Raw genomic sequence first — 55,918 nt, forward strand, 5'->3', positions numbered from 1 at the left:
CGAATACTGGCATATTTTAGTTCGTTCATGTTATTCCTCCTGCACGGATATTATACGCGCATCTTCCAAACCTGTCTATTTATAGGCAAGCTTAATCTTTAATTAGCAAGTATTAATACTTAAACATTTCGATTAATAGTCAAGTTTTACTTAAAAAAATTAAGTGTGTGAGTAAATAAACACAAAGACAAGAGTAATGTTGGAAAAATACTCAGCAAAACGGGTCGGTTTAGCGCATAAACGGCCTGGTTTATACAAAATTGGTTTTCATGAATATCACCCAGAAAATAGATGCGCGCAGGAGATATTCGATTAAAATATGATATTCCTACGATTGATTCGTTGATTGCAGCAACAGGTCTGGTTGAAAATATCAAGCATATTTTAACCCACCACACCCGACATTTTGAGGTCACCAAAAACCTGATTAAACCAGTGGATCTTAAGACGGTTTTAAAAATGGCTGAATGAAAAGTGCAAATACATTTTGATTATTCATGGGCTCCGAATTCCTATGTTTGGAGAAAGTTCTGGATTCTATCGACTTTCGAGAGCATGAGAGCGAGCGCATGGATGCAGTCACTATCCCCGAATGAATTCGGGAGCATCAGGTTGATGCTCGATGGATTTAATATTTACCAGCTTATCTGCCTTGTATTTTTAACTCAGGCGCAGAAATTGCTACTTAAAAATTATATTTAATGCTAAGTAACATTAATATAATTTTAATAGATGATTCAACCTTCAAGATTTCTTAATTCATCATGGGCACATACGTGAGGAGTATCGTAATAGGTTAAGCTTTTCTTATAACAAGCTATAGCATTAGCTTTATCGCCTCTGAATTGGTAAACTCGTCCTCTTGTATACCAAACATAATATTTTTTATTGTCAGGCAATTTATCAAACAATTTTCCATCTATTTGATCAAGAAGTTTAAGAATCTCATCACCTTTATTTATTGGAGAAAGTTGATCAGCTTTTGCTAAGATAATAACCGGATCAATAGACTGTTTTCCTTCCAATTTCTCTAAGACTTCGCCAACAGCACTTAATACATATGGAGTTGTATTATAATATAGGATCTTCTTTAAAGGTTCAATTGCACGAGCATCACCAAGATGACCAATGCCACGTACAGCACCTAAGCGAATTGTTTCATATTCCCAAATTCTTGTCTGAAAAGTAAGGAAATGAATTAAAATGTTGTAGGCCGAATCGCCCCCAATCCTTCCAATGGCTTCACAAAGCTTTTCAGCAGCAGAAAATGAAGTAGGTGATTGCCCTTTCATTATAATTGTCTCAATTCTAGTGTTAATAAATGGTATTGTTGTTACTCCTAAAGTGATGAGCTTATCTATTTTCTCATCTTGTATTCTTCCATCTTCATGAGTTGGAGGATAATAACGATCGATATCGTCAAGTATTTGTTGAATATTCCCCTTCGATACTTGACCAGATACAGCACCACTTGTACGACCAGTATCAGAAACCAGTTTCTCTTGTTTGATTGGGCTTTGCTTCTCTAACCTAATTGGTATGGAAACTTCTATAGAGTCTTTCTCCTTTTTAGAGAAAAGGTTTCGTAGGAATTTTATCATATGCCACTGTTATATTTATTTGATAGTAAATCTACAATTTTTATATAATCAGGATCTTGACCCAAAGATGTTGAAAAATACTGTACTTTCTTTAATGCGGTTTGTCTATTCATACATTCTGCATTTACATCAGCACCTTTAGATAAGAGAATTTGGACTATTTCAGGTAAAAGTCCAACAGCTGCAAACATCAAAGGTGTTATACCAGTGTCGTTCCTTACATTTATTTTAGCTCCTTGTTGAATAAGATATTTTGCTACTTCAACATTTGTTTTATATAAAGATAGCATTAATGGAGTTTGTTCATTTCTATCTCTTGCTTCAATATTTGCACCTTTTTCAATTAATTTCTGAACTTTATTTAGATTTCCACTTTGAGCTGCCTCTAAAAGTTCAGCATCTAATGATAAATTACTATTATTTTCATTTTTCGATTTATTATCAGTTTTTGATTTTTTCTTCCCAAATAAATCACTTAAGAAGCCCATATTACCACCTCTCACATTATGTTATCAGAATATTTCGGTATTACATTTTTTACTCGCATATTTAAGAGTTTCTAAATCTATTGAATGCTAGTTTTATTTTTTTTGGCTGTATTTTCTTGATGTGCGCCTATTTTTAGTGCCTAAAAAGGTTGTTTTGGATATTTATCGCCTTTGGGAGCATGATACCGAGCGCAGAGGAAAGTCACGGTATACCCCGTACGATGTACGAGGCCTGTATATAGCGTTTTTGGAATATACACGATTATTCCCTGTCATATTTCGTATGTATTATGAGCTGAAATATACTTCTCCACGATATCCAGCCGCTATCGCAGTGCGCCATTAGTCCACATACGTCATCACAAACTCGCAGCAGTCATCCCCTTTTGCAGCACATCTTACCTCTTCTGCGTCTATACCCTTACCTTTCAGCACCTCTACCAGACCTGCATTATAACCCCTTAAAAAATGACAGACTTCAACCTCTGAAATCCCATAACCTCTGGCAATAAACGAGTTCTCAACCTTTACCACAACCTCATTTTCGTTGCTTTCTTCGATATTGAACTTGCCCCACCCAAGCTCTGCATAGAAGTTCTGAACCGCTTCAATGAATTTTTTGTCCTCTAAACCCCATTCTTTACTGAAGCGGTTGATCCACCGCATACCGGATTTCTTACCTGCTTCATAAAAAAGCACGGCTGCACCGTCAATGCCCAGTATCTTTTCAGCATCCTTCTGCAAATTCACAAAGGTTTCAATGCTCACTATGACAGCAGGAACCTCAATAACTGAGAACTCGCCTTTGCTTCTTTTCCAGGAAGCAGTTTCTTTGACATCCTTTAGCATAAGCAATCAAATAATTGTCACATATATCATAAGTCTATCTATGGGCACTCTATCATTTAACTCCCTTATTAATGTTGAGTTGGCAAGATAGATCGGGTTGCAAAACCTTTTAATTTCCCGCTCCAATTAAAATTACGATGAGAAACGCTGAAGTGGCGCAGCTTCTATACAACATAAGCGAGCTTCTGGAAATAAAAGGGGAGATTACATTCAAGATAAGAGCGTATGCAAAAGCTGCCCGCGCCATTGAAGGTTTGACGGAAGACATAGAAAAAATAGCGCAAGAGAAGCGATTGAAAGAAATTCCGGGCGTGGGAGAATCCATTGCCGAAAAAATAGAGGAATATTTGTCCGCAGGAAAACTCGAATTCTATGAAGAGCTAAAAAAACAGGTACCAAAAGAGCTTCATGAGCTTCTAAAAATCCCTGGCATAGGTCCCAAGACATTGCAGTTCCTTCACAGGGAGCTTGGAATAAAAAGCGTGGAAGAACTTGAGAGAGCAGCAAGGGAGCACAGATTGAGGAGGCTTTCGCACTTCGGGGAAACAAAGGAAGAGAATATCATAAAAGCTATTGAAAGATACAGGCAGAGAAGCACGAGGATTCCTCTGGGCACTGCGCTTCCTCTGGTTAAGGAAATAGTAGAGACGCTTCGTAAATCCAAGTTTATAGAAAATATAGAGCCAGCGGGCAGCCTGCGCAGGAGAAAGGAGACCGTTGGCGATATTGACATTCTGGCAACTTCAAAGGATGCGGAGGCAGCCATTGAAGCATTTGTGGGGCTTCCGCATGTGAAAGATATACTTGGAAAAGGCTTGACAAAGGCTACCATTGTTACAAGGGATGCGATACAGGCAGATCTTAGAATCGTGGAGGCTAAATCCTTCGGTACGTCTTTGCAGTACTTCACGGGCTCCAAAGAACATAATATAAAGCTGCGGGATATGGCAAGGCAGAAGGGATTCAAGCTGTCAGAGTATGATCTTGAGGAGATTTCCACGGGCAGGAAGATATACTGCAAAAGCGATGATGAAGTCTATCTCAGGCTTGGGCTTGCGCCAATTCCCCCGGAAATAAGGGAAGATACAGGGGAGATAGAGGCTGCCCTTGAGGGAAGACTGCCCAGACTGGTGGAGCAGAAGGACATATTGGGAGATTTCCATGTGCACACAAACTGGAGCGAGGGGGCAAATACACTTGAGGAGATGGCAGAGGCTGCAAGAAAGCTGGGTTATGAGTATATTGCAGTGACAGACCACTCAAGGGCTGTAGGTCTCACGCGCGGCCTGGATGAGGAAAGGATGCTTGCCCAGATAGATGAAATCCGTAAACTGAACGATAAGCTTTCGGATTTCCATGTGTTCTCAGGTATCGAGGTCGATATAAAAGCCGACGCAAGCCTTGATTTACCGGACAGCGTACTGAAAAAGATCGATGTTGTGGTTGCCGCACTGCATACAGCACAGAGGCAGACAAGAAGGGAAATCACAGGAAGGCTGATAACAGCCATGGAAAACGGGAATGTGGATATAATCGCCCATCCCACAGGCAGGATAATCGGAGAGCGTGAGGCATACGATGTGGATATTGAAGCACTGCTGGATGCTGCAGCCGGTACCAATACGGCTCTTGAGATTAACGCCTACCCGAGCAGGCTGGATTTGAGCGATTCTAATGCAAGAAAGGCGAAAAATAAAGGAGTTATGTTAACGATCGGCACGGATGCCCACAACTCAGGGCATCTTGGATTGATGGAGTTCGGGGTGAATGTGGCAAGGCGCGGCTGGCTTGAGAAAGAGGATGTGATGAATACAAGGAGTGCGAAGGATGTGAGGTTTAAGGATTAACCAATACAAGAAGACAGGAAGGTAAGGGCGAATTTAAGATTAAGCAGAAAAGAAACGAGATTGGCGGACTTATGAACAGCAATCAATATGTATATATGTTTAAAGCGAATATGTATCTGGGGTTAAAACATGCCAAAGGATATGACTTTTGAACTTAACATGGAGGCAATGGGCAAAATGTCTCCCGATGAGATAAAGGCCAAGGTATCAGAACTGACTAAAATGTGTGTATGCGGGAAATGTCCAAGTTATAAGGGCACGGGAGAAACAAGATTATTGTTCTGTGCAACAGGGAAAAGTGCATTAATCCGAAAGGAGAAAGGCTGCATGTGCCCGGCCTGTCCGGTCACAGAGAAATTGGGTCTCAGATGGTTATACTATTGTATGAAGGGATCAGGCAAAGAGCAGGCTGGCCTGTAATTTTCTGTCTCTGATTTCATATGACAGCACATCCAAGCGGTAGAAAATTGGGGATCCATTTGATCCTGCCTCCTGATCCTAAGAAATGTGAGGGAATAAAAGTCCTGGGGATATCTGGTTCTTCCAGACAAAGAGCGGGGATAAGCAAATCAGAAAAAGTCTTATTAAAAGCACTCGATATTGCAAAAGGCTTTGGGGCAGTAACCAATTTCATCCGTTTGCAGGATCTGAAAATCTATTATTGCGAGGGCAATTATTCAACGAATCCTGGTTTTTGCACCTATCCATGCCAGAGTTCGATGAAATATGAAGATGATCAGATGCAAATAGTCTATGATGCCATTCTGGACACAGATGTAATGATCTTGGCTACCCCGATACGATGGAATAATCACTCTGCGCTCATGCAGACATTTATCGAGAGGATGAACTGTATCGAGAACTCGGATGTATGGTTCGGAAATCGATTGATCAATAAGAAAGTGGCCGGATTGGTAATAATCGGCCACGTGGATGGGGTACAGCATGTGGCAGGGAATCTCATGAATTTTCTCAACTGGCTGGGCTTCCATATGCCGCAGGATATGATCGCTTCATGGGTCGGCCCGAATGATGAGGATACAACCAAGGATTGGGAAGAGATCCAGACTAATCCATATACGCAGGAGGATCTTGTAAATATGGTCTATAGTGTTCTCAGGCTTGCGTATAACATAAAAGATAGCGACCAGGGAAATCCCTAAGAGGGTTTAGGGGAATTTTGTCCCAAAGCCCAACAGAACAAAGCGTTTATATATGAACAGGTTACAATTGATGTTCTGTCAGTTAGCTAATTAGTAACTTATAGATTCAGGAATTGACCATCTAATATTACTTTTTTAGGTAGATTGAATAAATTAAACAGAGGAAAAAATTTGTTAGAACAAGATAGAAATTCTCCTGTCTCAGCAGGCGCTGTCCACGATGTTACGATTGATGGCATTGCAAGGGAAGGAGATGGTATAGCACATATACAGGGTTTAGTGATTTTTGTGCCAGGCACGAAGGTCGGAGACCAGGTAACGATAAAGATTGAGCGGGTCATGCGAAAATTTGCAATTGCAGCACTTGCGCAAAAGAACTAGAAGAAATAATCAACGGAGAAATATACATGAATTACGAAAGAAAAGACAACTTCCGCAGTGGCGGCTTCAGACCAAGTGGTCCGAGAGATATGCACATGGGTCCAAGAGAGATGCACAAAGCAACTTGTGCTGACTGTAAACAGGAAACTGAAGTACCCTTCAAGCCATCAGGCGACAGACCTGTATACTGCAGGGAATGCTACCAGAACCATAGACCAAAGAGATATTAAATAACATAAAACGGGCGCTGATAGAACAATATCGCCGCCCACAATCTTTTTTTTATTATTTATCAGTTAGCCAGCGGCTTAAAGATCAAGGCTTTACTCTGGGAACTTATTTTCTCCAGATTCCAAATCTTCACATTTTCAAGATTGCTGCATTACGCTTCCCAACCTTATGTAATGCATATAGTCTATCCCCTGATAAACTCCTCAAGCTGCGCCCGCGCCTCACTGTCGCGCATCTGCTCCGGGGGATGCTTCATGAAATAAGCCGAAGCTGGCAATAGAGGTCCTCCGATTTTCCTATCAAGAGCTATCTTCGCCACGCGTATGGCATCCACCACCACGCCTGCGCTGTTGGGGCTATCCTCTACCGAGAGTTTCAAATCAATATATGCCGGGACATCGCCAAAAAGCCTGAAATCAATCTTGAGGTGGCATATCTTGTTGTCGTTCAGGCAGTCGATGCAGCCGTTGGGGCCTGCATAAACATATGCATCGTATGGTATCTGAGAAGCAATAGACTCTGTTTTTGAAATTTTTTTGGACTTCAGCCTTGACTGGTCGGTCATATTCCTGAAATCCGTATTGCCTCCGATGTTCAACTGGTATGTGCTGTCGATTTTCGCCCCCCTGTCCACAATCATCTGCGTCAGGGCGCGGTGCACAATCGTGGCGCCGACAAGGCTTTTTATATCGTCCCCGATTATAGGGAGTTTTGCTTTTTTGAATTTGTCAGCCCACTGCTTATCTGATGCAATAAATACTGGGATGCAGTTTATGAACGCGCATCCTGCTTCCAGAGCCTGCGAAGCATACCACTTAACCGCCTCATCAGAGCCGACTGGAAGATAATTTATCAGTATGTCGGCTTTTCGGCCCTTCAATACCGATGCCACATCCACAGGTTTCTGTTTTTCATCCACCCTGAAATAATCCTTCATGTGGGGCGCAACGCCATCAAGCACCCTGCCCTTCATCACCTCTACATCCATCTCGGATACGTCTTGGAACTTTTTGGTGCAGTTGGGCTCGGAAAAAATAGCCCTGGATAAATCCGTTCCCACCTTTCTCTTATCAACATCAAATGCAGCCACGGGCTTTATGTCCGGGATGAGATAACCGCCAAGAGAGTTGTGCATCAATCCTGGCACAAGATCATCGGAGTTTTTCACATTCTTATAGTATTCAAGCCCTTGAATCAACGATGAAGCACAATTACCTATACCTGCGATTGCGATGCGAATGTTAGCCATCAGATTTCCTCTTATACCCGCTAAATGATATTCTTTCTCCAACTTAAAAGTTGTTATTTAAGTACTTTTCTGACATATGCAATTCTCTGGAACACTGTAATGAAGGAAAGAACCGCTACCAGTAATATCGCCCAGTTAACCTCGGCAATAAAAGCACCGATAACCATAATGAGCATCCTTACCGCGCGCTCCCCGACACCCACCGATGCATCTGCACCTGCCGCTTCAGCCCTTGCTCTCGTGTAGCTCACCATCAGAGAGCCCACAATCGCAAGCACACCGATAAACCAGTCAGGAAAAGGGGAAAAAGCAGCCAAGCCGCCGTACATTGCGCCGATTATGACAGCGGCATCTGCAAACCTGTCGCTGACCGAATCCAGAAAGCCCCCGAATCGTGTTATCCTGTTGTTTTCGCGGGCAACAAGACCATCAAGAACATCAAAAAAGCCGCCGGCAAGAAGGAAAGCCCCTGCCATGAAAATCTCCCGCTTTGCAAAAAGAATTGCAGAGACAAGACTTAACAGGAGTCCGAAAATAGTTAAGGTGTTTGGATTTATTTCAGTAATGTTTTTTGCCAGGGGTCTTAATGCATTCCTGATAAATTCCCTTATCTCTTCAAGCATTGTTTTTGTATTGTTGTGAAGTATAATCAATATTGCTTTTGTTCATGCTATCGTATTCTTTTTTTAATTTCAACGCATCAGTTTCAAGATTCGGGCTTTCGCTTATGACCATGCCTTTGATATCGAAATCACGAAAAGCCTGCGCAAGCTCCCTGTATTTAAAATCGGATTCATCAAATACAAGATGCCTTTTCTCCCCTTTATCTGAGTATTCTATCCCTGAAACGTGTATATGCATATTGTCAAGCCCTTTGCGCCCCAGTTTATCCTCCACATGAGCAAGAACAGAGGCAAACTCATCGCGGGAATTAAATTTCCCGGTCAGAGCATGCAGGTGCGAAAAATCAATGCACGGCAAAACCCCTTCCACTTCTGTAATCTCAAGCACTTCCTCTAAGGTTCCGAACTGTGACATCCGTCCCATCGTTTCAATGCGTAATACGATAACCACGCTTTCGCTTTTTAATTGCTCCATAATCCCGGCAAGCTCTTTTTTTATTTTTTCGTACACTGCCTCACGGCTACCCTTGCAAAAACCCGCATGGATTACCACGCTTTTCGCCCCGCAAATATCCCCTATCCTTGCCGAGTTCAGGATTCGCTCCCTGCTTTTGATGAGCGTTTCACCCTCTGCATTGAGGTTAATATAATACGGGGCATGCACGCTCAATTTTATATCAAGCTGCGCTGCAACTTCACTCACTCTCAGGGCAGTGCGCTCTCCCATCTTGACGCCCCTGACAAACTCAAGTTCCATGCAGCCAAGACCGAGTTCGTGGACTCGCATAATACCTGACAAACTGTCATTTCCTTTTGAGCTGACTGGTGTGCCTGCCGTTCCGAAAAGTAACTTCATTCAACCCTCTATCGTTGGAGGAGAATAGCCGTACCATGAGCCTTCCTGCTCAAGGTAATACAGCGCATCCTGCAGCGTCTCCTTATGTCCCTCCTCGAAATGCGCGAGTTTCAAGAACAGGTCTTTACTTGATTGAACATCAGTTTTTTGCGCGCTCATGGAATATAATTCGATAGACCGCTTTTCCGTCCTTATTCCAAGCGTCAGGACATCCTTCGTCTCGCCTATGCCCATGGGCTCGAGGGATTCGGGAAAAATACGTCGGGCTTTTTCCCTGTTCTCTTCATCCATTTCACTGATATCAATTGGCTTTCCTGATATTTTTTTGTATTCTTTCTCAAGGAGTTCCCTGTGTTCTCCTTCATCTCTTGCGAGCCCTCTGAAAATAGCCTTTGCTTTCTCTTCCTCGACAAGTTCGCTGAATATCGAATAGTATTCCCTGCCGTAGATCTCAATCCCTATTGCCTCTGTCAGAATGTTAAGAAGTATTTCTTGCTGGTTCATATTACTCACCCATTAGAGGTTATTATCAATATATAATAAAGGTATAGGAAAACCATTTACGTTAGTTAGCCAATAAAATGCCACAATGACTGACCATCCAAAAGTCAAGGACTACATGACCCAGGAAGTGGATACTGTTTCTCCTGAAAATACAGTCAAGGACGTCATAGAACTCATACGGAAGACCGGACACGACGGTTTTCCTGTGGTGGAGGATAGCAGGGTCACGGGTTATGTATCAGCCGCCGGTTTGCTTGAAAAGGGGCTTGATGACAGGATCACCAATGTTATGAGCAGGGATATTCTTGTTGCAGACACAGAGATGGATATGAGCGATGTAGCCCGCGTTATTTTCAGGTCTGGAAAATCAAAATTGCCAGTGGTGGATAAAAGCGGACATCTGCGGGGGATTATCACAAATTCAGACGTCATACGCTCGCATATCGAGAGGACAAGCCCCCAGAAAGTCTGGACGCTCAAGAGAACGCTTGAGGCTATCCATAATATCCATGTGGATGTTGTACGAGAAACAGTCAATATAGACGAGCTTGTGCCCACGCAGCCCAAGGTATATGCAGATGAACTCGACGGGAGGATATACGAACTGAAAAAAGGGCTGGCTGAGCCCATAGTAGTAATAAAAAAACCCAACAGGCTCATTCTCGTAGACGGTCATCACAGGGTTATAGCAGCAAAAAAACTTGGAATAAAAAGTATGGATGCTTATGTCATCCCTCTTGGTGATGAGGTAATCCTCGGGATGGAAAAGACGGCTGCATCAGCCGGGCTTCGCACACTGTCGGATATTAAAATACTTGATTATGCCAAGCATCCCCTCGTGGAGATAACAAAGAGGCTTAAGAAGGATGACGAGAACGGTTTGACGAATGTCTCTCAATAAAACCCCATACATGCGTTTACCCTTCCCGATGGGCTGTTTTCGCGTGCAGGCGCACATTAGCTTTGCGTTCTCCCTCGTAGGGCGGGGGTGCAGTTCTCATGATTTTGCTTTGATGTCTCCGTCTTGGCGCATATAGAATAATTGATCCGTTGATATCGGGAGATGGATTTTTATGAAAGCAGTTTACAATCGGGGCGACATCTATCCTTGATTTTTAAGCTAAACCTTACAAGTTGTACCGATGTTATACTCACAAGCTTTTTTCTCTCTTAATATGCACTGATAAGAATATTTTGATAAAAAGGGGATGGTCTGTATACCATCCATTTACTCCAGCTAATCGACGGATTCGAGATGTGCTACCAATCGGGCAATACGAAGACCGATGAGTTGGGCTCAAACTCCAATACAGTCTGAGAAGCAATTGGAACTTTAAATGAACTATATTGCGTCATGGGAAGACCATGTGCCTTGGTTAAAGCAATTTGAATGATGCCTCCGTGAGTCACGGACACAATGTTCTTACCACAGTGATCTTTCGCGATATCGGTGAGCTCATTCCAGCTCCGGTTCGCCGCCATATTTAAGGATTCACCCTCGAAGTAAATACCTTTGACAAATGAAGGATCTTGCAGGTTGGCCGTATTCGGAACTCCTGAAGGCAAGGCGAAATCCGGATTCGTGGAAAACGAAAAGTTAATATCCGAAGGAACTTGGCTTGGCTTGTAACCTGTGTAGATGCCGTTGCCAATTTCACGCAAATCGTCTTCTACCTTTACGGGGAGCTGATGCGCAGACGCTATCGCTACGGCTGTATCATACGCTCGATCACGCGGGCTGGAGTAGACCACATTAACCGTCTTGTTACGGGTACTATTCGCCAGCATTTGCTCCTGAGCTGTGCCATTCGCATCGAGAGGAAGATTAGCGTTGCCTTGCATAATCCCCAACACATTCCAGGAAGTTTCGGCATGGCGGACGAGAACGATTTTTGTCGGCACAGAACATACAGGCGGCGATACTATTACCTTGCCTGTCATCCCCTGCAGCGGTGCTTTGCCAGATAACGCTATAACTGCCAGTATTATTATTCCAATTACTGCTATGAGAATATACCATCTACCAATTTTATTATTTAACATATCATCACTCCCTTGAATTAGGCTCCCGCTATTATGCATTTTCGAGAAAGCCCCTATAATACTTCATTTCAACAATATATATCCTTTTCGTAGAGCCTCTGCTAACCACAAAAGGAAGAAGGCAACACAACAATATCTATTTTTCACATTTATCCATGAATCATTTGCTTCATGGTCAGTTTCCTATTCGTCAAAGAAAATAAAAAATATCTCTAATTCGGATATTATCGGATACCTTATAAGTAATAAACGTAACTACAACTCACCATACCCATATTAATTACGGGGACTATTGGCGTGCATCTTCGATAGCACTATTTTAATAAACCGCAAGTTTACCCAGGATATCTGTTTTTGAGATAACCCCAACAAGTTCTCCGTTAATTCGAACCATGAGCCTTCCCACCTTTTCTTTATTAAAGACCTTCACCACTTCGTAAAGAGGCATATCGCCCTCAACCGAAATTATATCCTTCGTCATTATATCCTTTATCTTCACGCTGGTTTTACCATCCGCAAGTGTTTTCCCGATATCTGTAAGGGTAACGATGCCCACAATCTTTTCCTTATCCTTTACCGGAGCCCCGTGAATGTTATTCTTGACAAGGATTCTTGAGGCTTCCTGTATCGTTGCCGAAGCCGGGATTGTGATTGGATTTTCTTTCACATAATTTTTAACAGGTTTTTTGGGAAGGGATATCATTTCTTGTATGACGAATAATATTGAATTCTGGGTGTCATCCCTGCCAATCACTTCTCCGCGCATTATCATTTTGTTTACTGGGGTGGGTCCTATCACTATATTATCTCCAACGTCAAATTTCCGTATATCCCCGATAACATGTACAGTAGCGTTGCACAGGTCAGGATGCCTGACCGTGGTAAAACTAATCTCGCTTGCAGTCGCATTCTCCACTATCTCGTCATTTCGCCTTATCGGAACCGTTGTTTCCTTATCCATTTCAGATAAGCTAAGGACTCGATAGGTTGCGCCTGTTGCCTTGTATCCGCCTTTCGGTCCTGGTACTCCCTCAACCAATCCCAGGGCTTTGAGCGATTGCATCTGGTTCCGAACCGTTCCGGGATTCCTACTTATAATCTCTGCAATATCTTCTCCTTTGACTGCCTGTTTCTTAGTCCTGTACAGATTGATAAGAGCAGTTAAAATTTCTTTCTGGATTGGTGTCAGCTCCATATATTCAAAACTCTCCCGATGTCAGTATATAGAAGCGGTGAATATATATATTTATTGATGATGACAATTATAAGCACCTTTCTGCTTAAACTGGAACTCTTGAATAATCAATATTGCCCTATTTCTTTTCCCATTTCTCAAGATACAGCACTTCCGAGAGGGTTTTTCCCCTTTTTATCTCATCCCTTATCCTGCGTTCGTTCTTTTCAACCTCAACTGCTCTTCGTGCAATCTCGTATCCCCGTTCCTTCGGGACAACCACTACACCGTTGTCATCTCCCACTATAAAATCGCCGGGTTTAACGGTCTCTCCTCCGCACTGTATTTCAGCATTGATTTCCCCGAATCCCTTGGGTTCGCCTGCATTTGGCACTACCGAGGTTGCAAAAACAGGGAAGTTAAGGCGCCTGATATCATCCACATCCCTGACCGCGCCGTCGATTACCACGCCTGCAACACCTTTATTGATACAGCTTAAGGTCGCAAGCTCACCCCATGGAGCGATGTGCGGGCTGCCGTTATAGATTACGATAACGTCGCCTTCTCTTGCAATACCAATTGCCTCCACGGTCTTTGCCCAGTCGCCTGGAAATGTCGCAACTGTTACAGCCCTGCCTGCCATCTTTGTTCCAGGGCAGATTTGGTGAATATTTTTCATCGCGCCTTTCCTGTGCATGGCATCAGAGATATTGGGTGTGGAAACCCGTTTCAGTAATTCGATGGTTTTCTCGTCGATTGATTTCTCAGCTTCTTCCAGGATGGAAGGGCTGTCTATACTTTCACGGATAGCCCGCGCCGAGGCTGTGACGTTGGATGTTCGAACGATATTGCCGCCGACGATGACTATACCTGCCCCTGAAAGAACCGCATCCGCCGCCCTCTGTGCATCAAGACCGCCTGCGACTGCGATAGGCACGTTGAGCTTGAGTTTTTTCAGGATTCCGATAGGCTCTTCGCCCATCATCTGCTGGTCAATACCCACGTGTATATTGATGTAATCAATCCCAAGCTCTGCCAGTTCTTTTGCTCTTTCTGCCTGGTTGTCTGTAGAAATCAGGTCTGCCATGAGTTTCACGCCGTATTTGCGGGCTGCCCGTATTGCGTCCTGGATAGTGGAATTGTCCGCGCTGCCAAGCACGATGATTATATCTGCACCTGCTTTGGCTGCCATCTCGACCTCCATGGCGCCGGTATCCATTGTTTTCATGTCCGCAAGAATGACATGCTCAGGGAATGCCTTTTTAAGTTTTCTTACCGCATCCATGCCCTCGCTCTTGATCAGCGGTGTGCCGGCTTCGATCCAGTCCACCCCTCCCTCAACTGCCTCTTTTGCAATCTGGATGGCACGTTCGGTCTCCAGAACATCGAGAGCCACTTGCAGTATGGGTTTTATAACATCACCATTGAATAAATTAGCGTGTATGATTAAAGCTTTAATGGTATGGGTATCATGAAAAGATAAACATAATATACTCTAAAATCAATACTGTTTTGATATGCTGGATAAAGATATTGATTATGATACAATAATTTTAGATGGTCTCAGTAGGTTGTGGTTAAGAGAGCAGGAATATTGGTGTCCTGATGCCGAACTCTTAGATTCAGAAGATATTGAAAATTACCGTGGTTTTGGAATAATGAAACTTGTATCTAAGGGTAAGCGGGAAGATGCTTTAATAATTTTCCTCATAGGAAGTGCTTTCGACAACTATAATGCTGCTTTTAAAATCTATGATGATGGTTGGACATGGGAAAGATTTTTAAAATCTCCTAAAGAAGATTTTCTAAAGTATTTGGAAAATATTAATTTTAAGGGGATGCGTCGTATTAGAATGCCAAAACCGAATTTGGCGGAACTATTGTATAGCTACATAGATTTTGTAGGAACATCTCAGATAAACTATTTCAATAATATCTTAAAACAAGAAAAGAACTACTTTAAGGCATATGACAGAATTTTTGATGAATTAAGCAATAATGTGAAGTTTTTAAAGGGTAAGTTTATTTTGCCGATATTTCTTGATAAAATGTGGCAATTTTATTTATTTCCAATAATTCCTACAGAGAAAGTAGCTGCTGCTAGTAAATTGCCTGATATTGGAATAAAACTTGCTTTAGGAGTTGATGTAGGAAACAATGAACAATTAGCATACAATCTGATAAAAGAAGTGGCTGAAAAGGGACGTTGCCTACCAATTATTGCACGATGGGGGCTTGAATATTATGGAGATAAATTCAGAACAGATAAAGAATTGACATTTGAAGATATTGAAAAAAGGGCGCCTAAAAAATTGTTAAAAGGAGAGGAACCATTAAATTACTTTGAGGAACAAGTCATAAGAGGTTTCAAAGCTCCAATCACAGAGCATAGTTTATACTGGAATTTGCATGTAGGAAAGTATGCTTTTACAAATGATCAGACTCTGAATAATTCGCTTAAAGAGTTGTATACGCTCATAATGAGGTTGGTATGCGAGCAGGATAGGGAAAATGCTACATTTTTAATCCTTTTACATATTGTATCAAATTTCGATCCTATTCTTCCTAAAAAAATGCTTGATGATGGTTGGAATTGGAACAAGTTCTTTGCATCAAAAGATGATGAATTTAAACGATATTTATCAGATAATGGTCGTTCAGAAATTTCAGACAAGATTTTGAATTATAAAAAATGTGTTGGTAGTAGTCAGGAGAGGTATTTTGTTAATATAATCTCTGAAGAAGAAAATTATTTCAAAGCATATGATAGAATTTTCAAGGAGTTTGGTAGATTCTTAGAAACCGATTTTCTAGTTCCTGCTTTCCTAGATGCTCTTGGTCAATTCAAAGTTTATCCGATATTGCCTACTGAAAAAGTTCCTATAAATAAGATCGCTTTAAATAATATTACACTTCAATTTCCAGATGAGCAAATTCAAAATTCTGATGATGTTAGAATACAAATATTGGATAATTTAGATTCTGCATATCCAGAATATCTTTTAAACTATCTTTTGAATGAAGGAAAAATTGAAATTGAAGAAGGACCACCGATAGAAATTGATGAATCAGTTTTAGAAAGTGAGAATGCAGATATTGCGGAAGAAGATAGAAGATTTTTATTACCTATCGAAATATCACGCGGTATTTGTTTTGGAGAGCAAAAATATTTCAAATCAAATAAGCCTGATAAGCAATCTAAAGATTCAACCTATACAGCAAAACAAGAACTTCTAGAAATTGAGCATGCGCCTTTATCTAAAGCCACCAAGATGATGAAGGTTGACCCTTACGAAAAACATGTTGAAGATGTTTTAGCCGATAAACCCTTCTTGTTGGAAGATGGTATGGAATTTATTGATAGGCAGTATTCCACTTCTAATGGCATAATAGATTTGATTCTTCGTGACAAAGAGAGTAAATTAATATTAGTAGAAATCAAAAGGGGTATGGCAAATGATGAGACTTTAACTCAATTGCTCAGTTACATGGATGTTATAGATAATTATTTTGATGCAAAAGAAGTTCGTGGTATGATTGTTTGTGAACAATACGGTCCGAGATTGAAAAACGCTGTTAATTTATTGGTAAAAAAAGGACACGACATTAAATTAGTGGAATATAAATCTGAGATTGGGTTCAAAGCGAGTTAGTTAATTGGTTACGATAAAAAGAATCCCTTGTGGATAATTAGACAAACCAGGAGAATTATTATAATCTCTATTGAAAGGCTTTCAAAGGCATTTGGCACCAATGTTGTGCTTCGAAATATTGATCTGCGGATAGAAAGAGGAGAATTCCTGACCGTATTCGGTCCAAACGGGGCTGGGAAAACCACCCTCATAAAAATAATGTCCACCCTGGTAAGTCCGACTTCAGGTAAGGTTATTATTGACGGCATGGATATCAAGGAGAACCCGATTGAAATCAGGAAAAAAATCGGGGTAATCTCGCATGAAACCTACCTTTACCATGAATTAACGGCTGCTGAAAACCTGCGGTTCTTTGGAAGGATGTACGGCGTATCGGATATCGAAAATCGGATAGACGAATTGATTAAACAGGTGGGCTTGACCTACAGGAAAAACGACCGCGTTCGGACTTTCTCGCGTGGAATGAAACAGCGCCTTTCAATCGCAAGAGCCTTGATCCACGACCCGCCCATACTGTTACTCGACGAACCCTATACAGGTTTGGACCAGCATGCCAGTGCTACGTTTGACAGGATTCTCGGAGGCATGAATGCGCACGACAAGACCCGTGTTCTTATTTCCCATGATATAGAACGGGGCATTGCCATGTGCGACCGCGCAATCATCCTCACCGACGGACATATAGCGCATGAAATGAGCCAGAGCGAGATTCGAGATCTTCTCCAGTGCAGGGCGATTTACGAAAAATACGTTGAAGGTGGAACATGAAGTTCCTGGAGATAGCGCGCAAGGACTTAAAAGCCGAGTTCCGAACAAAGCAGATGCTTAATTCCATGATGATATTTGCCCTTCTCGTGATTGTTATCTTCAGTTTTGCGTTCGGAAATGAAGCCTCGATATTCATTCAGGGTATTAATAAGAAGGTAGTAGATTTACTGGCGCCAGGGATGCTCTGGATTGCGTTTACCTTTGCCGGAATGCTCGGGCTTTCAAGGTCGTTTGCAGGAGAAAAGGAAGAAGGATGCCTTGAAGGCTTGAAATTGTGTCCAGCCGACAGGAGCGAGATATATAACGGTAAAGTATTATCCAATGCTTTTTTGATGTTCCTTATGGAGATTGTCACAATACCGGTTTTTGTTGTGCTTTTCAGTTATGACATTTCAAACATTCCCGGTCTGGTGATTGTTGTTATACTCGGAACTTTGGGATTTATTTTCGTGGGCACGCTTCTCTCAGCCCTGACAGTTAATACAAGAACGAGGGAAATCCTGCTACCTGTGATTTTATTTCCTGTTCTCCTTCCAGTCATAATCTCGGCTGTTAATGCAACAGGGAAAATGCTGGTATCTGCCCCAATCTCCGAAATAGCAAGCGAACTTCAGATACTTGCTGTTTATGATATTGTTTTTTTTATCACCGCACAGCTTGTATTTGAATATACTATTGAGGATTGAACCAAAAGATAAACTTATTATTCATGCAGATATAACAGGAAATAATATGCTAAAGAAACTGCTTTTTATCATAACCACAGCAATGGTACTTGTCTCTTCATATCTGGTATTTACTTCCCCAATTCCGATCAGGATTGAGAATGCGGCTGGTGATCCAATCAACTTTAAAATATTCTATTTCCATGTGCCGATAGCAATTACAGCTTATATTGCTTTTACAATTGTCTTTATTTCCGGATTGGTATATCTAAAAAGCAAAAATCAGAAATGGGATATTATCGGACTATCAGCCGCAGAGGTCGGTGTGGTCTTTGCTGCCTTAACATTATTAACTGGTTCTCTCTGGGGTAAATCTGCATGGCAAGTATATTGGAATCCTGCTGATGCAAGGTTAAATACCTATATGATATTATTTCTAACTTATCTGGCTTATTTGATGGTAAGGAGCTCTATAGATGAACCGGAAAAGAGAGCCAGGCTCTCAGCTGTGTTTAGCATCATCGGTTATATTACAGTACCCCTTAGTTACTTTTCAATAATTATCATGTATAGGATTTCATCAGTATTACAAACCCACCCAAATCCCGCGGCAGTATCCATTGGTGGAAAGGATATTCTTGTAACATTATTTGCTAATATGATTGCATACATACTATTATGCATCTCATTAATTCTATTGCGAGTAAATGCAGAGACTCTTCGAGAAGATATAGCAAAAATTAAGATGGATCGTAATTTATGATAATGACGATTGATCGATGTTATTGTAAATATATTATTTTCAAATAATAAAAATCGACAACGAGCAGTTGAAAGAAAAACTAAATGAAGTAAAAAGAGAAAAAGGTTTATAAAAAATTACGCGGCTATTGCAGGTTCAGCCTCTATTTCAGTCTTCCTGACCTCTACCCTGCGTAATGGGTATATCGGCTTTACATCATGGTATATGCTCGCTGAGAGTTTCCCTGTTATAATTTCCTGGACGAACTGCGGCATATCCAGTTCTTTCGCCTTTGCCTCAATGACATTATTCATTATTGAGCGAATAGCTTTGACCTGGTTCGCCCTTGCCCTTTTGATAGTGAAACACGAGGGTTTTACCCTTATGGTATAGCCATCTTTCGTGGTTACTGAAACATTCGTCTCAATCGCTGAGGTCTGCCTCTTTACAAGCGAGCGCAGGTAATCCTGCGTAAGTTGATGCCCCATGAATTTCGTGTATGCCGAGTCGCCGCCAACGCGGTCGATTTTCAGAATCAATTTGGTGTTCTGTTTTGAAAGGTCGTTTGTCAGTTCCCCGAGGGTTATTTCAACCACCCTTCCGATTAGTTTCTCGGGCACTTCAGCCACTGTTTCCCCGATATTGGGTTTTCCGAACATCTCAGGTGCAACCAGGTTGTACCATTGTTTTGCTTTCCAGCCTTCTGCTGCTTTTGTTACTGCCAATTAATTTCCTCCGGATTAATATTAAAGTGAATCATGTTCACAAAATCAAGCGTTAAATGGAGCATTGGATACTTAATACTTTTGTTAACGACACCCTTAAGTTTAATCAGGATAATTCAGAAAAGCCCCATGCGGGGGTAACCAAGCGGCCAAAGGTGATAGACTCAAGATCTATTCTCGCAGGAGTTCGAGGGTTCAAATCCCTTCCCCCGCATTTTAAAACTATTCAAATCCCCGAGCAGCCTATTCACTATTGCACCTGCATCATCAACTCCAAAGCCAGTACGTACAACCGCCAATACCTCGCATCCCTTATTGAAGCTTTCCGCATCCTCGCTGCTATCCGCGACAATGATGCGGGGTTTATCTGACATCGTGAAACCGTCAGCCAGCACAATATCATTATCCTCAAAGTATCGATCGCAAATCTCATCAATCCCTGCCTCTCTTTCAACACGTTTAATCACCGCAAATTTCACAGATGAAGAGATCGCAACAGTATCTGCCCCAGCCTTTGCATATTTCCACGTATCCTTGCCTTCAATATCCATCTCGAAATCACCGTGCTTGTGGTATTTTAGAGCGCCCACCGAGAGACCTTTGTTTTTAAGCTCTTTTATCAATGCCTCCATCAGCCTTGCCTTACCTGTTTTGCTTTTTCCCACAATGCAAATAACAGAAGGCATCAATGAAGCCTCTCTGGATGCGTAAACACCGACATTTTATCGTGTGACACAAAACATACAAGGCAAACCCCTGACCGCTGTGCAGCCTCAATACCGGTAGAGAGAGGCGCTGTCTTTGTTGCCACAAGAGGAACACCGGCGCGCGCTGCCTTCATCACCATCCCCGCAGACTGGCGCCCCGTGGATAAAAGGAAATGGCGGCTTACGTCGATGCCCTCAAGATTCGCTTTGCCCACAACCTTATCAAAAGCATTATGCCGTCCGACGTCTATCGCTTTTATCACGCATTCGCCCTCTGTGTTTACAAGGCATGCGGCATGAGTGCCATGAGTCTTTTTATAGATCTCTGATTCTAAAAAAATAAGGCTTTTCTTAATGGCATCCCGGCTGAATACGGTATCTGACCTGACATATATTTCTTCGTTCTCATCCCACCGCACGCCCACGCAACCCGAGGAGCGAAGCTCGCGCCAGATTTCAAGATGTTCGCTGGGTTCTATCTCGATGTGTATCGTTTTCTCATCTATGCGAAGCTCCCGAATTTCATCCTGAGTTTTCACCATGCCTTCGCAGATGAGATAACCAATGGCAAGCTCTTTTAACATTTCAGGCGTGGCAAGGATTGCAGCCATATGGAGTTTGTTTACAAACATATCAATGGTATCTTCAACCGCCACTGTATATGTTTTTTCGCGGGCGCTGTCAGTTAATTCCCTTGCTTTGTATTGCTTCGTGTACATATTGCCTTGGACAATTCCTGTATATCCTCGTGGGTATTGATATTCATAAACGTTCTTAGCTCGGGGTCGATTTCTTTAATCTCATCTGTTCCAACATAATTGACATACAATCTGAATACCGGGGCAAGAATTATGGTTTCCCCGCGTTCAATGGCTTTTTTTGTCTCCAGTATCATGGGTTTGCACCTGTAAACAGCATGCAGGGGCTCAAGAAATCCATCTTCCCTGCGCGGAATGGCGGCATCATATCCTTCGCTAATCCTCAAAAGCAGCTTTACTACCTTTTCGTTTATAAAAGGCATATCGCATGCAGCAACAAAACAATACTCGTCCTCGCATACCGCAAGTCCGGAAAGGATGCCTGCAAGCGGTCCTGTATTTTGATAGGCATCGTATGCAAATCTGTATCCTGGCAGAACAGCTTCAAGCAATTCGCCCTGTGCCTTATCACGCACGGAAATTATAATGTTCTCAACTACTTTCTCTATGTTCCTGATAACAAAAGCTATCAGGGGTTTGCCGTTGATGTCTATAAGGGCTTTTTCCCGATAACCCATGCGGCTGCCCATGCCGCCTGCGAGTACAAGCGCAGAAGACATGATTAGATATGTCCAGCCTCTTTCATGCTGAAATGCCGTCCGTCCCCGATTATGATATGGTCAAGCACCTCGATCCCCATTATCTTTCCCGTTTCTACCAGTTTCTTTGTTATTTCAATATCCTCTTTGCTTGGCGCCGGGTCGCCTGACGGATGATTATGAGCCACGATTATGTGCGCCGCTGATTCAGCAAGGGCAGTTTTGAATACTTCTCTTGGATGTACGATATTGGCATTAAGGGAACCAATCGAGATGATACTCTCTTTGATAATCTGGTTCTTGGTATCAAGGCAGAGTTCGATAAACAATTCTTTTTTCTGCTCACGCAATCCCGGATAGATTCGCCTGTAAACATCCTCAGGCGAGTGAATTATGGGTTTTGCCTCTTCGTTGAAGGATTCAAGCCTGCGCGCAATCTCAAAACATGCTGCAATCTGCGCTGCTTTACCTTCTTTTATTCCGTGGATCTCCATTAACTGGGCAAGGTTTGTCTGTGAGAGTTGTTTGAGGTTGTATTGCGATAATATCCTCTGGCAGAGGTTTATCACGTTCTCCTGCCTTGTACCAGTCCTTAGGATGATGGCAAGAAGTTCTGAATCGCCCAAAGCCGAGGCTCCGCACTTTATCAGCCTCTCCCTGGGTCTTTCGTCTTTTTGCATGTCAAGGATTCGTAGCTTGTATTCCTGCATATACCCGTAGAATTATTTTCCATATGATAAAATCTTTCTAATTTATTGCAAAAACCGCAAACCTATTATGAATACTTGGCTTATCTGGTACAGAGGTACTTTATGGATAATGTAGAAATTGTTTTAGAGATAGACGGGAAAAAAATCCCCATGAATGAATTTGTGAGGAAAATCCTGTGCGGGATGATTGCAGGTTCGGTTGAAACTCTTCGCGGGGTTGGAAACGATTGGAAGACCATCGATATCAGCCTTAAAAGATAGCCTTTCCAATGGCTGGTTTGAATATTAATTTCAGGTATTTCAAGAAAAACCTGCAAAGCATCGCAGCCCTTCTGCCCCTTCTTCCCGGAGCAAACCTCGTCCTGCAGCCGGTTGATGGCATAATGATCTACAGCTTTGCCACGCCGCAGGCACCTTATATTTTTCGGGAGGTTGAGCGATTAAAAACGCGTTCTATATTCATAGCAGGCGGTCCCCATCCCTCCGCATGTCCTGAGGAGACGCTTGGGTTTTTTGATTACGTTGTCATCGGAGAGGGAGAGGAGACGCTGCCTGAATTGGTATGTGCGCTTCAAAACGGAGGGGATATTTCAAAGGTCAATGGCATTGCGTACAAGAAAAATAACAGAATTGTTTTCACGGAAAAAAGAAAAAACGTTATTTTGGACAACTATCCGCCTTTTGATCCGGGCGTTATGCACAGCAGCATAGAGATCACCCGCGGCTGCCCGTTTAACTGCGCTTACTGCCAGACCCCCCAGTTATTCGCAAACAAAATGAGGCACCGCAGCATTGATGTAATCTCAAAATATGCGGCATTTTTAGGAGATGTCAGGTTCACATCCCCAAACGCCTTTGCCTACGGCTCCGACGGTATTCACCCCAGGATTGAAAAAGTTGAAGCGCTGCTCCGGGCTTTACCCGGCAAAATATTTTTTGGCACATTCCCATCCGAAGTGCGCCCGGAATTCATAACCGACAGATTGCTTGAACTTGTATCAGAGCACTGCGCAAATTCCACGATAAACATGGGAGGGCAGTCGGGAAGCCAGAGTGTACTTTCGAGGATTAAACGCGGTCATGTTGTGGAAGATATTATCATCGGCTCGGAGAAATGCCTTGAGCATGGCTTCACGCCTGTGGTGGATTTCATATTCGGGCTGCCATATGAGACTGAAGAAGAACAGCTTGAAACCCTCAGGCTCATAAAATGGCTCACAGGAAAAGGAGCAAAAATACACTCCCATTATTTCCTGCCGCTTCCGGGAACGCCTCTTGAGAATCTCACGCCTGCGCCGTTATCAAGGCATGTGGAAAAAATAATGGGCGAACTGGCGCTCCATGGAAAAGCGACTGGCATATGGTTTAAAAAATGAAGACAGAGATTATTTCAATCCGTTTCTTTCAACCCACCTGCTATATCGGCGCTCATCTTCGGTTAAATTACCCCGGTATCAGTCAAAAGGGTTGCCCACGCTCGCAAATAATGCCATCACCCTGATGCGCCCAGTCATGGCATCATCCACACTTGCGCCCCAGATTATCCGCTTACAATGAACGTGCTGAGCCATCAATTCTCCCACTTTTGCAACTTCTTCAAGCGTCATTTCCTGCCCGCCTGTGATATGTATAAGTAAACCATGGGCAGAAGACAGGTCTGGAATGTCAAGCAGGGGAGCAGCTATCGCCTGCTGGACAGCTTTTTCAACACGTTCCTGACCATCTGCTTCCCCGATCCCGAACGATGATATGCCCCCATTTTCAAGTACTGCCCGGAGGTCTGCAAAATCAAGGTTCATCAGGCTGGGTTGTGTAATGGTTTCCGTGACGCTCTTAATGAAGGTGCCGATCAGGGTATTTGCAACAGCAAAAGCTGTTTTAAGAGGCAATTTTCCCGCCACTTTACGAAGTTTGGTGTTATCAAGCAATACCACAGAGTCACAGAGCGCGGAGAGAGCCTGAATACTTTTTTTAGCGTTTTCCCGTCTCAGCGACTCTATCTCAAAGGGCATGGTCAGGCATGCGATTGTGAGCGCGCCAAGCTTGCGCGAAATCTCCGCGACGACAGGAGCAGCCCCGGTTCCTGTCCCTCCGCCGAGCCCTGCCACTATGAACACGATATTGCACCCTTTAAGTTCTTTTTTGAGTTGTTTGGTGCTTTCACGTGCACATTCAGCGCCTACCTCGGGAAAGCCACCACATCCCTTACCCCTGCATCTCTCTTTTCCGATAAGCATGCGTTTGTCCGCTCTCTGTAGAACAAGGTGGTTTATATCGGTGTTAGCCGCAATTGTTTTTGCGCCTGCGATGCTCCTCTGCGAAAGATACGTGATAATGTTGCATCCTGCGCCTCCAAGACCGATAACTGCCACAGTCGGTCTTGATGCCTTCATAATCTCTGTCAGCTTTGCGCTCATTGGAGAAGTTTAATAGATTATCTTTGATATAAATATATTCGATAACTCTTGGTTTATGGAAAGTTTATGGCGATTAGCTTTCTCTCCGCGACACTGGAACTCGTGTTTGAGCAGCTGCCAGAAATCGTTTTGTAATCATAACATTTATACATTACAAAACTAATTCCCACGCATGGTCACCGTAATGGAGCTTTACCAGCTCTTGCCCAGAACCAACTGCAAGCTGTGCGGCGAAGCCACATGCATGGCTTTTGCGGTTGCGCTGCTCTCAAGGAAGAAGAGCATATCTGAATGTACTCCTTTACTTGAAGCGAACTTCAAAAAGCAGAAAGAAAAACTCGAATCCCTGCTTTTACCTTCTGCCGGTGCAGGGGAGACGGGCATGATAGTACATCCCGAGCTGTGCACAGGCTGCAGTAATTGCGTTGTTGCATGCCCTGTGGATGTGGCAAACGACCCGCATGGTGCAGGCATTGGACGTGCTCCTACCAACGATAAAGTGATATTCAAAGTAGTGGAGGGAAAAGTGGTGGCTTCAAACATCAAGGAGTGCAGGCGCTTTGGAAAGAACAAGGTGCTCTGCTATGCCTGCATAGACCCCTGCCCCACAGGCGCAATCGAGTTTGTTTAGTGATCACTATGGTTACCTGCACCGGGTGCGCGCTGCTATGCGATGATATCGAAGTTATAGTTGAAAACAACAGGATAAAAGAGACGCAAAATGCATGCAGGCACGGGGCTGCAAAGATCAGGGGTTGCATAAAAAGGTTAGCTCCTTCTATCGCCCAACGACCGGCTGATATCGAAAGCTGCATCAAGAAAGCGGTGGAAATCCTAAAGGACGCCAAGTCGCCCATGCTTTTTGGCTGGAGCAACTCAACATGCGAAGCCCAGTCAAAAGGGATTCAGCTCGCAAAAAAATTAAATGCGGTAATCGACGATACCTCCTCATTCTGCCAGGGAATCCTGATTGAAAAGGTACTCCAGAAAAAGTTCAGGACATGCACACTTCCTGACATAAGGAACAAAGCAGATGTGCTTGTATACTGGGGTTCTGATGCCCAGGACTCAGAACCGCGGCACCTATCAAGGTTCTCGTATTTTCCCCGCGGTGAAGCCCGCCAGCGCGGGTACGAAGAAGACAGAATCGCCATAGCCATAGACGTGCGTGAATCCAATACAGCCAAGATATGCAAAGGGCATTTTTACAGGATACCGCTAAAAGGCGACAGGGAGTTCATTCTTGCCCTGATGGACGCACTTTCAGGAAAAGTGCCGAAGCTGGATGCAAAAAAAATGCTTGAACTTGCAAGCATATTGAAAAAAGCAGAGTTCGGGGCGATTTTCGTGGGTATTGGGCTTACGTATTCGATAAAAGACGACTTTGATATTCTGGTAAAGCTGGCTGACATGCTTCCCAATTTCAATATCATGCCCATGGTCGGACATTACAATATGCGCGGCTTTAACGAGGTTTTGTTCAAAGAGACGGGTTTTGTTAACCGCGTTAAGTTTGACGGCAAAGCTGCCCATGATAACAAGTATTCTATTGTAGAAGCGCTTCGGAATAAATGCATAGATGCGCTGCTTGTTATAGGTTCAGACCCGCTGTCAAGCCTTCCGCGTTCTGTAATTTCCCATCTTGCAAATATACCACTGATATGCATCGATCCATGCGTTACCCTGACATCAAGGATAGCGAGCGTAACAATCCCGTGTGCAGTCTCTGGAGTGGAATCCGGCGGGAGTGCTGTAAGGATGGATGGAGAGGTGGTTGAATTAACAAAAATTCTCAAGACAGATTATCCCAGCGATGAGGAACTTCTGACACGATTGATGGAGGCGCTGTGATGGGCATTGATGTTGGGAAGTTTTTGAAATCACCTGAATACGAAATCAAAATCACGACTTTCCGGGACATCTTTCAGGTTGAGGCGCTTGAATGCGACAGGTTGGGCGAGGAATACAGGAAACTCTCAGCTTGCCTTATAATGAGTAAAAATGACCTGAATAAAATGGGCTTGAAAGCTGGAGACAAAGTGAGAGTTTACAACAATTGGGGCAGCATTGTGGTGGAGGTGAAGGAAACAAAAAGAGATGAGCCCGGAGGAATAGCATTCATGGTGAACAGCCCCTGGTCAAATGCTCTTGTTTCGGGTGATGCTGGAGGAAAAGGGATTCCTGAGTTTAAGAATATCACTGCAAAGGTTTCTCTTGTAAAAGAAGAGGTTACGACGCTTGAAAATTTGATTGGGATTTTCAGAAAATAGAAGCTGCCTGCTAGGTCGATATAAGGGCGTTTTAATTAGATTATTTCTTCAACAAATACTCCTTTTAGCCAGCGCCGCTGCCTTTGCATCTATTTCATATGCTGTGAATTTATTGCCGGCGATCTCTTTATGCTTAAATCTTTCAATTATGTTCTCGATTTTTTTCATAGTGGGATAATCTACTATGGACTCACCACAATGCACACACACTTTTGCTGGCAGGTTATCAATGACCAGAAGCTTGCCCTCTACCCATACCTCTTCCCGGATTTTATCCTTTTTTAATTGTCCTCCACAGACAGGGCATTGTGGAGTCATTTGCGTTTCTTGTGAGCTTCCCATAAATTCTCATCTGGATAATAAGTCAGGTAACTATCTAAACATTATCGGCGAAAAACCTATCCTCTCATCAAACACCCTTTCCGCTGAAATATCCATCTCCACTATGAAAACCTCAACCACCATGAACACCTGCGCTTTTTTCCTGAAACAGCCCGTAACCATCCCCTTGCTGCTGCCGGCAGCACCGTGAAGATGAATCTTTGGCTTGCCTTTTTCCAGGAAAATATTGCCTGCGCCGATAATCTCGCGCACGTCATTGAATGCCGACCAGACCGTGGTAGGAGGTACTACTTTTTCTTTCGGACCTGTCACCAGCTCTGCACTGCTCATTGCCCCGAGCATAATAAAAAAAGCTGAGCCTATGTCTTCTTTCAGGGCAAGCCCGCAGAGTTCATCGATTACATCCTCGCCGTGGTCAACCCTGACAGCAAATATCCGTGTTATTGAGCCTTTCCGATAATCCATGAACAGGATATATCCGCAATAATTTTAAAACTTGCGATACCACCGTTACATTTTTAAGCCTTCAGCATATTAAAAGCCAGTATGTCAAAAAAAATAATATGGATTCCATTACTACTTATCACGGCTATTCTAATTTCCGGATGCACGACCACAGGCACGGATTTAATACCAAAAACCAATTTACCTCCTGGTTTCACCTACATGGGAACCCATGTAATTCCTGTATACATAGGCGGCTCTTCAATAAATGCGACTGAAGGCGTTTATAGGAACAACGGCGAAGATTTTTATATTCAGGTGATTGAAAGCGACAACCCTCAGGCTCTCTTGGCAGCGTACAAGTTACAGATACAAAAGGAATTTAAATCCGGTAGTCCCTTCACGCCAATCTCTTTTAACGGGCATGATGCAACGAAGGTTACAGACATCCACATAGAAAAAGGACAGCAGAAACAGGATTATTCGGTAGTCTGGGCGACAGGAAAAGCCATGATTTTAGTCGCTTCGCCTACTGCTGACAACCAGACAGTGATTGCTCTTGCAACAGCAACAAGGTCCTAGAGCAGTCCCATCATTGTGTGCGTTTGCGGTATAGCACGCACATCCTTTAATTTTTTTCCGGCAAAATCCATGAGCCGAAGCAGGAGTTTAGAAGATACCTGCTGTTTTTGAGTAACTGGCTGGAGTATAAATGGAATACCCGGGTCTATTGAGGCAACACCATTGACAGCAACGGATATCGACTGCGTGGTGGTTTCAGGCAGGACTATTACTTTCACAAAGGTCTTTGATGTTTCGTAAAATATAGAGATTGTCTCAAGCTCGTTCTTCAATAATTCTGCATAATGGTCTGTGGAATCGTGTTCCGGCAATTTGATGTCGCACGATGCTATCGCGATCGTATCCTTCAATTCCAGGGCTTTCTCCGGGAACCCTGCATTGGTCTCGAGGTATAATGGATATTCAAGGTTTAGCGTCTTAATAAAATCTGCATGAATCAGGGGTTCCCCTCCTGTCAGGCTTATATGTCTGGTTGAAGGCGACCACAGTTTGCGGATTAATTCCTCTGCATGTTCCTTATTCAAGGGATTTTCAATATTATAGAAATCCCCTTTCCCGGGGGTTTTCTCGACCCTGCAGTACCGAGAAATATTGCGTGATTCCGGCGTATCGCAGTATGCGCAGTGAAGCTGGCATTTCTCAAACCGCACAAATACCTGACGGGTGCCGACGTACAACCCTTCGCCCTGGATTGAATTAAAAATCTCACTTATATGGGCATTACTTGACAAAATCAATTCCGTATTTTGCAGTGGATATATTTCCTGATGTGCCCTTTCCAAGTATCTGCGGCGACTTGACGCCTGTTACAACTATCATCGTCCTTACAATATTCTCAAGGTCAGGATCTACCACAGCGCCCCATATCAACCGTGCCTTGGGATCAACACGGGTATACAGTTCATTCACCACGCTTTCTGCTTCGGCTATCGTCATATCAGGTCCACCTATAACATTAACAAGAGCACCTGTAGCACCTGAAACATCCACATCCAAGAGCGGGCTCCGAAGCGCTTTCTGCACTGACTCTACTGCCTTGTTCTCCCCTTCAGCCTCTCCCAGACCTATCATCGCCACGCCGCTTTTCTGCATTATCACCCTCACATCGGCAAAATCAAGATTAACTAGACCTGGCTTTGTTATAAGTTCAGTTATCCCTTTGACAGAGCGCATTAAAATTTCATCACATACCTTAAAAGCCGTCTGCAAGGGAAGATGAGGTACAACTTCGAGCAACTTATCATTGGGAACCACGATGACCGTATCCACAATATCACGCAGCCTCTCAAGCCCCGCTTCTGCATTATCCATGCGTATCGAGCCTTCAACCGAGAAGGGAAGCGTGACCACAGCTATGGTCAGAGCTCCGGCATCCCGGGCAATTTCAGCCACTATCGGCGCGGCTCCTGTACCAGTTCCTCCCCCAAGACCGCAGGTCACAAAAACCATATCAGCATTATCCACAGCTTTCTCGATATCAGCCTTGGATTCCTGGGCTGCATCCTGACCTATCTGCGGAAGACTTCCTGCGCCCAGTCCTCTGGTTCTACTTCGACCGATAAGGATTTTCCTCGGGACTTTAACATGGAGAAGATGCTGGGCATCGGTATTAATGGCATACAATTCTGCCCCAACTATTCCCTCCTCGGACATTCTCTGGATTGTATTTGAGCCCGAGCCGCCGCATCCTACGACCACGATATTCGTCTTTAATTCCTGTAAAATTTTTACAAGTTCATCGTCTGTGTCCCCAAGAACAGGCATTGGAGATTCACCTGCTCTTGAAATTGCCTCTTTTATAATCGATTCCATGCTTTTTCCTCAGTCCATCTCTTAACCCAATCTAATGGTTTTTTTATATATTTCATATACCATCTCTGGATTTATAGTTTTTCCATCCACAATCACAGATTCGCCCCTTGCCAGCCGTCCATAGAGGGGTCCTTCATCTATCCCGATGGATTTTGCAAGTTGTGGGCTGAACTTTTTTTCTATTATCTGCATTGTTCCTTTATCCAGGCTGATTTCATAATGTTTTTTGAGCATTTCTATACACTCGTTTGTCAATTCTTCGGCTGCCAGCCTGGCGCAGTGATCATTCAACCCAATTACGACATGAGCTAACCTGCCATCTTCATATTCGATATAGGCGATGTTATGCTTCGAGAGGAATTCCTTCAGCTTGTTTCTGTCGAGTTTTTCTGCTTCTGATAGAAGAGCCGGGTTTATCCGTGCGATTTTCACCTTCGGGCATATGCAGGTTGAGCAGGAAATTTCGCATCGTATGCCTTCTGTTATCATGGGCTTGCCCATCGGGCAGATTTCCTTCACCCGTCTGCGTAGCGCCCTGCAAAACTCCCATGGTATTCCATCCATGTCCTTTATATCGCTCTCTTTGAGCACCTCGTATCCTGTACTTTCTACCAGGGTGCGCAGTTTTTCGCGCTGCTCTCCTTTCATAGATTTCCTGTCAAAGTACGCAAAGTCAGCCCTTGATTTCGAAAAAGCCTGGCGCACCATGAACTCATCCATTTCATCAAGCACAAAAGAGGGGAATATGTGCCCGAAAGTGATATCTGTCGAAAGAATGAGCGCAGTTTGTCTTGGCGCATAGTGCGTGCCACCAAAACCAATCGCGACAGGCGAATCCCCGTCTTTCAGCATCAGTATTGCACTTGCCGCAATCCTTCCTGCAACCTCGTCCACCCACTGCGCTTCGTTTGAACCGATTTCGATGAAAAGAGACGGGATATTTATGTCGCTTGGTCCATGATGCGTGCACTCAAGAGTTACCTCATATTCCTCATTCTCAGCCAGCATCCGAAGGGAGCAAAGCAGCGAACGCACAGCCTGCGGCGCAGCAGCTGCAAGTTTCCTCTCGCTTCCCCCGAATTTCGCTTCCTTTACGTTGCCTGTAGAGTGGACTGTAAGAATAGCACGCCCATCTTTGCTTCTGTGTTTGGATGCAAATATTATGAGACCTGTAGGGAAACCCCATGAGAGCAATTTCCTGTCGATTCCATCCTGATGGATAAGTGATTCTCTTATTTCAACAATCCTGAAATCCTTATATTCAAAAGCCGAATAAGCGCTATCCTGACCTGCGGGCTCCCATTTTCTGACATTTAAAAGACTTTTTTTGATATTCTGGCTTGCCTGATCCAGAGTTGAACAAACTATTGTTACCTTTGTTTCATCGCTCAAACTGCCTTCGTATTATGTTTAAACGAACTTAATCTATATCGCTGCCTGTAATCAGCTTTTTATCCACTATGGTGTAATCCTTCGCGGCTCTTACTGCTCCAAACGGGATCATAACATGACCATTCTGTATCTGGTATTTTGAAGTATCCACATTGGGTGCTGGTTTCACCATCAGATATATCAGATCTCCAGTATGGGTATCCATAACCACGTTGCTGGCAAATCCCAATTCCGAGCCATCAGTAAGCATTACCCTCTTATTAGCTAAATTTTTTGCAAGTATTTTTGCCATAGAAATCCCATTCTTTTCTTATCTATAACCTATATAAGACTTCTGTTCCTGCTTTGCCCCGCCCTTAAACTGCTCCTGCAGCTTCTCATAATATTCCAGCATATCCTCGGCAAGAGCGGGTCTGACTTTCTTCAATGCGTCTTTGAAATGCCTCATTTCCACTTTTTCAGTATCGAAATTCTCCCGGAGAGCCAGCATAACCGCTTCCCTGCACAAAGATTCCATATCTGACCCCACATAATTATCAGTAAGGTCAGCAAGCTCTTCTATGCTCACGTCCTCGGAAAGCGGCGTATTCTTCAGGTGAATCTTGAATATCTCAATCCTTCCAGACCTCGATGGAGGTCCTACAAAAACCAGCCTGTCAAACCTGCCCGAGCGGATGAGAGCTGGGTCGATTATCTCAGGCCTGTTGGTTGCGGCAATTACCACAACGTTCTTCAACACCTCTATTCCGTCAAGCTCTGTGAGCAGCTGATTGATCACGCGTTCCGAGGTCTTCGAGCCGAACTCAGTGCCACGGATGGGAGCGATTGCATCAAGCTCGTCCAGGAAAATTATGGACGGCGCTACCTGACGCGCTTTCTTGAATATCTCGCGTATTGCCTTTTCAGATTCCCCCACCCATTTGGATAAGAGCTGCGGACCGCGGACGCTTATGAAATTGGCAGAACTCTCGTTTGCAACTGCCTTGGCAAGCAGCGTTTTTCCTGTCCCGGGAGGACCGTATAGCAGTATGCCCTTTGGGGGGCGGATGCACATTTTTTCAAATTTCGCAGGATAGTTGAGGGGCCATTCCACAGCTTCTTTTATCTCCTGCTTTACATCATCAAGACCGCCCACATCATCCCATTTAATCCTTGGGATTTCAACCATCACCTCCCTCATAGCCGATGGCTCAACCTCCTTGAGCGCCTCTTCAAAATCGCCGCCTGTGACTTGCATGCTCTCAAGCAACTCATGCGGGACAGCCTCCTCAAGTTTTATCTGGGGGAGGTATCGGCGGAGCGCTTTCATGGCTGCCTCTTTTGCAAGTGCTGAGATGTCAGCCCCCACAAACCCGTGCGTCCTGTCTGAGATGTATTCAAGCCTGACATCTTCGGAAAGCGGCATTCCACGAGTGTGAATCTGAAAAATTTCAATCCTTTCAAGCCTGTCCGGTACGCCTATTTCTATCTCGCGGTCAAACCTGCCCGGGCGGCGAAGCGCAGGGTCAATCGCATCGATGCGGTTCGTAGCACCAATCACCACCACCTGCCCTCTTTCTTCCAGCCCATCCATCATTGTAAGAAGCTGCGCCACAACCCTGCGCTCCACTTCACCTGTCACTTCTTCCCTTTTCGGGGCGATGGAGTCAAGTTCGTCTATAAAAATAATGGACGGAGCATTCTTGTTTGCCTCTTCGAATATCTCGCGCAGCCGCTGCTCGCTCTCCCCATAATACTTGCTCATTATCTCAGGACCTGCTATGGAAAAGAAATTTGCTCCTGATTCGTTTGCAACAGCCTTGGCTATCAGGGTTTTCCCTGTTCCGGGAGGTCCGTACATCAGCACACCCTTGGGCGGCTCGATGCCCAGCCGTTCAAATACTTCAGGGTGCTTCATGGGCAGCTCGATCATCTCGCGCAGGCGCTGGATTTCATCACTCAATCCCCCTATGTCCTCATAGGTTATTCCCGTGCCAGTGACATCCAGTACCACAGGTTTCTCCCTGAGTATTATTTCAGTCTTATCAGTAATCAGTATAATACCCACAGGTTCGGCTTCTATTGCGATCAGGGGTATCGCCTGCCCTGTTGGCACACGTCCAAAGAATGGATGAGCCATAGTGCTCATTACCGGTATAATATCCCCCTTGCTGATTGGACGCTTCAGGAGCTGGCGTTTTACCGTCTCCTCGACGTCCCCTTTAAACTCAATCGGTGAGCCTTCAGGTGGGGCGAGAACCACCTTTTCTGCAGGTCTGACATCTGCTTTCCTTATCTTGATGGTATCTCCTATACCGACGCCGGCATTCTGCCTTATAAAACCGTCAATACGAATTATATTTTGTTCCCAATCATTTCTATCCGCACGCCAGACTTTTGCAGATGTGCTTTTTTTCCCCTCGATTTCGATGATGTCACCGGGTATAAGCTGCAAGACCATCAATATGTGCGGGTCAAGGCGTGCTATTCCTCTACCGGCATCGTTCGGGTATGCCTTTGCAACAGTGAGCTGCTTTCTTTCTATTTCATCCATTATTATTTCCCCTCAGATGTTTAATGCATTTTATTCAGTTATCTAATTGTATCCCCTGGATAAAAATATATGCTCAGATAGACCCCAAAGAAAATAACAGGCAGATTCCTTTCACCCATCGACAAACCAGGAACGGCTAAAGGGCGCCGAGGTAGGGATTTGTGCAATTAATTAAAATCCGTAATCAGGTTGCTGGGCAAGATAGGCTGATATATTCCTCGTATCTCAAAAGATCAGCTACAATCACGATAGCTTTAATACTTTTCTTTTATACCTCTTATGCGCCAAAAGCTTCGAAAACAAGGCATTCATAAAAATAGATAGCGTAGGCATTAATTTCATTTTTTCAAAACTGCTCTCAGGCGATTTTAAAACTGCTTTCAGAGGAATTTCAGATAATTCTTATATGGTCTTTCATCCAGTGACGAAATATAAGTAGAGATCGATATATGAATAGGAAAACCATAGCTGTATTCTCTTTGTTAACACTGGTAATTCTAATAGGAATACCGGAATCTTTTGCATACCCCCAGTACGGTGGTTCATGTAGCACCTGCCATGCCATAAACGCAGCCCAGAATGGGTTGGGAAACGAAATGGGAAATAATAATGTTACAGTCCAGGAGCACGGGTCTATAATATCTACCGCAGACGGAAATAAAAATGTGGATTTCACCCAGGGAAATGCACAGACGAGACACACTCCCAGACAGCAGATGAATCCTATGAGGTATACTTTAGGTATTATCGGCACAGGTTTCGTAGTAATATCCCAATTCTACAGCCTTCGCAAAAGGGGGAGGTAGCATGCATACAGGTTCGATTAAGACCTGGCTCGATCTGCACACTTACTTTGGTCTTTTTGGTCTTCTTCTGGTTCTGCTTCACGCAGGCTTGCCCTTCCAGTTCAGGTATGCAGACATATTCAATGCAGGCACGCTGAGCACATATTTGATAATAATAGTTGTGGTAAGCGGTTTTATCGGCAGGTATCTTTACAGACTTATGGATAAGAAAGGTAAGAGATTATTCAAGTACTGGCGCGATATACATATTCCACTTGTGGGTGTGCTGTTCCTCACAATTGCAATACACATAGCGAGACCCTAATAGAAGACTAAGAAATATAGGAATAATAAAGGAGTTTATGGATGAATTAGAGGATGTATGAACGTTCGAATATTCTTGTTCCTGCTGATAATACTGATAACCGGAGCGCATGCGCAGGAGATGATAACCGAGGAGCAGGTATTGCTCAATGGTTATGTAGACAATTCCGGGAACGTACTCCTGACAGGTTATGCCACACCCGGATCTTTGTCTTATATGCTTTTCTTAAATGGCACCCAGTACACCTTTGATAACAATACTAACCAGCTTTATGCCGTTACAGACGCTCTGACATCAAAGAGCGCAGATACATGGTCGCTTAACTTCTCTTTGGAAGGTTATTATTCGGATTATTCTGTAACATTCGATCTTCCAGCAGGTTCTGAGGTCACGATGATTGAAGTACCACCTGAACTCAATTACCAGTTCCAGGTCAAGGCGGACTCGCTTACCATATCCATTCATGGATACAGGGTAATATCACCATGGATTAAAGTGGACTACAAGCTGCCAAACGGTGAACAAGGTCAATCAACCGGTCTAATTACCTCAGTGCTTCCTGTATTGCTGATTATGGTACTGATTGCTGGAGTTATTTTCGCGTTTTATAGACGCAGAATGCAGAAAAGAACAGTAATTCCTGAAAAGAAAGAATCCCATGACCAAGAAGCAGAGGATATCCATGAAACAAAACCTGAAACAAAAGAAATCCGAATCACAGGTGAGATGCAGAAAGTCATAGATACCCTTTCCGATAAAGAGAAGGCGATAATAGGCTTACTGTTAAGAAACGGCGGTTCTGCAACTCAGGCTGACATTCGGTATGAGACACGGATTCCAAAATCTTCGCTCACAGGTATAATAAACGCTCTAAAGAGGAAAAACATAATAAAAAAGCATGAACACGGCAGGACGAACCTTATCGAACTATCAGAATGGTTTTTATCGGAAAAGGAACTCGAATAAAGCTTATTTCATATCGTTGTTCTGCAGCGAAATTAAGTATCGTTCACTCCTAACAGGCATTCGAGGTGAATATAAATGAAAATAACAAAGAAAACAGCAATCATATTTACTGCGGCTTTGCTGGTTCTGGCACCAACAGCAGCAATTGTGTATGCCCACTCCTCAGGTATGGGCATTGGTAAAGGTAGATGGTCTGGAGGAACACACAATATGATGGGAACGGGAACACACAATTTTAACGGAACATTCAGAATGAATATTGTGCCTATACTCATGGGACACGGGTTTGCGCTGAACCCATCAGATAAATCCGAATATCACGTTCTGGATGTGATGGCTATGAAAGTCACCAACGCATCCCAAAGTCAGACCAGAGCTTATCTCAGATTCGCAGGTCAGCCGTATGGTCTCACCATAACAGGCTATACAAACCAGTCTCTTACAGGAACCATAGTAACAGTACCCCCGCGAGGAACGAGCCAGACGGGCTTCACTCCAGCACCGGCAGGAACAATCTCACTGTCGCTATCGAACTATGAAGGTCAAATGCTTGCAACAGGTACTATAACCATAAACGGTGCAAACTACAATGTGCTGCTATCGTCTCCTGTCGTGCATTCAGGCGGCGAACTGCGCAACTTCAGTGGAATGCATAACTTCAATGGAACGTTCAAACTACACAATTGGACGATGAAGCAATGAAAATGGTGAGAAAAAGTTGTATTGGATCCCCAGCGAGGGATCCATTTTCCCAGCAATATGAAAAATGTAACGTTACCATGAAAGAAGAAGAGTCTGTAAATGGCAAAATAATCGATTAGTTGAACACGTCGAAATTGCTTTACTTGGCTTTTCTTCTTAAAACTAACCACCAATCTAAGTAAGCAACGGTAAAGTATTCAACTAATTATTTATTGGTTAAATTATGACCCTGATATAGTATTACCAAAATTGGAGAAAACGGAGATACAATATATGAATAGAACAGTAGTTGTATTACTTTTGTTAACATTAGTAATTCTTGTAGGGGCACCGGAAGCTTTTGCACGCCCCCAGTATCTTACAAATCTCACTGCAGTGTATGGAGATGGTTCATGCCGCACCTGCCATGTCATAGCTTCAGGCAGTGGAATGCGCAACTCCAGCGGGATGTTCGGACAGAACAATTCTAACGGAACTTATGTGCCACGCAACACCAGCAGAACACCAGGGATGCGTCGCTCTAACGGAACGTTCGGAATGCGTAACTCAAACAGAACATTGCCGCTTAACTCGTACGGAACTTTATTTGCTAACCAGCCTGACCACGCTGCCGATCCCAGTGCAGCCCTGATGGCTATAGGGCAGCCACCCGCAGCAACGGCAACCCCGGCAGGTTCAGCCGTGACAGGGACTAAAGCGGCTCCAGGATTCGGAATTGTGTTATCCCTGGTCGGATTAATTGCCTGCGTTCTTCTGGCAAGGCGGCGTAATAAATGATGGAAACTATAATGGAACTGAAGGACGTCTGGAAAATCTACAAAATGGGCGAAGTGGAAGTTCCAGCCCTGAGAGGGGTAAGCGTTGAAATAAAGAAAGGAGACTTTGTGGCAATCATAGGCGCTTCAGGAAGCGGCAAGTCAACAATGATGAACCTGATAGGCTGCCTGGACATACCTTCCAGAGGAAGCTTATATCTCCGATCGCAGGACATCAGCACATTAAGCGAATCCGACCTTGCATCATTCAGAGGAAAGACTATCGGTTTTATTTTCCAGCAATACAACCTGATCCAGTCAATGTCTGCTTTTGAGAACGTGATGCTTCCATTGGAATTCTTAGAATATGATGACCAAAAAGCAGCAAAGAGAGCACAGGAAATACTGGCACTGGTAGGGTTGAGTGACAAAATGCATCATCGCCCGACACAGCTTTCCGGGGGTCAGCAGCAGAGAGTGTCTATAGCAAGATGCCTGGCTGGCGACCCAGAGATAATCCTTGCGGATGAACCCACCGGAGCACTCGACAGTGTTACAGGCAGGGAAGTCCTGGATATGCTTCACAGATTGTGGGAAGAGCAGGGAAAAACGATCATAATGGTCACTCACGACCTTAATCTGGCTAAATATGCTCATACAACAATTGAATTGAAAGATGGGCAGATAATGAGAATATCTGAAAATAACGAGGTAAATAAAAAATGAAAAAAATAATGTTTCCAATTTTGATAATACTGGCATTGGCGGCTTACGCTCCTCCAGTCTATGCGGATTTAGCAGGTTCAACAGTACTATCAGTAAGCCTTTCGAACTATGGCCCGAATCCTGCTACTGCAGGAAATCCCGTGGATGTACGTATAGGTATCCAGAATCAGGGCGGTATGAGTACTAACGATCTTAGGATGGAAGTTGAACCTGCGTATCCATTTGAGCTTGTACCCGGTGAAAACGCAGTCCAGGATGTAGGAATAGTTCAAGGCCCTCAGCAGGATGATCCCAATGCAAATACAAGAGTCATACTGTTCCATATGCAGGTAAACAAGGATGCTCCGGCAGGAAGTTATCAACTCAAAGTTAAGTATTATGAGGCAGGTTCAACCGATGTGACCCAGACAATCCTGTCCCTTGATGTGAAGAGCAAAGAAAGCGCAGAAGTGATCCACATTGGCCAGACGATGCTCGTTCCGGGACAGCAAACACCCTTAATATTCACAATCAATAATGTCGGGAATGCACCCCTCCGGGATTTGACTTTCAGCTGGACTAATGATCAAAATATAATTCTTCCAGTCGGAAGTGACAATACCAAGTACATCAATTACATTGATATTGGCAATAGCAGTGAACTGGACTACCAGGTGATGGCTGATACTAATTCAGTGCCGGGATTATACAAACTGAACTTATTCCTGAGTTATGAAGATTCAATGTCAAATAAAACGACAACATTAACCACATTTGCCGGGGTGTATGTTGGCGGAGGAACGGATTTCGATGTGGCATACGCAGATAATGCAAACAGCCAGATGTCTTTCAGCATTGCCAATACAGGAAGCAATCCTGCAAACTCGGTATCGGTGATTGTTCCCAATCAGCAAGGCTGGAGTGTAAGCGGCCCAAATACAGTCATCATAGGCAATCTTAACAAAGGAGACTATACGGTTGCAAGCTTTAAATTGCAAGCATCAATCAGTAATATGACTTCCCAGAATAGAGGTTTCAGAAACAATACCAGCTTCCAGGGAAGGTCTATGCAAAGTCCAACAAATAGCTCAGCCGGTTCAGTGCTCATACAAATAGCCTATACCGATACCCTGGGAGTAAGAGAAGTCGTTACAAAACAGGTCTTAATAGGATCTCAAAACATCGCATCTGCGAACGGACAAACTGGTTTTCAGGGACGAAGTGGAGCCGCACGACAAACAAGTGCATTCTCTATACCCTCTGATAACACACTGTATATCTTCGGAATAGTTGTGCTTGTTGGCGCAGTTGTAGTCCATAGGAAGTACAAGAGTCGCAAGCTGCTTGATCCTGGTTTCAAAATGAAGGATTTATTCAAGCGCGAGAAGAAATGATAAGTCCGGCGGGTTAAAATGAAACTTGAAAAATGTTTCAAACATGCGTTTAATATGGTGCTTCACAGCAAGCTGAGAAGCTGGCTGACTATAACTGGAATAGTAATAGGCGTTGCTGCCGTAATTGCTATTGTATCTATAGGAGACGGGATGCAGCAAACGCTTAATGCACAATTGAATGCTCTTGGCGGAGATATCGTGACAATCACAGCCGGCGCTGGACGGGGTGGCGGCATGTATGGTATGAGAGGCGGCGGGGGAGGAGGCGGGGGGGGCGGAGCTTTGGCGACGACCAAACCAGTAGTACTGGCCAATGTTGATCTCCAGGCATTGAAGGCTATACCTGATATTGCGCTGATCGACACAAATATCAGAGAAAGTGTGAACACATCCTACCTTGGCAAAATTGGCAAAGTTTCAGTAACAGGCGTTGACCAGAAAGTATGGTCTCAAGTTACTACGACTACAATCCAAACAGGTCGGAGCCTTGGTCCTGCTGACCAGAACGTCGTCGTAATCGGAGGAAATCTCGCATCTTCTTATTTTTCCCAGCCTGTCGGGATAAATAAAATGATTTCGATAAACGGCAGTGCTTTCAGAGTTGTGGGAATTCTTAATGACCAGAGCAATAGTATTTATATGCCAATCCAGATGGCATATCAGGTGATGCCAGACAAGACAAACGGTATCTATGATACATTTGTTATTAAGGTCAGGAATCAGGACCAGCTGGTTCAAGATATCTCGGAAATCCAGAACAAACTTATTATTGAAAGACATGTCACCCAAAACACAATGGATTTTTCAGTTTCTTCAAATTTGCAAATGCAACAGACAAGAGCAGCTACGATGAATTCAATGAGTACATTTCTTCTTGCAATTGCTGCGGTTTCCTTAATCGTGGGTTCTATCGGGATTGCAAACACCATGTTCACTTCTGTCCTTGAAAAGACTAAAGAAATCGGGATAATGAAAGCTATCGGTGCGCGCAATCCTGATATCCTGCTCATATTCCTGTTCAATGCAGGATTTATCGGGCTCGTTGGTGGAATAATAGGCGTAATCCTGGGAACAATGCTTTCCGGCTTCATGCCTGCGCTTATGGGGGGTCTTCCCATGGGAAGAGGGGGCACACTAGTGACATTGAACTCAATAATGATGGCATTATCAGTATCGGTTATAGTGGGAATTCTTGCAGGATTGATTCCCGCGTACCAGGCATCGAAATTGAAGCCTGTTGATGCTTTGAGATACGAATAATGTTATATTGGTGAAGCTTTTGTTTGAAAATGAAGTGATTGGTAAAAACAGCTCAGCATCCTCAGCCGCTATTTAATAAAATTGAGTTTATGGATGAATTAGAGGGTTTCAGGGAGGTAGCAGCCGATAAAAAGGACTCGGAGATTAAGATACCTATAATGCGCATAGAATTAACACTTAACGTGAGGTATTTCCTGAATAATTCGGGAGTAGGCTATTGCAGCTTGTTAATCAGCAGAGTAGAAGGTAAAGGTTTAGAGGGAAAAATAGAATCTGAAGCAGCAGGGGCATATGTAGGAAGGTCAATCTTTATTTTTTTATCTGAACTGGATAATGGGATGAAGCTTATCACAGTGCCTGCTTTATTTGAAAAGCAACCATGTTTTGATGATAACATAGATCTAAGTAACTTCATTGTGAACGCATATTATCCTGAGGATTTCAAAAAAACAGCCCATGAGGTATTTAAAGAACATATGAATGCCTTGATCGGTAAAAAGATGTGCAGGGACTGCGTCTATCTTTCGCGCAGTATTCTTAATCTTCCAGCAATAGCCCTTGATATATTGAAATGTTATAGATAATTTCTTTATTTTGTGTGGCTTTTCGTTTACGACATTGTAGCGGTTGCATTAAAATGACGCAGCTATCTTAAGCTCATTTCTATTCTTTTCAAAAGGAGCCTTTCCGATAAAGGGGCTATTCTCCTCTTAATGAATTCATGATGGAAAATAACGAAGAAAACGTATGATGGGTAGAGTACCATGACGATTTCCAAAAGTTCGGTCAAGGCATCCAGAGGAGAACTGAGGTGAAACAAGCTGGCTATTCCGATTGCTCCGGTGATCAAAGGCAGGACTGTGCCAATGCTCCTGCCAGCCATGTAAACTTCACCCGCCCTTTTGTTGTATATCCTGACGCCTGAATCATCCAGCGCCCAAAGGACTGACAGGAACAGGGAAACTAACGCACTTCCCATAAAGAAGAGAACCAGGCGGGCCGGAAGGAACTCTAATAAATTCACTAGTCTCTCGGCAAAGATCAAAGAAAGACCAATACCTTGCAGGGGTCTGATAATCCACGCATCGGGCTTGCTTAATTCTCGATAGGAGTCTGATGCGGCCCTTACAAACTGTCCGAAGGGCATTTCATTCTTCGCCCTGTTCACCACCAGAGCCAGAAGATTGGGCAATATCAAAACAGGCGCTATGAACATAAGCGTAACCAGAACAAATCTTACCAGCATACCCCGGATTGAACGGCTCAGGAACAATCCCTGCGGATGACCCGTCACTAACGAAATCATCACTGTAAGGATCAAAATAAATAAGGCTGGTGACACCCAAATCGCCACCCTGAAAGCCGATGATTCTACGAGCTTCATCCGATGTTTGATTAGTCTTTCCATTAATAAAAGTAATGAAAAGGTTTTTCTTAATCAGCTACCTTAACCAGCCCCGCCTGTAGAAAGCATATGCTACCAGGAGCATTATGGATAGCTCAAGGAAAAATACCTCGGGGAGCCTGACATGATACGGGCTGTCTATCAGGTTTTCTCCAAAAAGCCCGCTTATGATTGATGGAATAAGCCCGAGGCTTGTGATCACTGCGAGTACCCTCATTACCCTGTTTAACCCCACCGATACAGTATTTATGCGAAGATCGATCAATGAGAAAAGATTATCCCTGATGTTCTCAGATGTCTCGGACAGGTAAACTGATTCATCAAAGAGAATGCCAAAGAGGGAAGGATATTCATCCTTCAAGCCTGGCAATATTTTCCTCGTCCTTATAGCCCCCAGCACCTGCTTAAAATGCAAGAGGTTGCCGTGGATCTTCTGGATCTCTTTCTTAAAGTAGAATGATCTCTCAAGGAACGGGTGCATCTTGCCCACAGGTAGTTCTTCCAGTGCTGTAATATTTTGTTCCATCGACCGCACGATATCTTCGTAATCACTGATTTTTCTGCTGAAAATCGCGTATAAGATTCTAACAATGAAATCCTCATCCTTCAGTGCCAGGTCATCACTTATCAGATCAAATAGCTCGCTTTTGTCACTGGAAATGGTGACGATGTAGTTATTGTCCCATGTGATGAGCATATTATTTCTCAGGATATGGGCATCTTTAACATCCGCACCTTCTGATTGCAGTTTTGAGTCCCGGATGAAGATGGTGGTGAAGTTCTTGAAGAAATCGATCTTGGGGTAGGATTCCTTGATGATTTTGCTTTCCAGCACAACCCTTGGGATCTTGAGGGTATCGCTGACAAAACCAATATCCAGCTCAGAAACCTCCTGCAGGTCTATCCAGGTATGCTCTGGTGCGGCAATATAACTGGCGATATCTTCCTTTGCTGCACCCCTGATGATATTGCCATCCATAAGTATGTTGATTTTCATTCGTGAGGCAAGCAGAGCAACCTCCTCCATCGGTCTTACCGGGATAGCCCTTTTGACTGTCCTGCCAGCAACCGCAAATATCCTTGTTAACCTTAACAACCGCAGCAGTGGAAAAGCCCTTCCTATTCCTCCCAGCAGTGTCCACGGAATGAAATTCGTAGCGGCAAGGATAACGATCAGAAGGTCAATAACGTGCCACGGGTCCGCAGCATATGCCTTCCTGAAATCTGCTACATACAGCTTTAAGAAGTACTCCAGAATGAATATCACAAGGATGGCATCTCTAGCTATCCTGAACAAGACAAGCATGAACGGTGAGAAGATAAAAAATAATGGCAAAAAAATAACCGGGATCAGTAACAGTGCAAGTACTATCATCAGGTGATCGGTGAATATCTGATACACAGGCTCCCTTATTTTACCACGCAGCCCTTGCATGTGGTTGAATTAGAATGTCTTATAAGAAATACTCTTGGTAAAGAGAAAGGAAATGTTTATCTAAACGGTGCTGCCAAAATAGGAATAGAAGTAAAAGGGAGAAACATGATAAAACGGCTAAAGCTGCAATCCTCTTGGGAGGCATGGCTTTTGTATGGATGGGTTATTCTCTTATTTCAAATTTTCTGGCACTTATATCTATGAATTTCAGGGGTTTGCTGATTGTTTCCCATGTGATTATAGGGCTATTTGCATTATTCATGGGCATATTCATGGTATTGGATGAGATAAAAAAGACAAAGAACTTTATGAGAGTTACTTTTTTTTCATGGACTATAGCGATTTTTTTAGGTGTTGTACTGTATATTATCTACATAGCTCAATAATAATTGGAGGAATATAAAATGGCAATAGGTGATTTAAACAAAAAATTTGGATGGATATGGCTATTGATAGGCCCGTTAATGGGTTTGTACATAACCAGCCAGATGTCCAGCTTGGGAGCTGCATATTTTGCTGCGACGAGAGAAGCAACGATTGCCGGGCAGAATGTGACACTGTATATGGGGGAACCTGGTATAAGAGTGGCAAATCGACTCCTGCATGTACATAGCGGTCTTCTGGCAATCCTGAACATAGTTTATGGGTTCAGCATTGACGGCGTCAACCTGTCGGACAAAACCAAGAGGCTGGGCAGCATACTTGCAGTTGTGGGGGCAATTCTTGTAACTCTCGCATTCTACTTCCTCCTGGTCGGTTCTTTGAGAGCTTTCAGCGTTCCTTTCAGAGCAATTGGAGGTATAAGCCTGGGAGTTGCAGTCGTGATAATAGCTGTTGGGCAGTTAAAGAAATAGATACAATGACTCTACAACCTATCTATTTTTTAATCGGTTATTCGCGCAGTGTGCGGTCAAAGAAGGTCACCATCTCCCTGTAGGCATCCTCGGCTACGAAGCTCCGGGAGAGCGTACCGTTCTCGATCATGAACCCGTGAGGCTCTCCCTGGTAGACCTTTAGCTCAAAGTACTTGCCAGAAGCATTTAATGCCGTAGCATAGCGGTAGATATCGGCAATCGGGCTTGCCTGGTCGTTGGTCCCGTGGATCATCAGCATCGGTGCTTTCAATGATTCGATCATATCCACAGGCCTGGATTGGTTTGCAAATCCGCCGGAATAGGGGAAGCCATACCAGGCAACTCCTGACTTGAATTCATCCATCTGGGGCAGAAAGAGCATGGTATACCTTCCGCCAATGCAGAATCCTGTCAGCCCCAGGTGATTGGCATCAACATCCGGTCTTGTCTTTAAGTAAGCTACCGAGTCCAGGATAAGCCGTTCCACTATCTCATCCCTTGGCGTCCGCTCGAAGGTCTGCCACTGCGGAGCGAGCACAACATATCCTTCTTCGGCTAACATATCGGTCAGATTGCGGTAGCCAGGTTCGAAGCCGTTGATGGAGTGAATCAGCACTATCGCCGGCTTCTTCCCTTCCCCGGACGGCGCTGCAAGGTAAGCAGGGTAAGTCAGATTCCCGCTTATGATATTGACCGTAGTGCCCTGGGATTTGTAACCCTCGGTTATATTGCGATCCGTATATCCGGTACAACCCGAGGTAACCAAGGCTACAGTCAACAAGCACAAAATCAATATCTTCATACATAACCTCCACTTATTTTTTTAATACTTTCCTTTACAAAGTTTATCCACTCTTCAAAACCTTCCCCGGTTTTAAGGCTCATCTTCAGAACATCTATGCGCGGATTGATGATGCGTGCATCCTTCACCATTTTATCCGCATCCGCATTTACAGCCTCAGCAATATCTATTTTATTTACGATTATAAGGTCAGCAGTGGTAAAAATCGAAGGATGTTTTTCAACAATATCGTCCCCTTCACTTACGCTTACAATCACCACGCGTTTATGCTCACCCAGTTCATAATCCGCAGGACATATCAGATTCCCCACGTTCTCTATGAATAGAATATCTAGGGAATCAAGCGGGAGTTTTCCAAGCCCGTGCTCCACAAGATGCGCGTCCAGGTGGCATTCTTTTCCTGTGTTTAACCCCATAACAGGTATTCTAAATTTTTCAAATCGTGCGGCATCAATCCTCGCTACCACATCTCCTGCTATTGCGCCTATCCTGCAGCTTTTGCCAAGTTTTTCTATTGTTATCTCTATCAATAACGTCTTGCCAGAGCCTATTGCACCCATTATGTTAAAAGCCGTAATACCATGTTTTTCCATGGTCTTACGGTTGCGCCGCGCAAGCTCTGAATTCACCGCCAGAACGTCGTATCCAATAGGAACTTCGATGGTGTGCATAATAAACGATTGCTTGCTCCTTCCATTTATCCTTTTCTTAATTCATTGCAAGGTGATATGAAAGTATTAAGATGCATATAGGCTCATCTAAGGTTAATGGCTCATAAATTCGATGTAAAGAGTGCGGAAATACTCGACAGCCCCGAGAGAATCCTATTTTTAAATCCAGACGGCATTCTGGACAAAGCGGGATTGAGCAGGGAAATGGTACTTGCAGACCTGGGCTGCGGCACAGGTTATTTCACAATACCTGCCTCGCGGCGTGTCAAAAAGGTGTTTGCCATTGATGTCCAGAAAGGAATGCTTGATATTGTTCTCCAGAAAATAAAAAAGCAAAATCTCACAAACATTGAAGCTATTTTATCGGAAGAAACGCGTATTCCGCTGCCTGATAATTCCGTTGACGTACTGCTTATGGCTAATGTATTTCATGAACTTGAGGATAGAAGCTCGATATTAAAAGAAGGAAAGCGTATTCTTTCCGGGAACGGGATAGTGGTTATAGTGGACTGGAAGAAGCTGGAGATGGATTTCGGACCGCCCGTAGAGGAGCGGCTGACGCCAGAGGACGTGATTTCTATCTGCAGGGATAATGGCTTTGAAGTTCGGGAACAGTTGGATGCTGGTCCTTATAATTATTTGTTGATTTTTGGAAAGATGGGAAAGACACCAGGAAAAAAGAAAATTATTGAGGAGATGTCAGGGGATAAATATTTTCACGGTGAAAGGAAGCAGTACAGCGATATAGATGATTTGATAAAGAAGACGCTGGAGGATAGGAAACAGAGGCGCTTGAAGGAGTTGGGGAAATAATCCAGGTGTTATAATTCTTTTTTAAGTCCACCTAAATTCTGTATACCTACATTACTATGGAATATTTGGGGCGCTCATTAATTTTCGATATGCAGCGCCGCTTGTTTCACTTTTCTGCAACCGTTTCACCTGTCGTCTTACATAAAATGTATCAGTCGTTTCACCTTTAGGATAAATCAGGCGCAAGAATGTACGTTCTATAGGAGGTAATAAGATGAAGAAATCAATGCTAAAAGGAGTGTATAGCAACAGGCTGACGATACACATGCTTAAAGGAAGGCAGGTAAAAAATATCGTTCAGCAGAATGCGATTACAAATTTTAAGTGCTCTTGGATATAAGGAGAAGAAAACTTAAACAGTAGAGTATCATGTAGTAGTCTGGCTTAAGGTCGTGTATTTCGATGATTTCAAGGAAAACAGGAACAATGGTACTGGCTGGCGCTGTGCTGATGGTAGCAGGAGTTATCGTCACAGGCATGCTGCTTGCCACAAAGCCATCGATTATCCAGATAACCGATGGGTCTTTCAAAATCCTTGAACTTCCCTACACCTATACCAGGAACGATGCGTATGTTCTTGTTATCGGCTCGACAGTTGGCGGCATGATGCTCTCATACATTCTCACAATGTTATTTGCAACAGGAAGAAACGAGGTAGAGAATATGATGATGGAAGGAAAACCGGCAGAAATCCCTGCCCATAATACTGATATAGCTGCTATTGTGGAGTGTGTTAAAGAAGATTCAGGATTAATCGAGGCGGTCTTAACTGCACTGGAAGGGGATGAAAAGAGACTGGTTAAAGAAATCGCTGAACATGATTGTGAAATGCTTCAGAATGATCTTGTGCTTTCACTGAATTTCTCAAAAGCAAAGGTCTCAAGGATGCTGACCGATCTTGAAAAGAGAGGGCTGGTAGTTAAAAAGCAGTATGGTATGACCAATAAGGTTGCTCTGGTTGACAAATTGCGGGGTGAGAAGAATGAGAAATAAGATTATAATGGGGGCGATAATAGCGATAGTTTTACTGTCTGCCGCAGTAATCTGGTATTTTACCCCTTCAGATGTCAGTATTGTAAAAGTAGAAGCGTCTAAGGAACTCCTAATAGGACAACTGGGTCAGCTTACGGTCTTCATGCAGAATAATGCTTCAAAGGACGCAAATGTAACTATAGATGTGAAAAATTCATTTGTAGATGCGAAAGGCGTTAGTTTAAAAGGGGTTGCTGTTTTATCGTATGAGAATTTAAGTTACACGCCATCGAACACATCAAACGTCACTGATATTTCTCAGAAAGAAATTCTATTAAAACCCGGCTTCAACAGCATAACTTACATGGTGGGATACGAATCGCCGGGGCTGCAAAAAGTCGAAGTGGATATATATCAATATGGGAAACTCATAGATTCCAGAACAGTAGAAATCAATATTCCCAAGCCGAAAATAGCGATGAACATCTGGAACCAGACAAGCATCAATGGAACTAATGAAATTTACTCCGTTTATGGTGATCTAGAGATCTTCGGACAGGGCTATGCACCAGGTGTTGTAGTTAATATTTCAGTAGTAAATGAGTTAACGAATACCACTGTTTCAACAGTTACAAGGAGCTACTCTTTAAATAGTGAATCGAATGGATTTTTTGGACCATCTGAACCTCTTGTAACGTGGGAAACCCGTAATTCCGTCTCTGACCCGGTGACAGGGATGCAAACCACTATCTATACTGAAACATTTGCGCCTATCATAGTTATCGAACTCTCAAAGGGCAATCCCTCAGATGAAAAATATATACTGTCTCCTATAGTTATAAAAGGCAAGGTGGGAGACAGATATAAAGTGGTTGCAACAGCAAGGTGGATTAACCAGGTGGTAAGCTCTGAAATGATGATTCCTTCACCCCCTGTAAGGGAAAAGACCGTTGAGGAGGCTATAGCAGACGCGCAGGCAGAGGTTTCTTTTAAGATTCTCCAACCAGGTTATATCCCGGAAGGATACAGGATGAATACTGCGGGAACCTCGGGAACCAAGTTCCATGGCTTTTCTTCAGAACTTGAACAGGCACTCCTTTCCTATACAAGGGGAAATGAATACCTGAACTTACAGGAACTCCTTGTTATAAAGGACGATACGGATGTATCGGGAAGTTTTTCTAAAACTCCATATAAATTCGTGGATATAAACGGAACCCAGGGACGCTTTTTAGAGGAAGAGAGCGGTATGAAGTCATTGAACTGGAAAGAAGGCAGTCTCAGCCTGACCATTAGCAGTTATGCTTACAACGGGAGCAGTTTTACCGGTACCTCGCTTGGCATGGATGAGATGATAAAGGTGGCAAGGTCTGTCAAATGACCCTGCCATTGGATTTTTCGAGGAGAGGCTATCAAAGGGCGAAGAGTTGCTATAACTACGAATCCATTCGTAGTTTAAGAAAATCTTTTATAAGTACAGCACGTAGATGATTGTCACAGAAAATATATATATAGTCTTGAAAAATAGACGTTAGGAGGATACAAATGCTAAACCAATCTATGCTGAGGGGAATATATCAAAGTTTAAAATCCACGAGTTTCAAAAAGCTCATCTCTTTAATTGTAATCGCGTTGCTGCTTGTTTCTCTTGCAGCCCTGTGGGAAAGCCGGGAAGAGAATAACTGGAATAATATCGAGGGCGGTGCTACCATTGTATCCAAGGAAGTGCCGAAAGTAGCTCTTCTTTCCATCGCAAAAGCAGCCACCCCAGATAAAACAAAGAACGAAGTCACGGTTTATAACCAGAATCTTGCTCTTGTAAAAGAATACAGGACAATGGATCTAAGCAGTGGAAATAATATTATCAAATACGTTGATGTTGCATCCCAGATAGACCCTACATCCGTAATGTTCAATGACCCTAAAAGCCAGAACACGGTTGTCGTGGAGCAGAACTATGAATACGACCTCGTAAGCTCGGACCAACTGCTGGATAAATACCTTGATAAAGAGATAACAGTCACTTCGGATAACGAGTCTTTTACAGGCAAGCTTCTTAGCCGCTCAGGAGGCATCACGCTTGAAACCCAGAAAGGCGTAGTTGTTCTGAATAATGTAAAGAAGATAGAATATCCTGATTCAGCAGGTCTTCTCACCAAACCTACACTTATCTGGCAGATATACACCGACTCCTCAGGAAGCCGGGAAGTCGAAACCACATATCTCACAGGCGGCATGAACTGGAAAGCCAACTATATTGCTACGATAGACCAGAGCGATTCAAAAGCGAATATAAAAGGCTGGGTTACAATTGAGAATAATGCAGGAACCGCTTATCCGGATGCAAAGCTGAAACTGGTGGCCGGGGATATAAATCGGGTAGAAGTGCCCCAGTATTACTATGATAAAGGCGTTGCTGCAGCCACAGCTATTCCTGCTCCTATGATGGGAGCACCCCCAGGTTTCACGCAGGAAGGTCTGTTCGAATACCACTTATACACTCTCCAGCGCCCAACAACCCTGAACAACAATGAGATAAAACAGATATCCCTGCTCAGCGCTGATAATGTTCCGGCAAAGAAAGAATATTCCTATGACGGAGCAAGGGACGGTGAGAAGGTACGGGTCGTACTTAACATTACCAACTCAGAGGAAAACGGTCTTGGCATGCCGCTGCCAAAGGGCGTGGTAAGGGTATATAAGGCTGACAGCGACGGGCAGCTTCAGTTTTTAGGTGAGGACAGTATTGACCATACGCCAAAAGATGAGAAGCTGAGGATAAATGTGGGAAATGCCTTTGATATCGTTGGCAAGCGCCTCGTAACAGATAGGGAGGGCATGGGTGCCTATGGAAACCGGGAAAGCTACAGCATCGAACTGAAGAATCATAAAACCGAAGACGCGAAGATAATAGTAACCGAGCAATTCTATGGCAACTGGCAGATAACAAAGGCTTCTGAGCAGTACAAAAAGAAGGATGCAAACACCATTGAATTTGAGGTTAATGTACCCAAAGATGGCACAAAAACCATAAACTACACCGTTGAGACCAGATATCAATAAGCAAAGCAAAGGAGTGGAAATAAGATGAATAAAATTATAGTGTATGCTTTGCTTGGGATATTTGCTTTCGTATTATTTTCAAATGTGGCAGTTTCTACCCTCTGGGCTCCCGAAGCCAATGAAATATCGTTTCAGGTGAATCACACAGACAGGATAATCATCGGCACTGTAAAAGAACTGCATCCAAGTTTCGAATACACTGATGTTGTTATCAGCGTGGACGAATGGCTGAAAAATCCTTTGCCCAAAACTGAAATAACCGTAAGAACTGAGCAGGGGGCAAATGCTTTTACTGCGGGCGCCGCAAAATTCAGCTTAGGCGAGAAAGTCCTTCTGATGCTCAAGGATGTGGATGCTGAAAAAGGGACGTTCAGCATGCCTTTTATGGAACTGGGGAAGCGACCTGTTTCTGATAGAGATGCTGTGGTAAAAGAGACGGATTCAGTGGAACAAGCTTTCCTCGGATTAAACACCAATAGCGAGCTGTTGCCCGATTTCGGGCATGAGGTTTTTGAAAAGATGAAAAATGATTCGAAAATCCTCACCACATACGGAAATATCCCCACTATTAAAATAGAAACGCAAAAACGGGAATGGCTGGAGAAATTAGATGAAATTAGAATCGGTGTACGCGAGGATATGCTTCCCTATGTTTATCCCAACGGGTCAGTAATTTCGTATGGTTATACTTGGGAGGGCTATTTCGATGTAGGGTTTTATAAAAATGCAACCGTAAATGCATCTCTTGTTAATGAAATCTACGGAATAATAGACAAAGAGGCGAAAGAGGTAAGTATTCAAGAAGTTCCTGTGGCGTTCTCCCTGGGAGACATGCCTCAGTTAGATCTTCTGGTTCTCAATAATTCAAATAAGGATATGTCCAAGCCTGAAAACAGTACCATAACTCCATCTGTGAACAAGAATACACCTCCAATCGGCGAAGCCCGAGGTAAAGCGGTCCCGGGCTTTGAGGCGATACTGGCTCTTGGGATTTTGTCTTTTACAATTTACATGATGAAAAGGAAGAATGAACGTGGATAAGAGGTTGGAACTAAAAGTTTTGATAGTGCTGCTCATAGCTGGAATGATTTTTGCAGTAGGCTGTATCCAACAACCAGAAAGCAATATTAACCAACCTGACCATAGGTGCCTCTAAGCTACAGCAAGTTGAAAGTCTGAAACCTACCTTTGCTTTAGCATCTATTTTTGTTTTACGAGCCGTTTCTTTATCTCCTGCGCCGCAATCTCTGGCTCTTTTTTCTCCCATAGGCGCCTTACCTGCTTGTTACCCATGAGTGAAGATATTTTTGCAATCCTTTCATCCACCAATTTCCTGAATTCGTGATTTACATCAGGTCTGACGAACGCCGGCTCAAGTTTCCTTTGTGCTTTTTCCACACTCAACGTATGAGAGACATCAGGACGGCATCTATCCTGCGTGGTAAGGCACAGTATTGCTTTTTTCCAGTCCTGCGCCCACGGCGTATCCTCCACAGCCGTATGCCTCGTCTTCATTCTTTTCACCCCGATAGCCTTTACATGGCATGCTTTCTCACACGCGCCGCAGTAGGTGCAGAAGTCGCGAACAACGTCTATCTTTTTATCCTTCGGGATAATCCAGGCTTTGGAAGGACAGACGTTGAAGCATCCGTGGCAGCCCACAGGATCGCAGCCTGCAAGCTTCGCGGGTACAAGCTCAATCTCGCCCTCAAAAGGTTTTGTAACCTCGGCTGCATCATAGGGGCAGACTGCCTCGCACCAGCCGCATCTTGTGCATTTGCTATCGTCTACTTTGATATTGCCGGTGAGCTTCGGGGCAAGCTTTTTTACCTCTTCATCATCAAAATCTCCCTTTACTTTTATGGCATCCTCAGGACAGAAAGGAACGCAGATGCCGCAGTAGTCGCATTTTGTCTTATCAACCAGCAGGTTCTCAAAAGGCATAAGGTCGTCTGCTTTTGCTTTTTTCTCCACGAGCACAAACGCAGGGCACAGCTCGGCGCAGGCTCCGCATAAGGTGCATTTTTCCATGTCCACCTCGATTTCGCCCATCTTTCCAGGCTTAAACGGCGCCAGATTCTCCTTTTTCGGGAAGGTGAATTCAACGCCGATTGCCTCTTCGGGACATGATTTCTTGCATATGAGGCAGGGTAGGCACTTATCATTGAATACCACGCCAGAATCAAGATGCGGGAACTCCTGCAATTCAAGGATATCCTTTTCGTTTACAGACATATTGATAGCCCTAACAGGACAGAATGCAGCGCACATGCCGCAGAACGAACACTTGGTGTGGTCTATGATAACAGGCGGGGCGTCCAGTCCTGTGGCTATTTCTATAACTGGACCGAGCTCGATTGCTTTCTTGGGGCAGACCTCAAAGCAAATCCCGCAGCCGTTGCAGCGCTTATAATCATAATCCAGGAGCTTTTTTGATTTCCCGGTTTTCTGTGTAAAAAGAAAATGAGTATCCTTGACCTCATTTTCCAGAGTTACCTCCAGTTTTTCCTCGCTCATGCCATCACCGTTTAAGCTCGGTACCGATGGAACCTATTTCTTTTAGCTGGTCGACGAAATCCTTCACTATCCCTGCAAACTTCTCGCCTTCGCTTGCGGCAAGCCACTCGACGCGCAGGCGTCGCTCATCAAAATCCAGGTCAACAAGTAATTTGCCAAGCACGTTCATCCTCTGAAGGGCGCAGTAATTCCCTATGGTATAATGGCATTCTCCAAGCCTGCATCCCGCGACTAGCACCCCATCAGCGCCTCTGCGCAGGGCTTCGAGCACAAACGCCGGAGATATTCTGCCCGCGCACAGCACCCTGATATTGCGAAGGTTGGTCGGGTATTGCAAACGTAGAGAACCTGCCAGGTCTGCCGCTGCATAACTGCACCAGTGGCACAGGAACCCTATAACGAGAGGATATTCGTTGATTTCCTGTGTTGCTTCTTTTATTTGTGCCATTATCTGGTCATCTGTATAATTACGGGTTTGCAGCGCTCCGCTTGGGCAGGCTGCACTGCATGCGCCGCACCCGCGGCATGCCACTTCATCAACTATCGCTTTTCCATCGACAACTTTTACACGACCGAGTTCGCATACGTTTTCACATATCCGGCATCCGTCGCACAATTCAGGAAGAACATAAGCGCTCATGGGTTCGATATCTATCTCACCCCTGTGAAGAAGCTGTTCTGCTTTGGCTGCGGCAGCGCTTCCCTGCTCTATGGAAACCTGTATTTCCTTGGCACCTGAAGCACACCCGGCAATAAACACCCCTTTTGTATGCGTCTCCACAGGTCTCATCTTGGGATGGGCGCTCTGGAAGAAGCGGTCAGGCCGCGTGGAGAGGTTTAACATTTTACCTATGGATTCCGCATCCCTGTTTGCCTCCATACCGACTGCGAGCACCACGAGGTCACAGGCTTTTTGGCATTTCTCACCGGAAAGCGTATCTTCATAATGGATGATTGCCCTGCCGTCCGATTCCTCCACTTCAGCCACACGCCCGCGGACAAAGGAAACGCCCATCTCCTGGGCACGTTTATAGTACTCCTCGTACATCTCGCCGCCTGCACGGATATCGATGTAATGTATCGAGACCTTTGCATCAGGGTATTTTTCCGCAATTTTAACCGCGTTCTTTATCGAAGCCATGCAGCATACCTTGGAGCAGTACGGGTTGCCTACCTGCTCATCGCGCGAGCCCACGCACAGGATGAAAGCTGCACTCTTTACGTCCTTTCCTGTGGAGGGCGACACCACCCTGCCGTGGGTAGGGCCTGCTGCGCTGAGCATGCGTTCAAGTTCAAGGCTTGTGATGACATCCTTGTACCTCCCGTATCCGTACTCTTCCTTCCGTGCAGCATCAAAGGGCTGGTAGCCTGTGGCAACTATTATTGCTCCTGCACTGAACTCAAATTCCTCAGGTTTTTGTTTGAAATCGACTGCCTCAGCAGGGCATGCAAGCCTGCACAGGTCGCAGCCCACGCAGTGCTCATCTATGCACGCCACAAGGGGGACTGCCTGCGCAAAAGGAATGTAAATGGATTTTCTTGCTCCAATTCCAAAATCGAACTGGTTGGGCACGTCGATCGGGCAGACCTGAGCGCAGATATCTATGCAGCCTTTGCATTTTTTCTCATCGATGTAGCGTGGTTTTTTCATCCCGGTTATCTTGAAATTTCCTGCCCTTCCCTCTATTTTTGTTATCTCCGAATAAGTATAGAGCGTGATATTGGGATGGTTCTGGACATCCGACATCCTGGGTGCAAGGACGCAGAGTGAGCAGTCATTGGTGGGGAAAACTTCGTTCATAAGTGCCATTTTACCGCCTATGGTCGGCTCTTTTTCAACGAGGCGCACTTTTATCCCCATACCAGCCAGAGAAAGGGCAGCCTCGATTCCAGCAACACCTGCCCCGATTACAAGAACGTCCTTATTCGCAGGTACGGTCTTCCTGGGAAGCGGGGAAAGCAGCGCAGCCCTCGCCACACCCATAGCCACGAGGTCCTTTGCCTTCTGAGTTGCCAGGATGTTCTTATCAGCATGCACCCATGAGCCCTGCTCCCTGATATTTACCATCTCTAGAAGATGAGGATTAAGACCTGACTGCTCAAGCACGCGCCTGAATGTGACCTCGTGCAGGCGGGGAGAGCATGCTGCCACGACTATGTGGTCAAGCTTGTAGTCGCCTATGTCTTTTTTTACCTGTTCCTGCCCCGCATCGCCGCATGCAAATGGGATGTCGCGCGCTATGGCTACGTCTTTTAGCTGCTCCGCGTTTTTTCTTACTTCCTCTACGTCGATAGTCCCTGCTATATTCGACCCGCAGTGACAGATGTATACACCTATTGGCATCAGTACTCCATATTCTTAATGATTATTCATGATATATAGGTTTTGGTTTAAAAAAAGTCAGGCAGGAACCAAATTCCTTTCA

General features: G+C 44.0%; 64 protein-coding genes and 1 tRNA gene (1 of these 65 cut by a window edge). 36 read left to right on the forward strand and 29 right to left on the reverse strand.

Features of this window, described 5'->3' with window-relative positions; genetic code table 11:
* The first annotated feature begins 291 nt into the window (after positions 1–291).
* The gene (locus O8C68_08325) at positions 292–471 is read left to right on the forward strand and encodes a hypothetical protein (protein ID MCZ7395808.1); all 180 of its coding nucleotides are present in this window, start codon (positions 292–294) and stop codon (positions 469–471) included.
* 266 nt (positions 472–737) lie between these two features.
* Here the strand turns inward: O8C68_08325 and O8C68_08330 are convergent, their stop codons facing one another.
* The 3 genes from O8C68_08330 to O8C68_08340 form a co-directional block, all read right to left on the reverse strand.
* Positions 738–1,601, reverse strand: coding sequence for a hypothetical protein (locus O8C68_08330; protein ID MCZ7395809.1), 864 nt, complete (start codon positions 1,599–1,601; stop codon positions 738–740).
* Positions 1,598–2,089: an ankyrin repeat domain-containing protein gene (locus O8C68_08335; protein MCZ7395810.1), complete on the reverse strand. Its 492-nt coding sequence runs from the start codon at positions 2,087–2,089 to the stop codon at positions 1,598–1,600. Before O8C68_08335 ends, O8C68_08330 begins: the two co-directional genes overlap by 4 nt.
* 342 nt (positions 2,090–2,431) lie before the next feature.
* Positions 2,432–2,938 carry a DUF5943 domain-containing protein gene (locus tag O8C68_08340; protein ID MCZ7395811.1) on the reverse strand — a complete coding sequence of 169 codons (507 nt, stop codon included), beginning with the start codon at positions 2,936–2,938 and terminating at the stop codon, positions 2,432–2,434.
* 137 nt (positions 2,939–3,075) lie between these two features.
* Here O8C68_08340 and polX point away from each other — a divergent pair, with 137 nt between their 5' ends.
* The 5 genes from polX to O8C68_08365 all read left to right on the forward strand — a co-directional run bounded on the left by polX (position 3,076) and on the right by O8C68_08365 (position 6,559).
* On the forward strand, positions 3,076–4,785 hold the full coding sequence (gene polX, locus O8C68_08345; GenBank protein ID MCZ7395812.1) for a DNA polymerase/3'-5' exonuclease PolX: 1,710 nt from the start codon (positions 3,076–3,078) through the stop codon (positions 4,783–4,785).
* A 129-nt stretch (positions 4,786–4,914) separates the two neighbouring features.
* Positions 4,915–5,205, forward strand: a complete 291-nt coding sequence (locus O8C68_08350; GenBank protein MCZ7395813.1) for a DUF2769 domain-containing protein — start codon at positions 4,915–4,917, stop codon at positions 5,203–5,205.
* A 59-nt stretch (positions 5,206–5,264) separates the two neighbouring features.
* Positions 5,265–5,948 carry a flavodoxin family protein gene (locus O8C68_08355; GenBank protein ID MCZ7395814.1) on the forward strand — a complete coding sequence of 228 codons (684 nt, stop codon included), beginning with the start codon at positions 5,265–5,267 and terminating at the stop codon, positions 5,946–5,948.
* Positions 5,949–6,119: 171 nt separating this feature from the next.
* Complete coding sequence (locus tag O8C68_08360) at positions 6,120–6,329, forward strand: TRAM domain-containing protein (protein ID MCZ7395815.1); 210 nt, start codon at positions 6,120–6,122, stop codon at positions 6,327–6,329.
* Between the two features lie 89 nt (positions 6,330–6,418).
* The gene (locus tag O8C68_08365; GenBank protein ID MCZ7395816.1) at positions 6,419–6,559 is read left to right on the forward strand and encodes a hypothetical protein; all 141 of its coding nucleotides are present in this window, start codon (positions 6,419–6,421) and stop codon (positions 6,557–6,559) included.
* Between the two features lie 185 nt (positions 6,560–6,744).
* On the opposite strand, the gene O8C68_08370 is transcribed toward O8C68_08365, so the two are convergent.
* Genes O8C68_08370 through O8C68_08385 form a run of 4 tightly spaced genes read right to left on the reverse strand, consistent with a single transcriptional unit; the run spans position 6,745 to position 9,792 of the window.
* Positions 6,745–7,809, reverse strand: coding sequence for an inositol-3-phosphate synthase (locus tag O8C68_08370; GenBank protein ID MCZ7395817.1), 1,065 nt, complete (start codon positions 7,807–7,809; stop codon positions 6,745–6,747).
* A gap of 53 nt (positions 7,810–7,862) precedes the next feature.
* Positions 7,863–8,432: a CDP-alcohol phosphatidyltransferase family protein gene (locus O8C68_08375; protein ID MCZ7395818.1), complete on the reverse strand. Its 570-nt coding sequence runs from the start codon at positions 8,430–8,432 to the stop codon at positions 7,863–7,865.
* Positions 8,425–9,288 (reverse strand): TIM barrel protein, encoded by an 864-nt coding sequence (locus tag O8C68_08380; protein MCZ7395819.1) that lies wholly within the window; start codon positions 9,286–9,288, stop codon positions 8,425–8,427. The genes O8C68_08375 and O8C68_08380 overlap by 8 nt, the downstream gene beginning before the upstream one ends.
* Entirely contained in the window at positions 9,289–9,792 is a 504-nt protein-coding gene (locus O8C68_08385; GenBank protein ID MCZ7395820.1) for a ferritin family protein, read from the reverse strand.
* An 85-nt stretch (positions 9,793–9,877) separates the two neighbouring features.
* On the opposite strand from O8C68_08385, the gene O8C68_08390 reads away from it, so the two are divergent.
* The gene (locus O8C68_08390; GenBank protein MCZ7395821.1) at positions 9,878–10,693 is read left to right on the forward strand and encodes a CBS domain-containing protein; all 816 of its coding nucleotides are present in this window, start codon (positions 9,878–9,880) and stop codon (positions 10,691–10,693) included.
* Positions 10,694–11,052: 359 nt separating this feature from the next.
* On the opposite strand, the gene O8C68_08395 is transcribed toward O8C68_08390, so the two are convergent.
* From O8C68_08395 to O8C68_08405, 3 genes are all read right to left on the reverse strand, one after another.
* Complete coding sequence (locus O8C68_08395; protein MCZ7395822.1) at positions 11,053–11,835, reverse strand: histidine phosphatase family protein; 783 nt, start codon at positions 11,833–11,835, stop codon at positions 11,053–11,055.
* A 319-nt stretch (positions 11,836–12,154) separates the two neighbouring features.
* Complete coding sequence (locus O8C68_08400) at positions 12,155–13,030, reverse strand: CBS domain-containing protein (GenBank protein ID MCZ7395823.1); 876 nt, start codon at positions 13,028–13,030, stop codon at positions 12,155–12,157.
* Positions 13,031–13,148: 118 nt separating this feature from the next.
* Complete coding sequence (locus O8C68_08405) at positions 13,149–14,423, reverse strand: bifunctional hexulose-6-phosphate synthase/ribonuclease regulator (GenBank protein ID MCZ7395824.1); 1,275 nt, start codon at positions 14,421–14,423, stop codon at positions 13,149–13,151.
* Positions 14,424–14,526: 103 nt separating this feature from the next.
* Between O8C68_08405 and O8C68_08410 the strand changes: the two genes are divergently transcribed.
* The 4 genes from O8C68_08410 to O8C68_08425 are packed head-to-tail and all read left to right on the forward strand — an operon-like array spanning position 14,527 to position 18,858.
* Positions 14,527–16,662, forward strand: coding sequence for an endonuclease NucS (locus O8C68_08410; protein MCZ7395825.1), 2,136 nt, complete (start codon positions 14,527–14,529; stop codon positions 16,660–16,662).
* A gap of 27 nt (positions 16,663–16,689) precedes the next feature.
* Positions 16,690–17,430 (forward strand): heme ABC exporter ATP-binding protein CcmA, encoded by a 741-nt coding sequence (gene ccmA / locus O8C68_08415; protein MCZ7395826.1) that lies wholly within the window; start codon positions 16,690–16,692, stop codon positions 17,428–17,430.
* Positions 17,427–18,116: a heme exporter protein CcmB gene (locus tag O8C68_08420; protein ID MCZ7395827.1), complete on the forward strand. Its 690-nt coding sequence runs from the start codon at positions 17,427–17,429 to the stop codon at positions 18,114–18,116. The genes ccmA and O8C68_08420 overlap by 4 nt, the downstream gene beginning before the upstream one ends.
* Positions 18,106–18,858, forward strand: coding sequence for a cytochrome c biogenesis protein (locus O8C68_08425; protein MCZ7395828.1), 753 nt, complete (start codon positions 18,106–18,108; stop codon positions 18,856–18,858). Before O8C68_08420 ends, O8C68_08425 begins: the two co-directional genes overlap by 11 nt.
* A gap of 116 nt (positions 18,859–18,974) precedes the next feature.
* Here O8C68_08425 and O8C68_08430 read toward each other — a convergent pair whose 3' ends face one another.
* Positions 18,975–19,562 (reverse strand): 30S ribosomal protein S3ae, encoded by a 588-nt coding sequence (locus O8C68_08430; protein MCZ7395829.1) that lies wholly within the window; start codon positions 19,560–19,562, stop codon positions 18,975–18,977.
* A gap of 131 nt (positions 19,563–19,693) precedes the next feature.
* Between O8C68_08430 and O8C68_08435 the strand changes: the two genes are divergently transcribed.
* Positions 19,694–19,776: transfer RNA gene (locus O8C68_08435), tRNA-Leu, on the forward strand.
* Positions 19,777–20,247: 471 nt separating this feature from the next.
* On the opposite strand, the gene fdhD is transcribed toward O8C68_08435, so the two are convergent.
* The 3 genes from fdhD to radC are packed head-to-tail and all read right to left on the reverse strand — an operon-like array spanning position 20,248 to position 22,276.
* Entirely contained in the window at positions 20,248–20,988 is a 741-nt protein-coding gene (gene fdhD, locus O8C68_08440; protein MCZ7395830.1) for a formate dehydrogenase accessory sulfurtransferase FdhD, read from the reverse strand.
* A complete protein-coding gene (locus O8C68_08445) occupies positions 20,955–21,587 on the reverse strand; it encodes a molybdenum cofactor guanylyltransferase (protein MCZ7395831.1) in 633 nt (210 codons plus the stop codon). The genes fdhD and O8C68_08445 overlap by 34 nt, the downstream gene beginning before the upstream one ends.
* Positions 21,588–21,589: 2 nt before the next feature.
* Positions 21,590–22,276, reverse strand: coding sequence for a DNA repair protein RadC (gene radC, locus O8C68_08450; GenBank protein ID MCZ7395832.1), 687 nt, complete (start codon positions 22,274–22,276; stop codon positions 21,590–21,592).
* A gap of 102 nt (positions 22,277–22,378) precedes the next feature.
* Here radC and O8C68_08455 point away from each other — a divergent pair, with 102 nt between their 5' ends.
* Entirely contained in the window at positions 22,379–22,537 is a 159-nt protein-coding gene (locus O8C68_08455) for a hypothetical protein (GenBank protein ID MCZ7395833.1), read from the forward strand.
* Between the two features lie 17 nt (positions 22,538–22,554).
* Positions 22,555–23,652, forward strand: coding sequence for a TIGR04013 family B12-binding domain/radical SAM domain-containing protein (locus O8C68_08460; GenBank protein MCZ7395834.1), 1,098 nt, complete (start codon positions 22,555–22,557; stop codon positions 23,650–23,652).
* A 78-nt stretch (positions 23,653–23,730) separates the two neighbouring features.
* Here O8C68_08460 and ftsZ (O8C68_08465) read toward each other — a convergent pair whose 3' ends face one another.
* Positions 23,731–24,693: a cell division protein FtsZ gene (gene ftsZ, locus O8C68_08465; GenBank protein ID MCZ7395835.1), complete on the reverse strand. Its 963-nt coding sequence runs from the start codon at positions 24,691–24,693 to the stop codon at positions 23,731–23,733.
* A 172-nt stretch (positions 24,694–24,865) separates the two neighbouring features.
* On the opposite strand from ftsZ (O8C68_08465), the gene O8C68_08470 reads away from it, so the two are divergent.
* Genes O8C68_08470 through O8C68_08480 form a run of 3 tightly spaced genes read left to right on the forward strand, consistent with a single transcriptional unit; the run spans position 24,866 to position 26,963 of the window.
* The gene (locus tag O8C68_08470; GenBank protein MCZ7395836.1) at positions 24,866–25,324 is read left to right on the forward strand and encodes a 4Fe-4S binding protein; all 459 of its coding nucleotides are present in this window, start codon (positions 24,866–24,868) and stop codon (positions 25,322–25,324) included.
* Between the two features lie 8 nt (positions 25,325–25,332).
* Entirely contained in the window at positions 25,333–26,544 is a 1,212-nt protein-coding gene (locus O8C68_08475; GenBank protein ID MCZ7395837.1) for a formylmethanofuran dehydrogenase subunit B, read from the forward strand.
* A complete protein-coding gene (locus tag O8C68_08480; GenBank protein ID MCZ7395838.1) occupies positions 26,544–26,963 on the forward strand; it encodes a formylmethanofuran dehydrogenase in 420 nt (139 codons plus the stop codon). The genes O8C68_08475 and O8C68_08480 overlap by 1 nt, the downstream gene beginning before the upstream one ends.
* A gap of 48 nt (positions 26,964–27,011) precedes the next feature.
* Here the strand turns inward: O8C68_08480 and O8C68_08485 are convergent, their stop codons facing one another.
* Positions 27,012–27,305 (reverse strand): type II toxin-antitoxin system MqsA family antitoxin, encoded by a 294-nt coding sequence (locus tag O8C68_08485; protein ID MCZ7395839.1) that lies wholly within the window; start codon positions 27,303–27,305, stop codon positions 27,012–27,014.
* 30 nt (positions 27,306–27,335) lie between these two features.
* Positions 27,336–27,770, reverse strand: coding sequence for a DUF296 domain-containing protein (locus O8C68_08490; GenBank protein ID MCZ7395840.1), 435 nt, complete (start codon positions 27,768–27,770; stop codon positions 27,336–27,338).
* Positions 27,771–27,851: 81 nt separating this feature from the next.
* Between O8C68_08490 and O8C68_08495 the strand changes: the two genes are divergently transcribed.
* On the forward strand, positions 27,852–28,331 hold the full coding sequence (locus tag O8C68_08495) for a hypothetical protein (protein ID MCZ7395841.1): 480 nt from the start codon (positions 27,852–27,854) through the stop codon (positions 28,329–28,331).
* Here the strand turns inward: O8C68_08495 and O8C68_08500 are convergent.
* The 5 genes from O8C68_08500 to O8C68_08520 are packed head-to-tail and all read right to left on the reverse strand — an operon-like array spanning position 28,328 to position 34,068.
* Positions 28,328–29,062: a 7-carboxy-7-deazaguanine synthase QueE gene (locus tag O8C68_08500; protein MCZ7395842.1), complete on the reverse strand. Its 735-nt coding sequence runs from the start codon at positions 29,060–29,062 to the stop codon at positions 28,328–28,330. The genes O8C68_08495 and O8C68_08500 overlap by 4 nt on opposite strands.
* Complete coding sequence (ftsZ, locus tag O8C68_08505; GenBank protein ID MCZ7395843.1) at positions 29,052–30,143, reverse strand: cell division protein FtsZ; 1,092 nt, start codon at positions 30,141–30,143, stop codon at positions 29,052–29,054. Before ftsZ (O8C68_08505) ends, O8C68_08500 begins: the two co-directional genes overlap by 11 nt.
* Positions 30,144–30,164: 21 nt before the next feature.
* Positions 30,165–31,535, reverse strand: coding sequence for a hypothetical protein (locus O8C68_08510; protein ID MCZ7395844.1), 1,371 nt, complete (start codon positions 31,533–31,535; stop codon positions 30,165–30,167).
* 28 nt (positions 31,536–31,563) lie between these two features.
* Positions 31,564–31,827, reverse strand: coding sequence for a PRC-barrel domain-containing protein (locus tag O8C68_08515; GenBank protein MCZ7395845.1), 264 nt, complete (start codon positions 31,825–31,827; stop codon positions 31,564–31,566).
* Positions 31,828–31,845: 18 nt separating this feature from the next.
* Entirely contained in the window at positions 31,846–34,068 is a 2,223-nt protein-coding gene (locus O8C68_08520) for a CDC48 family AAA ATPase (protein ID MCZ7395846.1), read from the reverse strand.
* A 449-nt stretch (positions 34,069–34,517) separates the two neighbouring features.
* Between O8C68_08520 and O8C68_08525 the strand changes: the two genes are divergently transcribed.
* The 10 genes from O8C68_08525 to O8C68_08570 all read left to right on the forward strand — a co-directional run bounded on the left by O8C68_08525 (position 34,518) and on the right by O8C68_08570 (position 41,544).
* Complete coding sequence (locus O8C68_08525; GenBank protein MCZ7395847.1) at positions 34,518–34,874, forward strand: hypothetical protein; 357 nt, start codon at positions 34,518–34,520, stop codon at positions 34,872–34,874.
* Between the two features lies 1 nt (position 34,875).
* The gene (locus tag O8C68_08530) at positions 34,876–35,178 is read left to right on the forward strand and encodes a hypothetical protein (GenBank protein ID MCZ7395848.1); all 303 of its coding nucleotides are present in this window, start codon (positions 34,876–34,878) and stop codon (positions 35,176–35,178) included.
* Positions 35,179–35,235: 57 nt separating this feature from the next.
* Positions 35,236–36,144: a hypothetical protein gene (locus tag O8C68_08535; GenBank protein ID MCZ7395849.1), complete on the forward strand. Its 909-nt coding sequence runs from the start codon at positions 35,236–35,238 to the stop codon at positions 36,142–36,144.
* A 75-nt stretch (positions 36,145–36,219) separates the two neighbouring features.
* Entirely contained in the window at positions 36,220–36,846 is a 627-nt protein-coding gene (locus tag O8C68_08540) for a hypothetical protein (protein MCZ7395850.1), read from the forward strand.
* Positions 36,828–36,965: a hypothetical protein gene (locus O8C68_08545; protein MCZ7395851.1), complete on the forward strand. Its 138-nt coding sequence runs from the start codon at positions 36,828–36,830 to the stop codon at positions 36,963–36,965. Before O8C68_08540 ends, O8C68_08545 begins: the two co-directional genes overlap by 19 nt.
* A gap of 154 nt (positions 36,966–37,119) precedes the next feature.
* Positions 37,120–37,623: a PGF-CTERM sorting domain-containing protein gene (locus O8C68_08550; protein MCZ7395852.1), complete on the forward strand. Its 504-nt coding sequence runs from the start codon at positions 37,120–37,122 to the stop codon at positions 37,621–37,623.
* The gene (locus O8C68_08555; GenBank protein MCZ7395853.1) at positions 37,620–38,327 is read left to right on the forward strand and encodes an ABC transporter ATP-binding protein; all 708 of its coding nucleotides are present in this window, start codon (positions 37,620–37,622) and stop codon (positions 38,325–38,327) included. The genes O8C68_08550 and O8C68_08555 overlap by 4 nt, the downstream gene beginning before the upstream one ends.
* Positions 38,324–39,700: a COG1361 S-layer family protein gene (locus O8C68_08560; GenBank protein MCZ7395854.1), complete on the forward strand. Its 1,377-nt coding sequence runs from the start codon at positions 38,324–38,326 to the stop codon at positions 39,698–39,700. Before O8C68_08555 ends, O8C68_08560 begins: the two co-directional genes overlap by 4 nt.
* 18 nt (positions 39,701–39,718) lie before the next feature.
* Positions 39,719–40,960, forward strand: coding sequence for an ABC transporter permease (locus O8C68_08565; protein ID MCZ7395855.1), 1,242 nt, complete (start codon positions 39,719–39,721; stop codon positions 40,958–40,960).
* 89 nt (positions 40,961–41,049) lie between these two features.
* Positions 41,050–41,544, forward strand: coding sequence for a hypothetical protein (locus tag O8C68_08570; protein MCZ7395856.1), 495 nt, complete (start codon positions 41,050–41,052; stop codon positions 41,542–41,544).
* 62 nt (positions 41,545–41,606) lie between these two features.
* On the opposite strand, the gene O8C68_08575 is transcribed toward O8C68_08570, so the two are convergent.
* Together O8C68_08575 and O8C68_08580 are read right to left on the reverse strand one after the other, a co-directional pair.
* Positions 41,607–42,344, reverse strand: a complete 738-nt coding sequence (locus tag O8C68_08575) for a hypothetical protein (GenBank protein ID MCZ7395857.1) — start codon at positions 42,342–42,344, stop codon at positions 41,607–41,609.
* Between the two features lie 58 nt (positions 42,345–42,402).
* On the reverse strand, positions 42,403–43,800 hold the full coding sequence (locus O8C68_08580) for an ion transporter (GenBank protein ID MCZ7395858.1): 1,398 nt from the start codon (positions 43,798–43,800) through the stop codon (positions 42,403–42,405).
* A gap of 143 nt (positions 43,801–43,943) precedes the next feature.
* Between O8C68_08580 and O8C68_08585 the strand changes: the two genes are divergently transcribed.
* Both O8C68_08585 and O8C68_08590 read left to right on the forward strand, forming a co-directional pair.
* Positions 43,944–44,186: a hypothetical protein gene (locus O8C68_08585; GenBank protein ID MCZ7395859.1), complete on the forward strand. Its 243-nt coding sequence runs from the start codon at positions 43,944–43,946 to the stop codon at positions 44,184–44,186.
* Positions 44,187–44,204: 18 nt separating this feature from the next.
* Positions 44,205–44,654 carry a hypothetical protein gene (locus tag O8C68_08590; protein MCZ7395860.1) on the forward strand — a complete coding sequence of 150 codons (450 nt, stop codon included), beginning with the start codon at positions 44,205–44,207 and terminating at the stop codon, positions 44,652–44,654.
* Positions 44,655–44,691: 37 nt separating this feature from the next.
* Here the strand turns inward: O8C68_08590 and O8C68_08595 are convergent, their stop codons facing one another.
* Together O8C68_08595 and hypB are read right to left on the reverse strand one after the other, a co-directional pair.
* Positions 44,692–45,456 (reverse strand): dienelactone hydrolase family protein, encoded by a 765-nt coding sequence (locus O8C68_08595; GenBank protein MCZ7395861.1) that lies wholly within the window; start codon positions 45,454–45,456, stop codon positions 44,692–44,694.
* Positions 45,453–46,127 carry a hydrogenase nickel incorporation protein HypB gene (gene hypB / locus O8C68_08600; GenBank protein ID MCZ7395862.1) on the reverse strand — a complete coding sequence of 225 codons (675 nt, stop codon included), beginning with the start codon at positions 46,125–46,127 and terminating at the stop codon, positions 45,453–45,455. The genes O8C68_08595 and hypB overlap by 4 nt, the downstream gene beginning before the upstream one ends.
* A gap of 96 nt (positions 46,128–46,223) precedes the next feature.
* Between hypB and O8C68_08605 the strand changes: the two genes are divergently transcribed.
* From O8C68_08605 to O8C68_08630, 6 genes are all read left to right on the forward strand, one after another.
* Positions 46,224–46,940: a class I SAM-dependent methyltransferase gene (locus tag O8C68_08605; protein ID MCZ7395863.1), complete on the forward strand. Its 717-nt coding sequence runs from the start codon at positions 46,224–46,226 to the stop codon at positions 46,938–46,940.
* Between the two features lie 214 nt (positions 46,941–47,154).
* Entirely contained in the window at positions 47,155–47,280 is a 126-nt protein-coding gene (locus O8C68_08610; protein MCZ7395864.1) for a hypothetical protein, read from the forward strand.
* Positions 47,281–47,342: 62 nt separating this feature from the next.
* Positions 47,343–47,933 (forward strand): hypothetical protein, encoded by a 591-nt coding sequence (locus O8C68_08615; protein MCZ7395865.1) that lies wholly within the window; start codon positions 47,343–47,345, stop codon positions 47,931–47,933.
* Complete coding sequence (locus O8C68_08620; GenBank protein MCZ7395866.1) at positions 47,923–49,293, forward strand: DUF4367 domain-containing protein; 1,371 nt, start codon at positions 47,923–47,925, stop codon at positions 49,291–49,293. The genes O8C68_08615 and O8C68_08620 overlap by 11 nt, the downstream gene beginning before the upstream one ends.
* Before the next feature lie 164 nt (positions 49,294–49,457).
* Positions 49,458–50,975: a DUF4139 domain-containing protein gene (locus tag O8C68_08625; GenBank protein ID MCZ7395867.1), complete on the forward strand. Its 1,518-nt coding sequence runs from the start codon at positions 49,458–49,460 to the stop codon at positions 50,973–50,975.
* Positions 50,976–50,999: 24 nt separating this feature from the next.
* Positions 51,000–52,016 (forward strand): hypothetical protein, encoded by a 1,017-nt coding sequence (locus O8C68_08630; protein ID MCZ7395868.1) that lies wholly within the window; start codon positions 51,000–51,002, stop codon positions 52,014–52,016.
* Between the two features lie 159 nt (positions 52,017–52,175).
* Here the strand turns inward: O8C68_08630 and O8C68_08635 are convergent, their stop codons facing one another.
* The 3 genes in view from O8C68_08635 to O8C68_08645 are tightly spaced (at most 57 nt apart) and all read right to left on the reverse strand, a layout consistent with a single transcriptional unit that may run on beyond the window.
* Positions 52,176–53,492 carry a 4Fe-4S binding protein gene (locus O8C68_08635; protein MCZ7395869.1) on the reverse strand — a complete coding sequence of 439 codons (1,317 nt, stop codon included), beginning with the start codon at positions 53,490–53,492 and terminating at the stop codon, positions 52,176–52,178.
* Between the two features lie 4 nt (positions 53,493–53,496).
* Positions 53,497–55,836, reverse strand: coding sequence for a CoB-CoM heterodisulfide reductase HdrA2 (gene hdrA2, locus O8C68_08640; protein MCZ7395870.1), 2,340 nt, complete (start codon positions 55,834–55,836; stop codon positions 53,497–53,499).
* Between the two features lie 57 nt (positions 55,837–55,893).
* Positions 55,894–55,918: the 3' end of a hypothetical protein gene (locus O8C68_08645; GenBank protein ID MCZ7395871.1), read on the reverse strand. 332 nt of this gene lie beyond the right edge of the window; the window shows 25 of its 357 coding nt (coding positions 333–357); the start codon falls outside the window, past its right edge — the gene reads right to left on this strand; it ends in the stop codon at positions 55,894–55,896.

It is taken from the genome of Candidatus Methanoperedens sp. (assembly GCA_027460525.1).
Taxonomy (GTDB): domain Archaea; phylum Halobacteriota; class Methanosarcinia; order Methanosarcinales; family Methanoperedenaceae; genus Methanoperedens.

Excerpts from the sequence above, each read along its gene's own strand:
- O8C68_08390 (MCZ7395821.1), top strand. The coding sequence starts at position 9,878 with ATGACTGACCATCCAAAAGTCAAGGACTACATGACCCAGGAAGTGGAT.
- O8C68_08585 (MCZ7395859.1), top strand. The coding sequence starts at position 43,944 with ATGGCTTTTGTATGGATGGGTTATTCTCTTATTTCAAATTTTCTGGCA.
- O8C68_08635 (MCZ7395869.1), bottom strand. The coding sequence starts at position 53,492 with ATGAGCGAGGAAAAACTGGAGGTAACTCTGGAAAATGAGGTCAAGGAT.
- O8C68_08335 (MCZ7395810.1), bottom strand. The coding sequence starts at position 2,089 with ATGGGCTTCTTAAGTGATTTATTTGGGAAGAAAAAATCAAAAACTGAT.
- O8C68_08540 (MCZ7395850.1), top strand. The coding sequence starts at position 36,220 with ATGAAAATAACAAAGAAAACAGCAATCATATTTACTGCGGCTTTGCTG.
- O8C68_08395 (MCZ7395822.1), bottom strand. The coding sequence starts at position 11,835 with ATGTTAAATAATAAAATTGGTAGATGGTATATTCTCATAGCAGTAATT.
- O8C68_08350 (MCZ7395813.1), top strand. The coding sequence starts at position 4,915 with ATGCCAAAGGATATGACTTTTGAACTTAACATGGAGGCAATGGGCAAA.
- O8C68_08380 (MCZ7395819.1), bottom strand. The coding sequence starts at position 9,288 with ATGAAGTTACTTTTCGGAACGGCAGGCACACCAGTCAGCTCAAAAGGA.
- O8C68_08385 (MCZ7395820.1), bottom strand. The coding sequence starts at position 9,792 with ATGAACCAGCAAGAAATACTTCTTAACATTCTGACAGAGGCAATAGGG.
- ftsZ (MCZ7395835.1), bottom strand. The coding sequence starts at position 24,693 with ATGAGCGCAAAGCTGACAGAGATTATGAAGGCATCAAGACCGACTGTG.
- O8C68_08535 (MCZ7395849.1), top strand. The coding sequence starts at position 35,236 with ATGAACGTTCGAATATTCTTGTTCCTGCTGATAATACTGATAACCGGA.
- radC (MCZ7395832.1), bottom strand. The coding sequence starts at position 22,276 with ATGCAGGAATACAAGCTACGAATCCTTGACATGCAAAAAGACGAAAGA.
- O8C68_08495 (MCZ7395841.1), top strand. The coding sequence starts at position 27,852 with ATGTCAAAAAAAATAATATGGATTCCATTACTACTTATCACGGCTATT.
- O8C68_08455 (MCZ7395833.1), top strand. The coding sequence starts at position 22,379 with ATGGATAATGTAGAAATTGTTTTAGAGATAGACGGGAAAAAAATCCCC.
- O8C68_08580 (MCZ7395858.1), bottom strand. The coding sequence starts at position 43,800 with ATGCAAGGGCTGCGTGGTAAAATAAGGGAGCCTGTGTATCAGATATTC.
- O8C68_08560 (MCZ7395854.1), top strand. The coding sequence starts at position 38,324 with ATGAAAAAAATAATGTTTCCAATTTTGATAATACTGGCATTGGCGGCT.
- O8C68_08570 (MCZ7395856.1), top strand. The coding sequence starts at position 41,050 with ATGGATGAATTAGAGGGTTTCAGGGAGGTAGCAGCCGATAAAAAGGAC.
- O8C68_08410 (MCZ7395825.1), top strand. The coding sequence starts at position 14,527 with ATGCTGGATAAAGATATTGATTATGATACAATAATTTTAGATGGTCTC.
- O8C68_08625 (MCZ7395867.1), top strand. The coding sequence starts at position 49,458 with ATGCTAAACCAATCTATGCTGAGGGGAATATATCAAAGTTTAAAATCC.
- O8C68_08550 (MCZ7395852.1), top strand. The coding sequence starts at position 37,120 with ATGAATAGAACAGTAGTTGTATTACTTTTGTTAACATTAGTAATTCTT.
- O8C68_08445 (MCZ7395831.1), bottom strand. The coding sequence starts at position 21,587 with ATGTCTTCTGCGCTTGTACTCGCAGGCGGCATGGGCAGCCGCATGGGT.
- O8C68_08620 (MCZ7395866.1), top strand. The coding sequence starts at position 47,923 with ATGAGAAATAAGATTATAATGGGGGCGATAATAGCGATAGTTTTACTG.
- O8C68_08610 (MCZ7395864.1), top strand. The coding sequence starts at position 47,155 with ATGAAGAAATCAATGCTAAAAGGAGTGTATAGCAACAGGCTGACGATA.
- O8C68_08565 (MCZ7395855.1), top strand. The coding sequence starts at position 39,719 with ATGAAACTTGAAAAATGTTTCAAACATGCGTTTAATATGGTGCTTCAC.
- ftsZ (MCZ7395843.1), bottom strand. The coding sequence starts at position 30,143 with ATGGAATCGATTATAAAAGAGGCAATTTCAAGAGCAGGTGAATCTCCA.
- O8C68_08615 (MCZ7395865.1), top strand. The coding sequence starts at position 47,343 with ATGATTTCAAGGAAAACAGGAACAATGGTACTGGCTGGCGCTGTGCTG.
- O8C68_08590 (MCZ7395860.1), top strand. The coding sequence starts at position 44,205 with ATGGCAATAGGTGATTTAAACAAAAAATTTGGATGGATATGGCTATTG.
- O8C68_08375 (MCZ7395818.1), bottom strand. The coding sequence starts at position 8,432 with ATGCTTGAAGAGATAAGGGAATTTATCAGGAATGCATTAAGACCCCTG.
- O8C68_08530 (MCZ7395848.1), top strand. The coding sequence starts at position 34,876 with ATGCATACAGGTTCGATTAAGACCTGGCTCGATCTGCACACTTACTTT.
- O8C68_08340 (MCZ7395811.1), bottom strand. The coding sequence starts at position 2,938 with ATGCTAAAGGATGTCAAAGAAACTGCTTCCTGGAAAAGAAGCAAAGGC.
- O8C68_08365 (MCZ7395816.1), top strand. The coding sequence starts at position 6,419 with ATGCACATGGGTCCAAGAGAGATGCACAAAGCAACTTGTGCTGACTGT.
- O8C68_08605 (MCZ7395863.1), top strand. The coding sequence starts at position 46,224 with ATGGCTCATAAATTCGATGTAAAGAGTGCGGAAATACTCGACAGCCCC.
- O8C68_08515 (MCZ7395845.1), bottom strand. The coding sequence starts at position 31,827 with ATGGCAAAAATACTTGCAAAAAATTTAGCTAATAAGAGGGTAATGCTT.
- O8C68_08595 (MCZ7395861.1), bottom strand. The coding sequence starts at position 45,456 with ATGAAGATATTGATTTTGTGCTTGTTGACTGTAGCCTTGGTTACCTCG.
- O8C68_08630 (MCZ7395868.1), top strand. The coding sequence starts at position 51,000 with ATGAATAAAATTATAGTGTATGCTTTGCTTGGGATATTTGCTTTCGTA.
- O8C68_08420 (MCZ7395827.1), top strand. The coding sequence starts at position 17,427 with ATGAAGTTCCTGGAGATAGCGCGCAAGGACTTAAAAGCCGAGTTCCGA.
- polX (MCZ7395812.1), top strand. The coding sequence starts at position 3,076 with ATGAGAAACGCTGAAGTGGCGCAGCTTCTATACAACATAAGCGAGCTT.
- O8C68_08325 (MCZ7395808.1), top strand. The coding sequence starts at position 292 with ATGCGCGCAGGAGATATTCGATTAAAATATGATATTCCTACGATTGAT.
- hypB (MCZ7395862.1), bottom strand. The coding sequence starts at position 46,127 with ATGCACACCATCGAAGTTCCTATTGGATACGACGTTCTGGCGGTGAAT.
- O8C68_08370 (MCZ7395817.1), bottom strand. The coding sequence starts at position 7,809 with ATGGCTAACATTCGCATCGCAATCGCAGGTATAGGTAATTGTGCTTCA.
- hdrA2 (MCZ7395870.1), bottom strand. The coding sequence starts at position 55,836 with ATGCCAATAGGTGTATACATCTGTCACTGCGGGTCGAATATAGCAGGG.
- O8C68_08330 (MCZ7395809.1), bottom strand. The coding sequence starts at position 1,601 with ATGATAAAATTCCTACGAAACCTTTTCTCTAAAAAGGAGAAAGACTCT.
- O8C68_08400 (MCZ7395823.1), bottom strand. The coding sequence starts at position 13,030 with ATGGAGCTGACACCAATCCAGAAAGAAATTTTAACTGCTCTTATCAAT.
- O8C68_08575 (MCZ7395857.1), bottom strand. The coding sequence starts at position 42,344 with ATGAAGCTCGTAGAATCATCGGCTTTCAGGGTGGCGATTTGGGTGTCA.
- O8C68_08525 (MCZ7395847.1), top strand. The coding sequence starts at position 34,518 with ATGAATAGGAAAACCATAGCTGTATTCTCTTTGTTAACACTGGTAATT.
- O8C68_08470 (MCZ7395836.1), top strand. The coding sequence starts at position 24,866 with ATGGTCACCGTAATGGAGCTTTACCAGCTCTTGCCCAGAACCAACTGC.
- fdhD (MCZ7395830.1), bottom strand. The coding sequence starts at position 20,988 with ATGTACACGAAGCAATACAAAGCAAGGGAATTAACTGACAGCGCCCGC.
- O8C68_08490 (MCZ7395840.1), bottom strand. The coding sequence starts at position 27,770 with ATGGATTATCGGAAAGGCTCAATAACACGGATATTTGCTGTCAGGGTT.
- O8C68_08485 (MCZ7395839.1), bottom strand. The coding sequence starts at position 27,305 with ATGGGAAGCTCACAAGAAACGCAAATGACTCCACAATGCCCTGTCTGT.
- O8C68_08520 (MCZ7395846.1), bottom strand. The coding sequence starts at position 34,068 with ATGGATGAAATAGAAAGAAAGCAGCTCACTGTTGCAAAGGCATACCCG.
- O8C68_08555 (MCZ7395853.1), top strand. The coding sequence starts at position 37,620 with ATGATGGAAACTATAATGGAACTGAAGGACGTCTGGAAAATCTACAAA.
- O8C68_08475 (MCZ7395837.1), top strand. The coding sequence starts at position 25,333 with ATGGTTACCTGCACCGGGTGCGCGCTGCTATGCGATGATATCGAAGTT.
- O8C68_08480 (MCZ7395838.1), top strand. The coding sequence starts at position 26,544 with ATGGGCATTGATGTTGGGAAGTTTTTGAAATCACCTGAATACGAAATC.